This window comes from Pseudomonas sp. GLN_2 (assembly GCF_043106005.1).
Taxonomy (GTDB): Bacteria; Pseudomonadota; Gammaproteobacteria; order Pseudomonadales; family Pseudomonadaceae; genus Aquipseudomonas; species Aquipseudomonas alloputida.
In genome coordinates this window covers 1-40,624 of the sequence record NZ_JBICMC010000096.1, presented here as the reverse complement: position 1 = coordinate 40,624, position 40,624 = coordinate 1, and the positions used below count along the sequence as shown (strand labels likewise).

General features: G+C 63.2%; 36 protein-coding genes, 1 pseudogene and 1 riboswitch. Of the genes and pseudogenes, 23 read left to right on the top strand and 14 right to left on the bottom strand.

Annotation, left to right across the window (positions count from 1 at the left end):
* Window positions 1–307: 307 nt before the first annotated feature.
* From ACF8Q6_RS24070 to ACF8Q6_RS24045, 6 genes and pseudogenes are all read left to right on the top strand, one after another.
* On the top strand, window positions 308–1,300 hold the full coding sequence (locus ACF8Q6_RS24070) for a metalloregulator ArsR/SmtB family transcription factor (protein ID WP_003249377.1): 993 nt from the start codon (window positions 308–310) through the stop codon (window positions 1,298–1,300).
* 18 nt (window positions 1,301–1,318) lie between these two features.
* Entirely contained in the window at window positions 1,319–2,509 is a 1,191-nt protein-coding gene (gene metK / locus ACF8Q6_RS24065; protein ID WP_003249375.1) for a methionine adenosyltransferase, read from the top strand.
* Between the two features lie 309 nt (window positions 2,510–2,818).
* Window positions 2,819–3,094, top strand: a complete 276-nt coding sequence (locus ACF8Q6_RS24060; RefSeq protein WP_392493042.1) for a hypothetical protein — start codon at window positions 2,819–2,821, stop codon at window positions 3,092–3,094.
* 263 nt (window positions 3,095–3,357) lie between these two features.
* Window positions 3,358–3,519, top strand: a pseudogene (locus ACF8Q6_RS24055) (IS5/IS1182 family transposase); the annotation flags it as partial.
* A gap of 416 nt (window positions 3,520–3,935) precedes the next feature.
* Complete coding sequence (gene ligB, locus ACF8Q6_RS24050; protein ID WP_392493041.1) at window positions 3,936–5,636, top strand: NAD-dependent DNA ligase LigB; 1,701 nt, start codon at window positions 3,936–3,938, stop codon at window positions 5,634–5,636.
* A gap of 132 nt (window positions 5,637–5,768) precedes the next feature.
* Window positions 5,769–6,161, top strand: coding sequence for a DUF1090 domain-containing protein (locus tag ACF8Q6_RS24045; RefSeq protein ID WP_012053898.1), 393 nt, complete (start codon window positions 5,769–5,771; stop codon window positions 6,159–6,161).
* A gap of 188 nt (window positions 6,162–6,349) precedes the next feature.
* Here ACF8Q6_RS24045 and ACF8Q6_RS24040 read toward each other — a convergent pair whose 3' ends face one another.
* A complete protein-coding gene (locus ACF8Q6_RS24040; RefSeq protein ID WP_392491188.1) occupies window positions 6,350–6,808 on the bottom strand; it encodes a c-type cytochrome in 459 nt (152 codons plus the stop codon).
* A gap of 119 nt (window positions 6,809–6,927) precedes the next feature.
* Between ACF8Q6_RS24040 and ACF8Q6_RS24035 the strand changes: the two genes are divergently transcribed.
* Window positions 6,928–8,079: a murein transglycosylase A gene (locus ACF8Q6_RS24035; RefSeq protein ID WP_070095393.1), complete on the top strand. Its 1,152-nt coding sequence runs from the start codon at window positions 6,928–6,930 to the stop codon at window positions 8,077–8,079.
* A gap of 50 nt (window positions 8,080–8,129) precedes the next feature.
* Here ACF8Q6_RS24035 and ACF8Q6_RS24030 read toward each other — a convergent pair whose 3' ends face one another.
* Together ACF8Q6_RS24030 and ACF8Q6_RS24025 are read right to left on the bottom strand one after the other, a co-directional pair.
* Entirely contained in the window at window positions 8,130–8,516 is a 387-nt protein-coding gene (locus ACF8Q6_RS24030) for an MAPEG family protein (RefSeq protein WP_003249368.1), read from the bottom strand.
* Between the two features lie 28 nt (window positions 8,517–8,544).
* Window positions 8,545–9,378: an EamA family transporter gene (locus ACF8Q6_RS24025; RefSeq protein ID WP_003249366.1), complete on the bottom strand. Its 834-nt coding sequence runs from the start codon at window positions 9,376–9,378 to the stop codon at window positions 8,545–8,547.
* Window positions 9,379–9,660: 282 nt separating this feature from the next.
* On the opposite strand from ACF8Q6_RS24025, the gene ACF8Q6_RS24020 reads away from it, so the two are divergent.
* Entirely contained in the window at window positions 9,661–10,896 is a 1,236-nt protein-coding gene (locus tag ACF8Q6_RS24020) for a sodium:proton antiporter (protein ID WP_012053901.1), read from the top strand.
* Window positions 10,897–11,008: 112 nt separating this feature from the next.
* Here ACF8Q6_RS24020 and ACF8Q6_RS24015 read toward each other — a convergent pair whose 3' ends face one another.
* Window positions 11,009–11,410, bottom strand: a complete 402-nt coding sequence (locus ACF8Q6_RS24015; protein ID WP_003249362.1) for an acyl-CoA thioesterase — start codon at window positions 11,408–11,410, stop codon at window positions 11,009–11,011.
* Window positions 11,411–11,588: 178 nt separating this feature from the next.
* A riboswitch (S-adenosyl-L-homocysteine riboswitch) is annotated at window positions 11,589–11,685 on the top strand.
* 20 nt (window positions 11,686–11,705) lie between these two features.
* On the opposite strand from ACF8Q6_RS24015, the gene ahcY reads away from it, so the two are divergent.
* From ahcY to ACF8Q6_RS23990, 5 genes are all read left to right on the top strand, one after another.
* Window positions 11,706–13,115, top strand: a complete 1,410-nt coding sequence (ahcY, locus tag ACF8Q6_RS24010) for an adenosylhomocysteinase (RefSeq protein WP_012053902.1) — start codon at window positions 11,706–11,708, stop codon at window positions 13,113–13,115.
* A gap of 166 nt (window positions 13,116–13,281) precedes the next feature.
* Window positions 13,282–14,127 carry a methylenetetrahydrofolate reductase [NAD(P)H] gene (gene metF / locus ACF8Q6_RS24005; protein ID WP_003249357.1) on the top strand — a complete coding sequence of 282 codons (846 nt, stop codon included), beginning with the start codon at window positions 13,282–13,284 and terminating at the stop codon, window positions 14,125–14,127.
* Window positions 14,128–14,220: 93 nt separating this feature from the next.
* Window positions 14,221–15,297: a hypothetical protein gene (locus ACF8Q6_RS24000; RefSeq protein WP_392493946.1), complete on the top strand. Its 1,077-nt coding sequence runs from the start codon at window positions 14,221–14,223 to the stop codon at window positions 15,295–15,297.
* A 124-nt stretch (window positions 15,298–15,421) separates the two neighbouring features.
* On the top strand, window positions 15,422–16,210 hold the full coding sequence (locus tag ACF8Q6_RS23995) for a substrate-binding periplasmic protein (protein ID WP_392489603.1): 789 nt from the start codon (window positions 15,422–15,424) through the stop codon (window positions 16,208–16,210).
* 218 nt (window positions 16,211–16,428) lie between these two features.
* On the top strand, window positions 16,429–18,309 hold the full coding sequence (locus tag ACF8Q6_RS23990) for a DEAD/DEAH box helicase (RefSeq protein ID WP_392489604.1): 1,881 nt from the start codon (window positions 16,429–16,431) through the stop codon (window positions 18,307–18,309).
* 140 nt (window positions 18,310–18,449) lie between these two features.
* Here the strand turns inward: ACF8Q6_RS23990 and ACF8Q6_RS23985 are convergent, their stop codons facing one another.
* From ACF8Q6_RS23985 to ACF8Q6_RS23975, 3 genes are all read right to left on the bottom strand, one after another.
* Entirely contained in the window at window positions 18,450–19,028 is a 579-nt protein-coding gene (locus ACF8Q6_RS23985; protein ID WP_003249350.1) for a YceI family protein, read from the bottom strand.
* 32 nt (window positions 19,029–19,060) lie between these two features.
* Window positions 19,061–19,612, bottom strand: a complete 552-nt coding sequence (locus tag ACF8Q6_RS23980) for a cytochrome b (protein WP_392489605.1) — start codon at window positions 19,610–19,612, stop codon at window positions 19,061–19,063.
* A gap of 199 nt (window positions 19,613–19,811) precedes the next feature.
* Window positions 19,812–21,671 carry a flavin monoamine oxidase family protein gene (locus tag ACF8Q6_RS23975; protein ID WP_392489606.1) on the bottom strand — a complete coding sequence of 620 codons (1,860 nt, stop codon included), beginning with the start codon at window positions 21,669–21,671 and terminating at the stop codon, window positions 19,812–19,814.
* A 209-nt stretch (window positions 21,672–21,880) separates the two neighbouring features.
* Here ACF8Q6_RS23975 and ACF8Q6_RS23970 point away from each other — a divergent pair, with 209 nt between their 5' ends.
* From ACF8Q6_RS23970 to ACF8Q6_RS23960, 3 genes are all read left to right on the top strand, one after another.
* Entirely contained in the window at window positions 21,881–22,372 is a 492-nt protein-coding gene (locus ACF8Q6_RS23970) for a hypothetical protein (protein ID WP_003249344.1), read from the top strand.
* A 79-nt stretch (window positions 22,373–22,451) separates the two neighbouring features.
* Window positions 22,452–23,858, top strand: coding sequence for an adenosylmethionine--8-amino-7-oxononanoate transaminase (locus tag ACF8Q6_RS23965; protein ID WP_392489607.1), 1,407 nt, complete (start codon window positions 22,452–22,454; stop codon window positions 23,856–23,858).
* Window positions 23,859–24,006: 148 nt separating this feature from the next.
* Window positions 24,007–24,726 (top strand): 16S rRNA (uracil(1498)-N(3))-methyltransferase, encoded by a 720-nt coding sequence (locus ACF8Q6_RS23960; RefSeq protein WP_392489608.1) that lies wholly within the window; start codon window positions 24,007–24,009, stop codon window positions 24,724–24,726.
* Here ACF8Q6_RS23960 and ACF8Q6_RS23955 read toward each other — a convergent pair whose 3' ends face one another.
* From ACF8Q6_RS23955 to ACF8Q6_RS23925, 7 genes are all read right to left on the bottom strand, one after another.
* The gene (locus tag ACF8Q6_RS23955) at window positions 24,727–25,344 is read right to left on the bottom strand and encodes a hemolysin III family protein (protein WP_014754668.1); all 618 of its coding nucleotides are present in this window, start codon (window positions 25,342–25,344) and stop codon (window positions 24,727–24,729) included.
* 207 nt (window positions 25,345–25,551) lie between these two features.
* Complete coding sequence (locus ACF8Q6_RS23950) at window positions 25,552–26,025, bottom strand: chemotaxis protein CheW (protein WP_003249336.1); 474 nt, start codon at window positions 26,023–26,025, stop codon at window positions 25,552–25,554.
* Window positions 26,018–30,958 carry an Hpt domain-containing protein gene (locus ACF8Q6_RS23945; RefSeq protein WP_392489847.1) on the bottom strand — a complete coding sequence of 1,647 codons (4,941 nt, stop codon included), beginning with the start codon at window positions 30,956–30,958 and terminating at the stop codon, window positions 26,018–26,020. Before ACF8Q6_RS23945 ends, ACF8Q6_RS23950 begins: the two co-directional genes overlap by 8 nt.
* A 12-nt stretch (window positions 30,959–30,970) precedes the next feature.
* Window positions 30,971–32,995 carry a methyl-accepting chemotaxis protein gene (locus ACF8Q6_RS23940; RefSeq protein WP_256658262.1) on the bottom strand — a complete coding sequence of 675 codons (2,025 nt, stop codon included), beginning with the start codon at window positions 32,993–32,995 and terminating at the stop codon, window positions 30,971–30,973.
* 47 nt (window positions 32,996–33,042) lie between these two features.
* Window positions 33,043–33,597: a chemotaxis protein CheW gene (locus ACF8Q6_RS23935; protein WP_014754673.1), complete on the bottom strand. Its 555-nt coding sequence runs from the start codon at window positions 33,595–33,597 to the stop codon at window positions 33,043–33,045.
* Window positions 33,594–33,959 (bottom strand): twitching motility response regulator PilH, encoded by a 366-nt coding sequence (gene pilH / locus ACF8Q6_RS23930; RefSeq protein WP_014592657.1) that lies wholly within the window; start codon window positions 33,957–33,959, stop codon window positions 33,594–33,596. The genes ACF8Q6_RS23935 and pilH overlap by 4 nt, the downstream gene beginning before the upstream one ends.
* 47 nt (window positions 33,960–34,006) lie before the next feature.
* Entirely contained in the window at window positions 34,007–34,408 is a 402-nt protein-coding gene (locus ACF8Q6_RS23925) for a PleD family two-component system response regulator (RefSeq protein ID WP_392489848.1), read from the bottom strand.
* 238 nt (window positions 34,409–34,646) lie between these two features.
* Between ACF8Q6_RS23925 and gshB the strand changes: the two genes are divergently transcribed.
* The 7 genes from gshB to ACF8Q6_RS23890 all read left to right on the top strand — a co-directional run bounded on the left by gshB (window position 34,647) and on the right by ACF8Q6_RS23890 (window position 40,609).
* On the top strand, window positions 34,647–35,600 hold the full coding sequence (gene gshB / locus ACF8Q6_RS23920; protein ID WP_392489849.1) for a glutathione synthase: 954 nt from the start codon (window positions 34,647–34,649) through the stop codon (window positions 35,598–35,600).
* A 91-nt stretch (window positions 35,601–35,691) separates the two neighbouring features.
* Window positions 35,692–36,597: an energy transducer TonB gene (locus tag ACF8Q6_RS23915; RefSeq protein ID WP_014754675.1), complete on the top strand. Its 906-nt coding sequence runs from the start codon at window positions 35,692–35,694 to the stop codon at window positions 36,595–36,597.
* Window positions 36,598–36,761: 164 nt separating this feature from the next.
* The gene (locus ACF8Q6_RS23910; RefSeq protein ID WP_003249318.1) at window positions 36,762–37,331 is read left to right on the top strand and encodes a YqgE/AlgH family protein; all 570 of its coding nucleotides are present in this window, start codon (window positions 36,762–36,764) and stop codon (window positions 37,329–37,331) included.
* The gene (gene ruvX, locus ACF8Q6_RS23905) at window positions 37,331–37,756 is read left to right on the top strand and encodes a Holliday junction resolvase RuvX (RefSeq protein WP_003249316.1); all 426 of its coding nucleotides are present in this window, start codon (window positions 37,331–37,333) and stop codon (window positions 37,754–37,756) included. The genes ACF8Q6_RS23910 and ruvX overlap by 1 nt, the downstream gene beginning before the upstream one ends.
* Before the next feature lie 49 nt (window positions 37,757–37,805).
* Window positions 37,806–38,324, top strand: a complete 519-nt coding sequence (gene pyrR, locus ACF8Q6_RS23900) for a bifunctional pyr operon transcriptional regulator/uracil phosphoribosyltransferase PyrR (RefSeq protein ID WP_003249313.1) — start codon at window positions 37,806–37,808, stop codon at window positions 38,322–38,324.
* 12 nt (window positions 38,325–38,336) lie between these two features.
* Window positions 38,337–39,341 carry an aspartate carbamoyltransferase catalytic subunit gene (locus ACF8Q6_RS23895; protein ID WP_003249311.1) on the top strand — a complete coding sequence of 335 codons (1,005 nt, stop codon included), beginning with the start codon at window positions 38,337–38,339 and terminating at the stop codon, window positions 39,339–39,341.
* Entirely contained in the window at window positions 39,338–40,609 is a 1,272-nt protein-coding gene (locus ACF8Q6_RS23890; protein WP_392499575.1) for a dihydroorotase, read from the top strand. Before ACF8Q6_RS23895 ends, ACF8Q6_RS23890 begins: the two co-directional genes overlap by 4 nt.
* Window positions 40,610–40,624: the final 15 nt, after the last annotated feature.

Genomic DNA, 40,624 nt, shown 5'->3' with positions numbered 1-40,624 from the left:
ACGGCATCCATGCTGAGGGCACGAATGGCGTTGGCACGTTCACGACGGCTGGGCATCGCTGATCTCCTAGGGGGCTTGAATAGGTGGTGTCACGAAAAAGGCGGCCATTTTCGCCCACTGGGGGCGCTTGGGGCAAACATTTAAGCGCCAAGCGCCAGCTTTAAGCCGCAACTGGAGAAGCTGAGCGCGACTCGGGGCGCCCCAAAGCGTGTCACTTGAGGCTTTCGGCTTGCAGCTCATCGCCAATATCAAAACTTTTTGATATTGGCCTTGCTAGGGCATCGATGCCTGTCTAGACTGCCGCCCCATGAACCTCCGCGCGCAATCGATCCCCGAGCAACGCGAAACATTGGCTGCCCTGTGCAAAGCCAGTGGCGATGCGTTGCGCCTGAACGTATTGCGCGCCTTGGCCAATGACTCGTTCGGCGTGCTGGAGCTGGCGCAGATCTTCGACATCGGCCAGTCGGGCATGAGCCATCACCTCAAGGTGCTGGCCCAGGCCGACCTCGTGGCAACCCGCCGCGAAGGCAACGCCATCTTCTACCGCCGTGCCCTGCCCGATGGCCTGCGCCTGGGGGGGCGGCTGCACGCGGCGCTGCTCGAAGAAGTCGACGACCTGGCCCTGCCGCCCGATGTGCAGGCGCGCATAGCCCATGTACAGCAGCGCCGGGCGGCCACCAGTCAGGACTTCTTCCTGCGCGTGGAAGAGAAATTCCGTGCCCAGCAGGACCTGATCGCCGGCCTTCCGCAGTACCGCGACAGCCTGCTGGCGCTGCTCGACAAACTGCATTTCGACCCGGCCGCCAGCGCGCTGGAAGTCGGGCCTGGCGACGGTGGCTTCCTGCCCGACCTGGCCCGGCGCTTCGCCCAGGTCACCGCCCTGGACAACAGCCCTACCATGCTCGAGCTTGCGCGCCAGGTGTGCCAGCGCGAAGGGCTCGACAACGTGAACCTGCAGTTGGCCGATGCACTGGGTGCAACGGATGTGGCCGCCGACTGCGTTGTGCTGAACATGGTGCTGCACCATTTCAGCGACCCGGCCCTGGCCTTGCGCCAGCTGGCCAAACGGGTGAAGGCAGGCGGCAGCCTGCTGGTCACCGAACTGTGCAGCCATGACCAGGGGTGGGCGCGCGAAGCCTGCGGCGACCTCTGGCTGGGCTTCGAACAGGACGACCTGGCGCGCTGGGCCAACGCTGCCGGGCTGGCCCATGCGGACAGCCTGTACGTGGGCTTGCGTAACGGTTTCCAGATCCAGGTCCGCCATTTTCAGCGGACGGCTGGCGACATACACCATCGGTAAATTTCAGGAACCTTCGAGATGAGCGAATACTCCCTTTTCACCTCCGAGTCCGTGTCCGAAGGGCATCCGGACAAGATCGCCGACCAGATTTCGGACGCTGTCCTTGATGCCATCATCGCTCAGGACAAATACGCCCGCGTAGCCTGCGAAACCCTGGTCAAGACCGGTGTCGCCATCATCGCCGGCGAAGTCACCACTTCGGCCTGGGTCGACCTGGAAGACCTGGTGCGCAAAGTCATCATCGACATCGGCTACAACAGCTCCGACGTCGGCTTTGACGGCGCCACCTGCGCCGTGATGAACATCATCGGCAAACAGTCGGTAGACATCGCCCAGGGCGTGGACCGCTCCAAGCCGGAAGACCAGGGTGCCGGTGACCAGGGCCTGATGTTCGGCTATGCCAGCAACGAAACCGAAGTCCTGATGCCTGCACCGATCTGCTTCTCGCACCGTCTGGTAGAACGCCAGGCCGAGGCGCGCAAGTCCGGCCTGCTGCCATGGCTGCGCCCGGATGCCAAGTCGCAGGTCACCTGCCGCTACGAGAACGGCAAAGTGGTCGGTATCGACGCCGTGGTGCTGTCGACCCAGCACAATCCGGAGGTTTCGCAGAAAGACCTGCAAGAAGCCGTGATGGAGCTGATCGTCAAGCACACGCTGCCTGCCGAACTGCTGCACAAGGGCACCCAGTACCACATCAACCCGACCGGCAACTTCATTATCGGTGGCCCGGTGGGTGACTGCGGCCTGACCGGCCGCAAGATCATCGTCGACTCCTACGGCGGCATGGCCCGTCACGGGGGTGGCGCGTTCTCCGGCAAGGATCCGTCCAAGGTCGACCGCTCCGCCGCCTACGCCGGCCGCTATGTGGCCAAGAACATCGTCGCCGCCGGCCTGGCCGAGCGTTGCGAGATCCAGGTGTCGTACGCCATCGGCGTGGCCCAGCCGACGTCCATCTCGATCAACACCTTCGGTACCGGCAAGGTCTCCGACGACAAGATCATCCAGCTGGTGCGTGAGTGCTTCGACCTGCGTCCATACGCCATCACCACCATGCTCGACCTGCTGCACCCGATGTATCAGGAAACCGCTGCCTACGGCCACTTCGGCCGCACCCCGCAGCAGAAGACTGTCGGCGACGACACCTTCACCACCTTCACCTGGGAGCGCACCGACCGCGCCCAGTCGCTGCGTGACGCTGCCGGCCTGTAAGCCTCCTGCAGCGCCAGACGAAAGCCCCTGCCGAGCGATCGGCAGGGGCTTTTTTTTCGATTGTGCGCAGCCCTCTGAACCCAAATGCCGGCTTAAATCCTGAATGGGGGCGAGCGCTTCTTTTCAACGCTGAGCGAGAAATGGGACAAGCGACAGGCACATGTAAGCGCAAAGATCAGGAAGACGTGTTGGCCACACGAAACTTATAAGTGTGCGTACCGGCACCTGATAAAAATGCTAGTTGTGGTGATTTTTTTCGGCACGTAGAGTCTAAAAACTTCTGCAGTCTTCCTACCTCTGGAGATTACCATGAACAAATCTGATCTGATTTTGCCTAATGAATGGCTAGTATATGCTGTAGAACTTACCCTTGTGGCTTACAACGACAACCGGGCCGGCTATGAAGATACCATGTTCCTTATTGCAACCGGAAAAGATGAAAAAAGTTATACTTTTGAAGTGACGGGGTCAGTGATGCAAAAGGTGGCAATAGAGGCATATAATGCTCTTAAAACAAAGTCAGTAGATAACGTCATGTTACGCATCAAGGATATCGATAACCACCTGTACGCGCTATTCATCTAATAGTTAAAATGTTGTAGATCGCGTCCTGGAAAGTGGTGTAACAGGGCCGTCCGAAGGCTGCCCTGCGGACGAAAGAGGATGGTCATCGTGGTTCTTGGCTAACGTTGAGTTTGCGGACTTAAACTTAACCAGGATAACCACGATGACCCAGCCCATTATCACATTGACTAAGGATTCTCCGATCAAATCAGCACAGACCATCTGACCTGTGCTGAAATAGCCCTCCGTCCAACTGCCCTCTACAAGCCCGCCATCCCATGAGTCAGCGCCCGTTCCGGGTGATCAAATGCCAGTTCAGCTATGTAAAGACTCGCTTTCGCGGCTTGGCCAAGAACACGGCGAAACTGACCACGCTGTTTGCGCTGTCGAATCTGTGGATGGTGCGCCGGCAATTATTGACCACTGCAGGAGAGGTGCGCCTGTAGCGCGCAAGAGCCAGGGCAAAGCCTTGGTTTTGAGGCGATTGAAGGCTGAAAATTAGTCGGGCGGCGTCATAACGCCGCTCATTGCGCGTTCAAAGCAGCTTGTTCGGAGTTTCCCTAAGCGGACTGAGAAAGGGGCAGACGCTGATCTGCTCACGCATTGACGTGGTCGTCGCCAACCACTTCCATCACTTCACCTGCATCACTCAGTCACGCCCAAATAAAAAATCCGCGTATGTCTTGAAATTGGGGTTGGTCTGCCAGGGGTTCGCCACAACCTTTCCCGCGCCAGTGAGATCGAGCGCCACCTCTATTCCCAAGACAGCCCCCTCGGACATATCACCTGACAAACTCGTACCTCATCCACCGCACTAACCGCCTACGCTGAGGGCTCACCCCGCCAAGCAAGGATGCTGGCCATGCCGTTGATGCTGTTACTAACTCTGCTGCTGTTGCTAAACGCCCCCCAAGCCTGGGCCACCTCATGCCCCGACTGGAAGCCGCAACAGGCCGAGGCCGAAGTTGCGCAACTGCGCGCCACGCTTGCCCGATGGGACGAGCACTACCATCGCCAGGGCATAGCCCTGGTGGCCGACGAACTGTACGACCAGAGCCGCGAGCGCCTGAACCACCTGCAGCAGTGCTTCGCGGTTGGCACCAGCCCCTCCCCCCTGGCCAGTGCTCGCGGCCCGGTCCCCCACCCCGTACCGCATACCGGCGTCGACAAGCTGGCAGACCGCCAGGCCGTGGCGCGATGGATGGCCGGCAAGACCGACGTGTGGGTACAACCCAAGGTCGACGGCGTAGCCGTTTCCCTCACCTACCAACAGGGCCGATTGGTGCAGCTGACCAGCCGGGGGGACGGCGTAAACGGCCATGACTGGAGCCGACACATCCCGCAACTCGACGCTGTCACTCGGCAGTTGCCTGAGGCGGTCGACCTGCACTTGCAAGGTGAGCTGTACCTGCGCCTGAGCGAACATGTGCAAGCCAAGGCAGGCAGTGCCAACGCCCGGGGTACCGTGGCCGGGCTGCTCGCACGCAAGCAACTGACTGGCGCACAAGGCAACGCTATCGGCCTGTTCGTATGGGGCTGGCCGCACGGCCCCGAGCAACAGGCCGAACGTCTCGCCCACCTGGCACTTCTGGGTTTTCCGGACAGCCAGCGCTACAGCATCGCCATCAACACGCTGGAGGATGCAGCACACTGGCGCGAGCACTGGTATCGCTCTGCTCTGCCCTTCGCCACCGACGGTGTAATCCTGCGCCAGAGCAGCCGACCACCTGCCGAGCGCTGGCAGGCCAAGGCGCCCTACTGGATCGCGGCCTGGAAGTATCCCTATGCACAAGCCTTGGCCGAAGTACGCGACGTGCGCTTTCGGGTTGGCCGCACCGGCAGGGTCACGCCCGTGTTGCACTTGCTGCCGGTCACCCTGGACGACCGACGGATTACCCAGGTAAGCCTGGGTTCGCTGGCGCGCTGGCACACCCTCGACATCCGCCCCGGCGACCAGGTGGCCATCAGCCTGGCCGGGCTGACCATTCCACGCCTGGAGCAAGTGGTGCATCGCACGGTCGAACGCCAGGCGATCATCGCGCCTGCGCCCGACCGCTATCATGCCCACAGCTGCTGGCAAGCCAGCGAGGGCTGTGATGAGCAGTTCATTGCCCGACTCACCTGGCTTGGCGGTAAACAGGGCCTGGCCTTGCCGCGCACCGGGCCCGGCACATGGCGTCGGCTGGTCGAAGCTGGCCTGGTAACGTCCATGACCGATTGGCTGCAGCTCGATGCCGAGCGCCTGCAGCAGGCCCCCGGCATCAGCAGGCTCACTGCGGCACACCTGCTGGGCAGTTTCGACGAAGCCCGCTCACGCCCCTTCGATCAATGGCTGCGCGCCCTTGGCGTGCCCATTGGCAAGCATTTGCCACTGGCTGGCGACTGGCAGGCGCTGGCTTCACGCAGCGCCGGGCAATGGCAAACTGTGCCCGGCATCGGCGCAAAACGCTCGCGCCAACTTGTGGAATTTTTCGCGGCCTCTGAGGTGCAAGCCATCGCCGCACAGTTGGCTGAAACCGGCATAGAAGGTTTCCGGCCCCCACCCCAGCGCATTGAGCAATGATTTTTTACCAAATAGTGCGTAGGAAAAACCTGAGACTCGAGCAGAAAACCTCACCAAGGGTTTCTAAATGGGCAAAACCAAGGCAGGATTTCCCCCAACTTTTGCTGCCCCGCCCCGTTCAGGAGGCTTTTCATGAAACGTATTTCGACTCTTTTCCTGCTCGCAACACTGGGCCTGGCTGCGGGTACTGCTCAGGCTGCCCAGCCGGATGCCGGGCTGACCGGTTGCGCCGCCAAGCGCAGTGCCATCGAAAACCAGCTGAAAATTGCCCGTGACCACGGCAACAGCGGCCAGGTTGCAGGGCTGGAGGAAGCTCTGCGCGGTGTGGACAACTGCACCGACGCCAGCCTGCGCAAGGAACGTGAGCAGAAGGTGCTCGATGCGCGTCACGAAGTGGCGCAGCGGGAAAAGGACTTGAAGAAGGCCGAGAAGAAAGGCGACGCCGAGAAGATCAACAAGCGCAAGGACAAGCTGGCCGATTCGCGTAAAGAGCTGCAGGAAGCGGTCGACGATCTCGACCGTTAAGGCATCTGGCCAGCAAGCCTGGTCTTTGTGGGAGCGGCCTTGTGTCGCGATAGGGCCGCGCGGCGGCTCCAGCTATGCATGCATTTTTGCTGAAATACTGGGGCCGCTGAGCGGCCCTATCGCGACACAAGGCCGCTCCCACAGGAATTTGTACAAGCCCCGAAGGTTTGCGCGAACAGCACAGCCATTCAATGATTACGAAATTCGCTATGACAGGCCTTGCACGCAGACTCGACCTTGTCCATCGGTGCCTTCAGTTGCGCAGCATCCAGTGGCTGATTGCGGGTGACATCGACCAGTTCGCCGGTGACGCCCTCAAGCTGCCGGGCCAGGTCATGGAACCGCGCCTGGCGCTCCCACACTTCGGCACGGGCGGCGCTGTCACCACCATCGCGCACCTGTGGAAAATGCTGCCACGGCTGATGCGACAGGCTGTCCAGCTTCAGCGCACCGTCGGCAAACTTCACCCCGTCGAACGGCAACCGGCCACGCAGCATGCCACCCAGGTCTTCGCTGGTCTTGAGCATGTCCTTGAAGATCACCTTGCGTTTGCCCAGCGGCGAGTTCGGGTCAACCCGGTCACAGCCCGTCAGAGCCACTCCCAGGGCAAGTGCTGCCAGCATAACAACGCTCAATCGCTTCAACATCACGCTCACTTCGGCCTACGCAAATGGGCGGCCAGTATCGCTGCCACGGGGCCAAACACCAATAGCCACATAAAAGACAGGGGCGAACCTTCATGTTCGCTCATGACAGGAATGCACACATGAAATCTGCCCTGCGCCACCTGGCCTGGACCCTGCCGGTGCTGGCTTTGCTGGCCGGCTGCAACGGCGGCGAGAGCGCCAAGCCCGAGCCCCACGCTGTCGCCACCTATGCCCCGGCCACTTGGAAAGACTTGCCGGCAGTCAGCGATGAAGACCTGCTGGCCGGCTTTTATGCATGGCGCAACGGCTGCGAAAAACTCAAGCGCGACCCAGTGTGGGCCGCCACCTGCGAAGCGGCCGGCAGCGCCACAGCCAGCGCCGCCCAAGTGCGAACCTTCCTTGAACAGAACCTGCAGGTGTACGGCCTGCGCTCTGCAGAGAACAATGCCAACGGCCTGATTACCGGCTACTACGAGCCGGTCTACCCTGGCAGCCTGAGCCAATCGGCAACCAACCATGTGGCGGTTTACGGCATCCCTGATGACATGATCGTGGTCGATCTGGCCAGCGTGTACCCCGAACTGAAGGGCAAACGCCTGCGCGGCCGTCTGGAGGGTCGGGTGCTCAAGCCCTACGACACGGCCGAGGTCATCAACCGTAACGGCGTCAAGGCACCGGTGCTGGCCTGGCTGACCGACCCGATGGACCTGCAATTTCTGCAGATCCAGGGTTCTGGCCGGGTGCAACTGGAAGACGGCCGTCAACTGCGCCTGGGCTACGCCGACCAGAACGGCCACCCCTATCGGCCGATCGGCCGCTGGCTGGTGGAGCAGGGTCAGCTGAAAAAAGAAGACGTGAGCATGGGCGCCATTCACGCCTGGGCCCAGGCCAACCCGCAGCGCGTACCAGAGCTGCTGGCCAGCAACCCCAGCTACGTATTCTTCAGCACCCGCCCGGACAGCAACGAAGGCCCGCGCGGCTCGCTGAACGTACCGCTTACCGCCGGCTACAGCGTGGCCATCGACCGCAAGGTGATTCCCCTGGGCAGCTTGTTGTGGCTGTCTACCACACGCCCGGACGGCTCGCCGGTGGTACGACCGGTTGGCGCGCAGGACACCGGCGGGGCGATTACCGGCGAAGTGCGCGCCGACCTGTTCTGGGGCACAGGGCCAGAAGCCGGCGAACTGGCCGGGAACATGAAGCAGCAAGGGCAGATCTGGATGCTGTGGCCCAAGGGCCAGCCACTGCCTGAGGTGCCCAAGGTACCTTGACCGTTGCTGCCTTCTTCGCGGGAGCTGCCCGCGAAGAAGGCCACTCGGTTTCAGATGGAAACCACGAAGAACGACACGATCAGTGCCAAGCCGGCAAGCCACACCAGCGACCGCAAGGCAGCCCAGTCGGCCAGGTAGCAGATGATGTAAAGCAAGCGGCTGGTGATATACATCACCCCCAGTACATCCTGGGTCACCTGCTCGGCATTGCCGACGATATCCGCCACAAGCACCGCCGCAGCAAATGCCGGAAACGCTTCGTAGCCATTCTGCTGCGCAGCATGGGCACGCCGTGGCAGGCCCGACAAGGTATCGAGGAAGGCTCGCGGATCGTGATTGTCCTTGAGGCCGAAGCGGCCACTGCTCGCCTTGGCGATCAAGGCACAAAGCGGGTTCAACAGCAGGGCAATCAGGATGCACCACAGGGCAACAGTCATGGACAGGACTCCTTGTTCAGTCTTCAGGTCAAAGCTTCATTACCAGCATGCCGGCCAATACCAGCCCGCAAGCTAGGAGTCTCGGCCCGCCAAAAGGTTCTTTGAGGTAGCGCATACCCAGCAGCACCACCAGGATCACGCTCAATTCCCGCAGTGCCGCCGCTTCGGCCACAGACCCCAGGTGCATGGCCCACAGCACCAGGGCATAGCTGAACAATACGCAGAACCCTACCGCCAACCCAAGGCGCCATTGGGTTCGCCAGAACAGTACGAATGGCGCCCGCCGCGCTACGCTCGCCAACAACGGGAATTGCCAGGCGCTGAGCAGGGTCAGCCAGACCAGGTAATCCCACGGTTTGCCCCACAGGCGCACGGCCTGCCCGTCGAACCAGGTGTAGCAACCAATGCACAGGCCAATCAAGGCAACCACCGGCAGCATCGACCATGGTAGCCGGTCACCGCCGCCGCCCTGCCACAACAGACAGGCCATGCCACAGGGGATCAGCAGGATACCGATGATCTGCTGCTGGCTCAGCGATTCCCCGGCAAAGGCCAGGGTCAGCCCCAGCACCACCAACGGTGAGAGCCCGCGCATCAGAGGATAGACCAGCCCCAGGTCGCCCACGCGATAGGCCTGGATCAGCAAATAACGGTACAACTGCTCAGCCAGTGCCGAAGCAACCAACCAAGGCCAAATCTCAGCAGGCGGAACATCCACGAAGGGCACCGCCAGCACCGCGAAGGCCAGCGCCACCGTGTCCATGCTGGCGATGACCAGCAAGCGCTCGCCGCTGAATTTGATCAGGGTATTCCAGGTTGCATGCAGCAGGGCGGCAACCAGCACCAGAGATGTTGCCAACACGCCTTCTTGTCCTTATGGCTTTTCATGGCTGTGAATATATAGCGTTCAGGGGAGCTTTGTGGGAGCGGGCATGCCCGCGAAGAATGCAACTCGGTGTATGGCACCGGCTTTGCCGGTGTTCGCGGGCACGCCCGCTCCCACAGGGTAACCAGTGCAGACTGTCACGGGAACGATTTGGACTAATTCGGTCAAACCCTGTGCCCCGAACCCCGTGCCAGGTCATCAAAGAACTGCCCGAGTCACTCGGGTAACGACTTGGAAGCCACTGTTACAGGATTCGGGATGCTTGAATTAGTTGCCGCGTTTATCTGCCTCACCACACTTCTGACCTATGTGAACTACCGTTTCATCGGCCTGCCCCCCGCCATCGGCGTGATGGTCACGGCGCTGCTGTTTTCCCTGATGTTGCAGGGCCTGAGCCTTATCGGCTTCCCTGGCCTGGAAGAACGCGTCGAAGGGCTGATGAACCAGATCGACTTCAACGACCTGCTCATGCACTGGATGCTGGCGTTCCTGCTGTTTGCCGGCGCCCTGCACGTCAACCTCAGCGACCTGCGCAGCTACCGCTGGCCGATCGGCCTGCTGGCCACCTTGGGCGTGCTGATCGCCACCGTGGTCATCGGCTACCTGGCGCATTGGGTGTTTGCCCTGTTCGGCTGGCAGGTCCCCCTGATCTACTGCCTGCTGTTCGGTGCACTGATCTCACCAACCGACCCGATTGCCGTGCTTGGCGCGCTGCGTACTGCCAATGCGCCCAAACCGCTTAAAACCACCATCGTCGGCGAGTCACTGTTCAACGACGGCACGGCAGTCGTGGTATTCACCGTGTTGCTGGGCATCATCCAGCTGGGTGAAACACCGAGCATGACCGACACGGCGATCCTGTTCGCCCGCGAGGCCATTGGCGGTGTGGTGTTCGGCGGCCTGATCGGCTACGCCACCTACCGCATGATCAAGAGCGTCGAGCAGTACCAGGTGGAAGTCATGCTGACCCTGGCGTTGGTAATCGGTGGTTCGGCGATGTGCTACGAACTGCATGTGTCGGCACCGATCGCCATGGTGGTGGCCGGCCTGATCATCGGCAACCTGGGGCGCAACCTGGCGATGAATGACATGACCCGCCGTTACATGGACGGTTTCTGGGAGCTGATCGACGACATGCTCAATGCGCTGCTGTTCGCATTGATCGGCCTGGAGCTGTTGCTGCTGCCGTTCAACTGGATGCACCTGGCGGCCGGCGGCGTGCTGGCGCTGGCCGTGCTGCTGTCGCGCCTGCTGACGGTGGCCCCGGCGATCGTGCTGCTGCGGCGCTGGCGCCCGGTGCCCAAAGGCACGGTGCGGGTGCTGACTTGGGGTGGCCTGCGCGGTGGCGTGTCGGTGGCACTTGCACTGTCGCTACCGCTGGGCGAGGAACGGGACCTGCTGCTGTCGATCACCTACATCGTGGTGTTGTCGTCGATTCTGGTGCAGGGGTTGAGCATTGGGCGCGTGGTGCGCAAGGTCAGCGCCCAGCCTTGAGAATGCCGGGGCCGCTTTGCGGCCCATTCGCGGGTAAACCCGCTCCTACAGGTTCGCGTACCCCTGTAGGAGTGGGTTCACCCGCGAAGAGGCCGGCACAGGCAACCAGAATCTATTCGACTGCCGAATCCGGGAACTGGTCCTGCACATACTTGATCTCGGTGCGCCCATGGGCTGCCGGCAAGCCATCCTCACCCAGGTTGACGAACACCATCTTGTCGACAGTCAGAATGCTCTTGCGGGTGATCTTGTTACGCACTTCGCACTTGAGGGTGATCGAGGTGCGGCCGAACGCGGTAGCGGTGATGCCCAGCTCGATGATGTCACCCTGACGCGAAGCACTGACGAAGTTGATTTCCGACATGTACTTGGTCACCACACGCTGGTTGCCCAACTGGACGATGGCGTAGATCGCCGCCTCTTCATCGATCCAGCGCAACAGGCTGCCACCGAACAGGGTGCCATTGGGGTTGAGGTCTTCGGGTTTAACCCACTTGCGGGTGTGAAAGTTCATCTGTACTCCTGACCTGCTTGGCTAACGTGTAGCAATGATGGCAGAGCGGCTGCCTTCGCTCCATTGAACATCGACTATCGTCGCGATTAATCGACGGAAAACCTTGGGCAAGCCGGCGGGGGCAGCTATAATCTGCGCCGTTTTACATGGTTGCCCACAGCGGTGCCATGCCCGCCACCTGTCCGAGGGGCGCTGCAGCAGGCTAGGCCTGTCAGGCTCGGATGGGGCGTTGCTCGCTCCCGCGAGCGCTTAACGCACAACGGCGCCCATTCGCACATTACGAATGGAGGCTCTCATGAGCGCTGCAAACATGCCTGCTGGTTTTACCGATTACAAAGTCGCCGACATCTCCCTGGCCGCCTGGGGCCGTCGCGAAACCATCATTGCCGAATCGGAAATGCCTGCGCTGATGGGCCTGCGTCGCAAGTACCTGGCCGAGCAACCGCTCAAGGGTGCGAAGATCCTGGGCTGCATCCACATGACCATCCAGACCGCCGTGCTGATCGAAACCCTGGTTGCCCTGGGTGCCGAAGTGCGCTGGTCGTCCTGCAACATCTTCTCGACTCAAGACCAGGCCGCCGCCTCGATCGCCGCCGCCGGTATCCCGGTGTTCGCCTGGAAAGGTGAAACCGAAGAAGAGTACGAGTGGTGCCTGGAGCAGACCATCCTGAAAGATGGCCAGCCATGGGACGCCAACATGATCCTCGACGACGGTGGTGACCTGACCGAACTGCTGCACAAGAAGTACCCGCAGGTACTGGACCGTGTGCACGGCGTGACCGAAGAGACCACCACCGGCGTACACCGCCTGCTGGACATGCTGGCCAAGGGCGAGCTGAAAGTCCCGGCGATCAACGTCAACGACTCGGTCACCAAGAGCAAGAACGACAACAAGTACGGCTGCCGTCACAGCCTGAACGATGCCATCAAGCGTGGTACCGACCACCTGCTGTCGGGCAAGCAGGCCCTGGTGATCGGCTACGGTGACGTGGGCAAGGGCTCGGCCCAGTCCCTGCGTCAGGAAGGCATGATCGTCAAGGTCTCCGAAGTTGACCCGATCTGCGCCATGCAGGCCTGCATGGACGGCTTCGAGCTGGTCTCGCCGTTCATCGACGGTATCAACGACGGCACCGAAGCCAGCATCGACAAGGCCCTGCTGGGCAAGATCGACCTGATCGTGACCACCACCGGTAACGTCAACGTCTGCGACGCCAACATGCTTAAGGCCCTGAAAAAGCGTGCCGTAGTCTGCAACATCGGCCACTTCGACAACGAGATCGACACCGCCTTCATGCGCAAGAACTGGGCCTGGGAAGAGGTCAAGCCGCAGGTTCACAAGGTCCACCGTACCGGCGCTGGCAGCTTCGACCCGCAGAACGACGACTACCTGATCCTGCTGGCCGAAGGCCGCCTGGTCAACCTGGGCAACGCCACTGGCCACCCAAGCCGCATCATGGACGGCTCGTTCGCCAACCAGGTTCTGGCACAGATCTTCCTGTTCGAGCAGAAGTTCGCTGACCTGCCGGCCGAAAAGAAAGCCGAGCGCCTGACCGTTGAAGTGCTGCCGAAGAAACTCGACGAAGAAGTGGCCCTGGAAATGGTCCGCGGCTTCGGCGGCGTGGTCACCCAGCTGACCAAGCAGCAAGCCGACTACATCGGCGTGACCGTCGAAGGCCCGTTCAAGCCGCACGCCTACCGCTACTAAGCGGCAAGCTTGAAGCTGCAAGTGGCAAGCAAAGGCATACCGTGCCGTTGCCACTTGCAGCTCCGGAAACACAGATCTTGAACGACGCCCAAGCCAGACCGGCCATCACCGATCTGGCTTTTACTTGCAGCTTGCCGCCAGACGCTTGTTGCCAGAGGAACGCCTGATGTCACAAGAACGCCGCTACAGTTTCGAGTTCTTCCCGACCAAGACCGACGCCGGTCACGAAAAGCTGATGGGCGTCGCCCGCCAGCTGGCCACCTATAACCCGGACTTCTTCTCCTGCACCTACGGTGCCGGCGGCTCGACCCGCGACCGCACGCTCAATACCGTGCTGCAGCTGGAAAGCGAAGTGAAGATACCTGCCGCGCCGCACCTGTCGTGCGTGGGCGACACCAAGGCCGAGTTGCGCGCCCTGCTGGCCGAGTACAAGGCCGCCGGCATCAAACGCATCGTCGCGCTGCGCGGTGACCTGCCGTCGGGCATGGGCATGGCCAGTGGTGAACTGCGCTATGCCAGTGACCTGGTCGAGTTCATCCGCCAGGAAACCGCTGATCACTTCCACCTGGAAGTGGCTGCCTACCCGGAAATGCACCCGCAGGCGCGCAACTTCGAGGCGGATCTGGCCAACTTTGTGCACAAGGTCAAGGCTGGTGCCGACAGCGCCATCACCCAGTACTTCTTCAACGCCGACAGCTACTTCTACTTCGTCGAGCGTGCACAGAAGCTGGGCGTGGACATTCCGGTGGTACCGGGCATCATGCCGATCACCAACTACAGCAAGCTGGCCCGCTTCTCCGATGCCTGTGGCGCCGAGATCCCGCGCTGGATCCGCAAGCAGCTGGAAGCCTATGCCGACGACACTGCCAGCATCCAGGCCTTCGGCGAAGAAGTGATTACCCGCATGTGCGAACAGCTGTTGCAAGGCGGCGCGCCGGGCCTGCACTTCTATACCTTGAACCAGGCTGAACCGAGCCTGGCGATCTGGAACAACCTGAAGCTGCCGCGCTGAAATCTTTTGGCAAAGTCTGCTTAAGAAATGATTAAGGCTTTGGTCATAGACTAAAGCCTTATTCATTTTCGGGTTAAACAGGTCTTGCCTGCCATGCAGCACACCCAACCTTCGCGCCCACAGCTTGTATACCTGGCTTTTGGCCCGGCAACCTACCATCAGGAAGCCTGCTTCAGCATCGTCAGCGCCCTCGCCCAGTTGGGCAGCGCAGCCGGCGAGGCCATGGACATCCAGGTCTACACCGACAATGCGCAGCCCTACGCCAGGCTGCCCGTCACCGTCCACCTGCTGGACGAGGCCACGCGCCAGGCATGGAATGCCCCGCACGGTTATCACTTTCGCAGCAAGCATGTGCTGTTGCGCCAGGTACTGCAGCAACACCCGCTGGCAGTGCTGATCGACACAGACACCTTCTTCCGCACTTCGCCGTTGCATCTGTTCGCCCGTGTAGCGCCCAACCGCCTGCTGTGCAACGCTATCGGCACACGCTACGGCGCTGACCAGAAGTGCCTGTTGTACAAGAACCTGCTGACCCTTCTCGAGTCCCGGGGACTGGCCGACTGCCAGATGCCGCTCATCAATTCCGGCGTTATCGGCCTCACTGCCGAGAACTGCGACACCCTGGACCGCTCCATCGCCATGATGGACGAATTCTACCCCTTGGCTCGCGAGGCCTATACCCTTGAGGAGTTCTGCCTGGCAGTGGCGGCCTACCGCAACCTGGAGCTGGCCGAGTGTACCGATGTCATCCATCACTACTGGAGCCGGAAGGCGCAGTTCCGCGCCAAGATCCAGGCCTGGCTGCGCAAGCACGACCACGACCCACTCAGCCCCTCGGCCCTGGCCGACGTTGCGCGGGTCAACGACCAACTGCCGCGGCCACCCACCCTGCACCGTCTGGGTTACAAGGCGTTGAGCCTGACCCTGCCCAGTCACGAGCGCCAGTTCGCCCGCGAATTGCTCTATGGCTGCTACCCCTACCCCAATGAGTTTGACCGCGCCTGCGCGTCCGCCTGGTGGGACAAGGCCCTGGAAAACCTCAATGACCGCTACGGCTACATGGAGCCCGAGCGGCTGCGTCAGTGCCTGCGCCATCCGGGGCTACGGCTATCGCTGGGCGAGCGGCGCAAGGATATCGAGGCGCATCTGCTGCGAACCACTCAAGCCTGATGAGCCCGCGAAGAGGGCAACCCGATCGTTGCTACCGGCTTCGCCGGTGTTCGCGGGCACGCCCGCTCCCACAACAATCGTGCATGCCTTTACCGTACACCGGCCGAGCGCGTAATCTCCGGCCATGCCACATATCGCCCGTCTGTTCTGGACCCTCCTGCTCGTTTGCCTGAGCCCGTTGGCTCTGGGCGAACGCTTGCGCCTGGTAACCGACGATTGGGCACCTTATGTATTTCAGCACAACGGCCAACCGCGCGGCATCGACTACGAAGTCGCCAGCCAGGTCTTCGCACGCCTTGGCGTCGAGGTGGAGTGGCAATTCCTGCCTTGGAAGCGCTGCTTGGCGATGGCTGAGCAGGGCCTGGCCGATGGCATTCTCGACATCTTCCAGACGGACGCGCGCCAACCCTACATGGTGTATGGCTCCGAACCCATGTCGGAAGTCGAATTCGTCCTGTTCCAAAGCCGCTCGCGCCGCCATGCCGTCACCCACCTGGACGACCTCGCCGGCCTCACCGTCGGCACATCGCCCGGCTACGCCTACGGTATAGCGTTCACCGAGGCCCCGCACTTCAAGCGCGAAGCCGCACCCACCCACGAAGCCAACTTCGGCAAGCTGGTGCTGGGCCGTATCGACCTGGCGATCACCGACCGCAGGGTCGGGCATTACCTGCTCCGCCAGCTTGGCCTGCAACAGCAAGTCGAAGAACTGCCGCTGGTAGTCAGCCGCCAGGCGCAGTATTTGGGCCTGGTGCGCAAGCCTGGGCGCGAGGCACTGGCCGTGGCCTTTGCCGAAGAGCTGCAGCGGTTCAAGCAGGAACCGGCCTATGCAGCGATCAGCAACCGCTATGCAAGCGACACTGGAAACATTCTCAACGCCGTTGAGCAGCAGGAAAGCAGCACAGCGCGATAGCTCTGTTATACTCGGGCCTTCCCGCCCGGCTCACGCCCGGACGCTCGGCCTCGCAACAGGCATCCCGATCGGTACCGACGCCCCTTCGCGTCCAGCCTCCGTTTCCCGGATGTGCAGTGAAAGCCCAGCTGGACCGGACGCGATCGCATTTCACCGATGCCCGTCGCGCCAGGCAGAACATCCCAACGGGCCCAGCCCACACGAGAACAGGATCGCCCATGTCCTTTGCTTCCCTCGGTCTCTCCGAGGCTCTTGTCCGCGCTATCGAGGCTGCGGGCTACACCCAGCCGACCCCCGTGCAACAGCGGGCCATTCCCGCCGTGTTGCAAGGCCGCGACCTGATGGTTGCCGCACAGACAGGTACGGGTAAAACCGGCGGCTTCGCCCTGCCGATTCTCGAGCGCCTGTTCCCGGCCGGCCATCCCGACAAATCGCAGCGCCATGGCCCGCGCCAGCCTCGCGTCCTGGTCCTGACACCGACCCGCGAACTGGCAGCCCAGGTGCATGACAGTTTCAAGGTCTATGCCCGTGACCTGCCACTGGTCAGCGCCTGCATCTTCGGCGGCGTTGGCATGAACCCGCAGATCCAGGCCATTGCCAAAGGCGTTGATGTGCTGGTCGCCTGCCCAGGCCGCCTGCTGGATCTGGCCGGCCAAGGCAAGGTCGACCTGGCCCACGTGGAAATCCTGGTACTTGATGAAGCCGATCGCATGCTCGACATGGGCTTCATCCACGACGTCAAGAAGGTGCTCGCCCGCCTGCCGGCCAAGCGGCAGAACCTGCTCTTCTCGGCCACCTTCTCCAAGGACATCACCGACCTCGCCGACAAGCTCCTGCACAACCCGGAGCGTATCGAGGTCACCCCGCCGAACACCACCGTCGAGCGTATCGAGCAGCGTGTGTACCGGCTGCCTGCCAGCCACAAGCGTGCCCTGCTGGCGCACCTGATCACCTTGGGCGCCTGGGAACAGGTGTTGGTGTTCACCCGAACCAAGCACGGTGCCAACCGCCTGGCCGAGTACCTGGAGAAGCAAGGCCTGACCGCCGCCGCGATCCACGGCAACAAGAGCCAGAACGCCCGCACCAAGGCTTTGGCCGATTTCAAGGCCAACAGCGTGCGCGTACTGGTCGCCACCGACATCGCTGCCCGCGGCCTGGACATCGACCAGTTGCCCCACGTTGTCAACTTCGAGCTGCCGAATGTCGAGGAAGACTACGTCCATCGCATTGGCCGTACCGGCCGTGCCGGTCGTTCGGGCGAAGCTATTTCCCTGGTCGCGCCAGATGAAGAAAAGCTGCTCAAGAGCATCGAGCGGGTGACCAAGCAGCGCATCGCGGATGGCGACCTGATGGGCTTCGACGCCAGCCAGGTCGAAGCCGAGAAGCCTGAAACACGCGAGCGCCCGCAAAACAACGGCCGCGGAGGCCGCAGCCAGCAAGCCCGCGGCGAAGGTGCCAAAGACAGCAACGGCGGGCGCAAGGACAAAGGCAAGGACAAAGGCAAAGCCAGGCAGCAAGCTGCGGCCAAGCCGGACGACAAGGAAAAGAGCGGCGACAAGCAGCAGCCGCGCAAGCCGCGTGACAAGAAGCCACGCCCACAGCAGGCCAGCAATAACGGCGTGCCGAAACCGCCAGCAGACCGCGACCCGGAAGAGTTCCTGGACGATGAAGTCGATAACTTCGGTAACCGCGCCGACTATGTCAGTCCGTACCAGGGCAAGAACCAGGGCCGCAACCGCCGCCCAGGTGGTGCTGGCCAAGGTCAGGGGCAAGGCAATGGCCAACGCAGCAACGCTGGCGGCCAGGGCCAAGCCCGCAATGGCGGCCAGCCACGCAGTGGTGGCGGAGAAAAACGCCCGCCCCGCGCCAACAACGGTGGCGGTGCCCGTCGTGATGGCGGCGGTGGCCGTGGTCGCCCTGCGCGTGACGATGCTGCCCGGCAAGAGCCGGCCGTGCGCAACCCGCGTCAGCCGGAAAAACAGCCAGTGATCATTCGCAAGGAGTCCAAACTGGACCGCTTCCCGACGCCTGAGCAACTGGATGACCTGCCAAGCCGCCCACGCGGTGAGCGCCCGGCGCTGCTGACCCGCAAGGGCTGATAGAAGTACCGAGGGGGCTGCTTGGCAGCCCTATCACGACACAAGGCCGCTCCTGCAGAGATCAAGAAATTCTCTGCGGGAGCGGCCTTGTGTCGTGATAGGGCCGCAAAGCGGCCCCCTCGGTCTTCAGCCAGCAGAAATTACTTCTGCTTCACACCTTCAACACTGATATCCAGGTCCAGGGTCTGCGAAGTAGCGCCTGGGCCTTTGATGCCGAAGTCGTTCAGGTTCAGCGTTGTGGTGGCGTTGAAGCCTGCGCGCTCACCACCCCATGGGTCCTTGCCTTCACCGTTGAAGGTAGCTTTGAACGTCACCGGTTTGGTGACACCGTGCATGGTCAGGTCGCCAGTCACGTCAGCAGTCTTGTCGCCAGTCGACTTGACGCTGGTGGAGACGAATTTGGCGTCCGGGTACTTCTTCACGTCGAGGAAGTCGGCGCTGGCGATGTGCTTGTCACGCTCGGCGTGGTTCGACCACAGGCTGGCAGTTTTCAAGTCGACGCTAATCTTGCTGGCTTCAGGCTTGGCACTGTCCCAGCTGAAGTTGCCGTCGAAATCCTTGAAAGTACCGTGGATGAAGCTGTAGCCCAGGTGGCTGATTTTCCAGTCAACGAACGCGTGCTGGCCTTCCTTGTCGATCTTGTACTCGGCAGCCATGGCCTGGCCAGCAGAGAGCAGAGCGGTACCGAGCGCCAGAGCGGCAAAAGTCTTTTTCAACATCCTGTTCCTTCCTGTGTAATTGAGGTTGAGAGTCAAGCTTTGCGGCCCAGCATGCGAGTCAGGGTCGCGTCACGGTCGATGAAATGATGCTTGAGCGCGGCAAGGGCATGCAGCACGGCAAAAATCACCAGCCCCCAAGCCAGCCACAAATGAACCACACCCGCCACATCTGCCTGGTCAGGCAGGTCGCTGATCAGTGCCGGCACTTCGAACAGGCCGAACACCGGAATGCCGACGCCGTCGGCGGTGGAAATCAGGTAACCGGCAGCCATCACCGCAAACAGACCAAGGTACAGGGCCAGGTGGCCCAGCTTGGCCGCCAGGCGTGTGATTGCGCCGTGGCTGGTGGGTGCCGGTGGTGGCGGGCTGATGAAACGCCAGACTACCCGCAGCAGCATCACCGCCAGCAGCACCAGGCCGATGCTCTTGTGCAGGTCCGGGCCAGCTTTGCGCCATGGGCTGTAGTAGTCGAGGCCGACCATCCACAGGCCGAGGCCGAACAGGCCGAAGACTGCGAGTGCTACGCCCCAGTGCAGGATGATGCTGACCACGCCGTAGCGAGAAGGTGAATTGCGCAGTTGCATGTTGCGTGTTTCCCCGTGAAAGCTATGCACAGACTAACGCGTAACGTATCGAAGAAAAGCGGAAAAAATTGCTTTGGATTATCGAGGAATCCGATATTTATTCTGTTAGCTGACCATTAAGAAAACATTAACGATAGTAGGAGAGTTCGGGTTGCAGTGTCGGCCCTTCGGCTGCGAACAGGCCGACACTGTCGATCGATCAGCCCGCCTTGGCCTGGGTATTGGTTACAGCCTTCTTCGCAGGCTCCGACTTGGCTGTCGCCTTCTTCGTCTCGGCAGGCTTGTGGGCTGGCTTGTGCGCGGGCGCATGCTTGGCGGGAGCGGCTTTGGTTGCCGCAGGCTTGGCGGCCGCTTCCTTGGCTACAGGCGTAGGCGAGGCAGGAGCCGTAGCCGCCTGTGGAGCGGGCGCAGGTGCAGGCGCCACTTCCTCAGCCTTGGCTATTGGCTCAGCCTTCGCCTCTGGCGTTTGCGCCCCGCCAAACAGGCGCTTGAAGAAGCCTGGCTTGTCCTGCTTGGCCTCTTCGGCCTGCTTAGGCTCAGCTTTGGCCGGCGCCTTGTCAGCTTTGTCGCCCTTGTCGGACGAACCGCCGAACATATTGGAGAAGAATCCGCCCTTGCTCTCCTTGGCGGCCACCGCACCTGCCGCCGCCGCAACCGGCAGCGCCTTGGCCGGGTCGAACGACTTGCCGGCCAACAGGTCCTGTGCCTGGCTGGCCGCACGCTGGCCACTGCGCAGGGCGCCTTCCAGAGTGCCCGGATACAAGGCATCCGTGTGCTCACCGGCAAAGGTCATGCGCTGCACCGGACGCTCCCACAGGCGCCAGTATTTGCTGATCTGCCCCGGGCCGTAGGCCAGGTAGGCACCACCCGTGCCAGCGTCCGCGCTGTATCGCTTGACCTCGTAACCGGTGAAAGCACCACGGGCCTGGGGGTAGAACGCATGTAGACGGATCAGCACCTGGTCGACCATCTGCTTTTCACCAAAGGCCTGCAGCAGGCGAGCGTTATCGCCGGACAGGTTGATCACCACATTGGCCCCCCCCTTGAGCGCCGGTTCGACCCACAGCATGCCGAGGCCGGCGTTACTGAAGATTTCGCCCGACATGCGTGCACGGCTTTCCCATACGGGTTTCTTGAACTTGAGCATGATCTGGTCGCGCCAACCATAATTGGTGCCCTTGAGCGCCGCCAGGTGTTGGCTGTCCAGACCAGGGGTCATCTGAATCTTGGCCAGCGCGCGCAGGGGCACAGCCATGACCAGATAATCCGCCTTGTAGCCGACGCTGCCGACTTTTACCGTGACACCATCCTTGTCCTGGACAATGGCGGTAACCGGCGAGCTGGTCTTGATGGTTTTCAACTGCTTGACGAAAGCCTGGGCCAGCACCGGGCTGCCACCGGGCAGGCGCGCGGCGCGCAGGTCGCGGTCGCTGACGCCGCGGTACACGCGGTTCTGCTGGGCGAAGTACAGCAGCGACAGGCGCGACGGTTCATCGTAGCGGGTGCGGATCTGCTGATTGATCAACTGACGGGCGGTGGCCGGCAGTTGCAGTTTGTCCAGCCAGGTGGAGACGTTGATCTGGTCAAGGGCGAACAGCGTGCTGGTTGCCTGCGGGTTCAGCGGGTCATCGATCGAACGGGCCAGGTCATCAAGGGTTTTCTCGTAACGCTTGAGCGCCTCGGCAGTGGCCGGTTGCTTGGTGGCCAGGTCGCTGGCGCTGAAGTACTCGCCGTCGATCAGGTAACCCGGGGTACGCACGAACTCGGGCGCCGGCAGTGTTTCAAGCTTGAAACGGTCGAGGTACTGGTTGAGCACCGGCTGTGCCTTGGCGTTGCCGATCCACTCGCTGGTGGCCAGGCCCGAACGCCCGCCCATGCCCGCCTTGGCCTCCAGCAGGGTCACCTGCCAGCCTTTGTTCTGCAGCTCATAGGCTGCCGTCAGGCCGGCCAGGCCACCCCCCACGACAATCGCCGTGGGCGTCTTGTCTTTTGCCAGCGCAGCGCCGCTGGACACACCAATCAATACCAACGCGCACAGGCGCACCCAAGCAGCAGCCATGTCGGCGAACTCCGAGTCAGAGGTTACAGAAACGGGGAGAGGCAGGAATGCCCCAGGAAGATGCGTTAAGAATACGTCAGGTCCGGTCACCCTGCCAGCGCAGTGACATCAAGTCCTTTTGGCAACTGACATTTTTGCCAGTAGCCATGTCACAGGGTGGTAGACGAAGCTGGCGAAGATGGCCAAAAGCCCGCCAGGGGGGGCTGCGCATGATCTTCGAGGAGCGTTTCAACCAAGTGGAGCGGCAGCTTCTGTTACACAGGCAGACACTTCGCACAGCCTCAGGCCTGAGCTTCCACGCCAGCAGCACGTCCTGGATCGGCTTTCACGAAGCCTTCAAGGGCGAGGACGGTACCGAGCTGGTCATTGGTGAACACAGCGAAATTTCGATTGCGTTCGCTCAAGAGGTCGAGTCCCTGCGGCTGGAATACTACGTAGTCAGCGACTTTCTGAGCGAAGACCTGCACATGTTGTTCGATGCCGAGAACATCGACTATGACCTGGTTGCGCCATCCCCTCGCATTTTTTACTGGCTCACCCTCGAAGGTAGCGGCTTCCGGGACGCTCGCCCGGGCCCGATCGCTACACACCCCTACTACCAGGTGATTGACGGCCCCTTTCGGCGCCTGACCATCTCCACCTCGCACGCCGGCACCGTGCATATCCGCAAGCTGGAATGGACCGGCACCCACCGCCATTGAACGGCAGCGGTTGTCCTGCCCTGCGGCATTGCTTAGGCTTACGCGGTCGAACCACGCCGCAAAGCCAGGAGAAGTGCCCATGGGCCTCAATGATCAGTGGATGCAACGCGACCTCAAGGTCCTGTGGCACCCCTGTACCCAGATGAAAGACCACGAGCAGCTGCCGCTGATCCCTATCAAGCGCGGCGAAGGCGTGTGGCTGGAAGACTTCGAGGGCAAGCGCTACCTGGATGCGGTAAGCAGCTGGTGGGTCAACGTGTTCGGCCATGCCAACCCGCGCATCAACCAGCGCATCAAGGACCAGGTCGACCAGCTCGAGCACGTGATCCTGGCCGGTTTCAGTCATCAGCCAGTGATCGAGCTGTCCGAGCGCCTGGTCGCCATGACCCCGGCCGGTCTCGACCGGGTGTTCTATGCCGACAATGGCTCGTCGTGCATCGAGGTGGCGCTGAAGATGAGCTTCCACTACTGGCAGAACATCGGCAAACCGGACAAGAAGCGCTTCGTCACCCTGACCAACAGCTACCATGGCGAAACCATTGCCGCCATGTCGGTGGGTGATGTGCCGCTGTTCACCGAAACCTACAAGGCGCTGCTGCTCGACACCCTCAAGGTGCCAAGCCCTGACTGCTACCTGCGCCCCGAGGGCATGAGCTGGGAAGAGCACTCGCGCAACATGTTCCAGGCCATGGAGCAGACCCTGGCTGAACACCACGCCTCGATCAGCGCTGTGATCGTCGAGCCGCTGATACAGGGTGCCGGTGGCATGCGCATGTACCACCCGGTGTACCTCAAGTTGTTGCGCGAGGCCTGCGACCGCTACGACGTGCATCTGATCCATGACGAGATCGCCGTGGGCTTCGGCCGCACCGGCACGATGTTCGCCTGCGAGCAAGCCGGCATCCGCCCGGATTTCCTGTGCCTGTCCAAGGCCCTGACCGGCGGCTACCTGCCGCTGGCCGCCTGCCTGACCACCGACAAGGTGTACCAGGCGTTCTACGACGACTACCCGACACTGCGCGCGTTCCTGCACTCGCACAGCTACACCGGCAACCCGCTGGCGTGCGCTGCAGCGCTGGCGACCCTGGATATCTTCGAGCAGGACAACGTGATCGAGGCCAACAAGGCCCTGGCCACGCGCATGGCCACAGCCACTGCACACCTGGCCGATCATGCTCACGTTGCCGAAATACGCCAGACTGGCATGGCCCTGGCCATCGAAATGGTTCAAGACAAGGCAGGCAAGGTTGCCTACTCCTGGCAGGAGCGCCGTGGCCTGAAGGTGTTCAAGCACGCCCTGACCCGCGGCGCCCTGCTGCGACCGCTGGGCAGCGTGGTGTATTTCCTGCCGCCGTACGTGATCACCCCCGAGCAGATCGACTTCCTTGCCGAAGTGGCCAGCGAAGGCATTGATATCGCCACCCGCGATAGCATCAGTGTCGCAGTGCCGGCCAACTTCCACCCCGACTTCCGCGACCCGGGCTAGGCCCGGCAATTCGCCACACCACTTTTCCTGTGGGAGCGGGCGAGCCCGCGAACAAGGGCGAAGCCCTTGCCAGGCACCGCGGCGCCTGATTCGCGGGCACGCCCGCTCCCACAGGGGATCTGCGTCTCTCTATTTACCGAGCAAACCCATGAGACTGTCCCGCTTCTTCATCGACGCCCCCCTGAGCCTTGGCGAGCACGACCTGCCCGAGGCCCAGGCCCATTACATTGGCCGCGTGCTGCGCATGGCACCCGGCGACGCCGTGCAGCTGTTCGATGGCAGCGGCCAGGAATACCGTGGTCAGTTGCTCGAAGTGGGCAAGAAAACTGTCCGCGTCAGCCTTGACCAGGCCTTTGCCGGCCAGGCCGATTCACCGCTGCATGTGCACCTGGGCCAGGGCCTCTCCCGTGGCGAGCGCATGGACTGGGCGATCCAGAAGGCCACTGAGCTTGGTGCCAACGAAATCACCCCGATCGTCAGCGAGCGCTGCGAAGTGCGCCTGAAAGACGAACGCGCCGACAAGCGCCTGGCCCACTGGCGCCAAGTGGCGATCAGCGCCTGTGAACAATGCGGGCGTTCTACCTTGCCCGTCATCCACCCACCCGTGACCCTGGCCGAATGGTTGAGCAGCACCGAGGCTGACCTGAAACTGGTCCTGCACCCGGTGGCCGAGCCGCTCACCAGCCATGAAAAGCCCGCAACACTGGCCTTCGTGATCGGCCCCGAAGGCGGCCTTAGCGAGGCCGAAGTCGAGCAGGCCAAAGCCGCCGGCTTCCAAGCAGCACGCCTTGGCCCGCGCGTGCTGCGCACCGAGACCGCGCCGGTGGTGGCGCTGTCGGTGGCACAGCAGTTGTGGGGCGATTTTTAACTAGCGCACGTAGAACGACACCGCCACGAAGTGCATCAGGCTGCCAGCGATCACGAACAGGTGCCAGATGCCATGCCAGTGGCGGAAGCGGCTGTCGAAGGCGAAGAAGATGATGCCGACGGTGTAGAACACGCCGCCGGCAGCCAGCCAGGCGAAGCCGGCAGTGCCCAGCGAGTTCAGCAGTGGCTTGACTGCCACCAGCACGATCCAGCCCATCACCGCGTAGATGATGATCGAGAGGATCCGCGCCTCGGAGCGCGGCTTGATCTCTTGCAACATGCCGATGATCGCCAGCCCCCAGACCACGCCGAACAGGCTCCATCCCCACGGGCCGCGCAGGCTGACCAGGCAAAACGGCGTGTAGCTGCCGGCAATCAGCAGATAGATCGACAGGTGGTCGAGCTTGCGCATGATCACTTTCGCCCGCCCACGGGTGCTGTGGTACAGGGTGGAGATGCTGTACAGCAACAGCAGCGTGCCGCCGTAGATGGAGAAGCTGACGATCTTCCACGGGTCGCCTTGCAGGCCCGCGGCCACGATCAGCCAGATGGCACCAATAGCAGCGAGGACGGCACCGACCAGGTGGGTCCAGGCGTTGAAGCGTTCACCGTAATACATGCAAACACAGACCTCCTGAGGTGGGCAGGGTTCCTGTTGTGATGCTGATGGCTTCGTTCTTTGTGGGAGCGGCCTTGTGTCGCGAAGGGGGCGCGAAGCGGCCCCAGGCTGTCATTGCCACTGCATGAACCGCCGGGGCTGCTGCGCAGCCCTATCGCGACACAAGGCCGCTCCCACTCCAGACCACCAGGCCCTGCGCCTCACATCCTAACCAAGGTCAGGTTGCAGATCCGCGTCACGCACCAGCCTTTCCAATGCGACCAGGTCCGGCACCCGCGCCACCTGCTCACCCACCTGCACCGCCGCCAGCTCCAACCTGCCCAGCGCCACATCCACGTAGTTAAGCTGACTGTCGAGCTTGCACGAGCGCGGAATGTCCTGCAGCAACAGCGCCAGGTACCGCAAACCGGTATCGCCCAACGCATTGAGCACCACCACGCGAGCCCGCTCGCCGCACGGTGTCTCACCACCGCATGCGGCCTCGAAACCGATCAACGGCAGGCGTTGCTGACGCCAGTCGATCCACCCCAGGTGCCAGGCGGGGTCGCCATGCTGGCACACCAGGTTACGCTGCCCGCTCAACTCGGCCACCGCCACGTTGGGCAACACCAGCGTGCGGTCCCCCAACGGTAGCAACAGCCCGGTCAGGCTGCTGCGCTGGCCGGAAATCAGTTCAAGCATGGGCCTGGCTCCAATGGGCGATGCTCTGCAACAGCAGCGATTCCTGGTACGGCTTGCCCAGGTATTCGTTGACGCCGATGGCCATGGCGCGGTCCCGGTGCTTCTGGCCGGTGCGCGAGGTGATCATGATGATCGGCAAGTCCTTCAGCCGCGCGTCACGGCGGATGCGTGTGGCCACCTCGAAGCCGTCCATGCGCGGCATTTCGATGTCCAGCAACAACACGTCGGGCCGGTGCTCTTCCAGCAAGGCCATGGCATCGACGCCATCCTTGGCCGTGAGCACGCTCATGCCGTGGCGCTCCAGCAGGCGGCTGGTAACCTTGCGTACGGTTACCGAATCGTCCACCACCATCACCAGCAAGGCACGGCGCGGTGCCGGGCCAAGCAACTGGCGTTGGCTACCGCCACCGGGCAAGCGGGCCAGCCGTCGCTGCTGCCCGCGCAGCTGGCCCAGCAGGTCAAGAATCAGCACCACCCGGCCATCGCCCAGCAGTGTCGCCCCCGATAACCCGGCAACCGCGGCAAACTGCGGCCCCAGGCTTTTCACCACGATCTCGCGGCTGGGCGACAGGCTGTCGGCCTGGATGGCAAACGATTGCTCCTTGGAATGCACCAGCAGCACCGGCAACGGCACACTTTGCCCAAGCAGCGCCGGGCGCGGCAGGCCTTGCAGCAACTCGCCCAGGTAGCGCAGCTCGTATTCGTGGCCGGCATAGACATAGCGCGGCGAGTCCAGCTGGTAGCACGCCGCAAGCTCGGCAGGTGGCACGCGGACAATGCCCTCGATGGTATTGAGCGGAATGGCGTACTGCTCATCGCCCAGGTGCACCATCAGCGCACGGTTGATCGACACGGTGAACGGCAGGCGGATCAGGAAACGCGCCCCCTTGCCCTGCGCCGACTCGATACTCATCGAGCCACCCAGTTGCTTGACCTCCTCGTGCACCACATCCATGCCCAGCCCGCGCCCGGAAATCTGGGTAATCTTTTCGGCGGTGGAAAAGCCTGGCCGCAGGATGAACTGCAGGATTTCGTGGTCACTCAACTGCGCCTGCGGGTCCAATAGGCCGCGCTTGATGGCCTTGCGCCGCACTGCTTCCAGAGGCACGCCAGCACCATCATCCGTCATTTCGATGACGATATCGGCGCCCTCATGCAGCAAATTCAGGTGAATGGTGCCCTGCTCCGGCTTGCCGGCGGCCAGGCGCATTGCGCGGCTTTCCAGGCCGTGGTCAACGGCGTTGCGCAGCATATGCTCCAGCGGCGCCACCATACGCTCCAGCACACTGCGGTCCAGTTCGCCCTCGGCATTGCCAACCACCAGTTCCACCTGCTTGCCCAGCTCGCTGGCCACCTGCCGCACCACGCGCTGCAAGCGCGGCACCAGGCGCTCGAACGGCACCATCAGGGTGGCAGTCAGGCCCTCCTGCAACTGGCTGTTCACCCGCGCCTGTTGTTGCAGCAGGCTGTAGGCCTCCTGAGCACGCTGAGCCAGGGTTTCCTTGAGGTCCAGCAGGTCCGAGGCAGACTCGAAGAGGGCCCGTGACAGCTGCTGCAGCTGGGAGTGGCGGTCCATCTCCAGAGGGTCGAAGTCGTCATAGGCATCGCCTTCGAACTGCTGCCGGCTGGAGATTCGCCCCTGGGTCTCGACATCCAGACGCAGCAACTGGTCACGCATGCGCTCGAGTGTGGTCTCCATCTCGTTGAGGGCGAACTGCGCGTCGTTGACCTGCTGCTCGATGCGCCCACGGATGATCGAGTGCTCGCCGGCCAGGTTACCCAGGTCGTCGAGCAGCTCGGCGTCGACCTTGACCATGTCACCCGGTGCCCGCTCTGGTGCTGCTGCCGGAACTTCGGCGGTTGCAGCTTCTGGCGGCCCCTGGCCTGCGGCAGTGTCTGTCAGTGCGGCGCTGCTGAAGTTGCGAATGTAGTCGATCAGCGCCGTGGCGGCATGCAGCGGCTGCCCCAGGCGCACAGCGTCAAGCATATGCGCCAGCCGGTCGTGGCAGTTCTGCAGCAGTGCGAACAGTGGCGCGCTTGGCGGCAATCTACCCGCAGCCAACAGCTCGTAGAGGAACTCCAGTTCGTGGGCCAGGTCGCCGATCGGGGTGATTTCGACCATGCGCGCCACGCCTTTGAGGGTGTGCAGGTCGCGCATCAGGTTGTCCACCTCGACGCTGCTGCGCGGGTCGGCCTGCCAGCGCGCCAGAGCCGCCGCGGCGCTCTCGACGATGTCCGAGCTTTCTTCCAGGAACACTTCCAGCAGCTCTTCGCCGGGGCTTTCCGGCGCCTCGGCAAGCGGCTCTGCCACCTGCGGCTGCAACGGCGGGTGCGGCAGCCCCAAGGTATCGGCCAGGTCCATGTCCGGGTGCAGCGGTGTGACCGTATCGATGCCCACCAGGCCGGTGGCATCCGGCGCCAGGGCCTGGTCCAGCAGGTTGCGCAGGCTGTCGACCAGCTCCGGGCGGGGTGGAATATCCTGCCCGGCCGCCACTTCGTCCAGCATGTCCAGCAAGGCCTCATGGGCCCGCTGCGCCTGGCTGAAAAAGCGGGAATCGGCAGGCAGGCTGCCCTCCTCCACCGCGCCATACAGGTCCAGCAACGCCTCGCACACCTCATCCATCTGCCACAGGTCGGCCAGGTGCGCGGCGTGCCCCAGGGTGGTCACCTGGTCGAGCAGGTTATCCAGTGCGTCGCGCTGGCCGGGCTGTTGCTGCCAGCGCGACAACAACGTCTCTGCATCGAGCAGAATGTCCATGGCCTGCGCCAGGAAGCTGGCGACCAACTGCGGATCACGCTTGTTGCGCCCGGCCTGGTGCGGGTCTTCATGCAGGCTGGCCAGGCGGCTGTCCACGGCCTGGCCCACCTGCTCGATCAGTTCCGCGGCGCCGGGGATGGCGGCCAGGGGTGTGCTATCGAGTTGCGCCAAACCCAGATGGAACAACGACCGCGCAGCTTCCAGCCACTCCATCTCGGCCATTTGCAGTGGCAGTTGATGCCCCTTGTATTCACGGGCCAGACGGTCGAAAGCGGTGGCCAGTTCGGCGACCGGCATCACACCGGCCATGGCGGCACTGCCTTTGAGCGTGTGCAAGGCACGCTGCAAGTCATCACTGACCGGCGTGTCGTGGCCGCCGGCGCTTTGCAGATAAACCTCAAGGCTGGCCAGATGGCCCTGCGCCTCGGTACGAAAAATGCCCAGCAACTGCGGATCGAGGCCATCGACACCGGCAGCCGCCGGGGCATCGTTTTCGGCCAGGCTGTGCAGGTGCCCGGCCAATTGCTCGATTTCAGTCAGTTGCGGCAACTGGCCGGCGGCAAAGTCGGCCAGCAAGTCAGGCAGGTGAACGAACACCTGCTGCAGCGCTACAACCCCTTCCGGGGTGAGCACGCTGCGGCCCTCGAGCACCCGGTTCAGCAGGTGCTCGGCGCCCCAGGCCAGTTCAGCCACCGCCTCGGCATGCACCATGCGGCCACTGCCTTTGAGTGTATGCAGCGCGCGACGCACTTCGCCCAGCGCCTCGCGCTGCTGGTTGTCGGCACGCCAGCGCAGCCAGTGGCGCTCGATTTCCGGCAGCAGCTCGCCCGCTTCATCAAGGAACACCTCGCGAAGCTCGTCATCGATGCCGTCGCCACTGCCGTCCAGGTCTGCGCTGGCCCCAACCACCGCGCACTGCACACCCAGCGCCGCCAGGCTGGCCCGTGCCATCTCGATAAAGGGTTGGCCATCGGCCAGCGGGTCTGCCGTGCGCCATTGCAGGTAGCATTCGGCAGCGCTCAGTGCCTCGGCCAAATGCGTCAGCTCATCAAGCGGCGGTTCTTCCTCCAGGTGCTGCAGCCAACGCTGCACATAGCTTGCGCAGCCGACAAACAGCTCGGCCACGGCCGGCAGCATCAACATGGCCAGTGCCCCGCGAATCTGCTGCAACAGCCCCGGCAAGGGCTGCAGACGTTGCCGCGGCCAGTCGGACTCCAGGTAATCGCCGATCAGATCCTTGGCCTGCTGCAACACGTTCAGCGATTCATTCAGCACCAGCTGGCGTATCTCGGCCAGGTCCGAGCCCGGCAGGCTGCCTTGGCCGTTTTCCTCCAAAGGGCCGACCATGCCGTTCAGGGAGGCCTCCACGTACAGCAGGGCCCCCGCCACGTCCATCAACACCGCGTCGTCCACCGCCCGCTCGCCCTGAGCCAATGCCTGCAACGCCAGCACCTGGTCGATGATCACCCGCCGCGGTTGCTGAAAGCCCAGTACCGCCAGGGTGTCAGCCACGTGGCGCAACGGCGCCAACAGCGCATCGAGCTGTTCGCGGTGCTGACGGTCGCCGCGCCCGAACTGGTCCAGCCGCTCCTTGATGCGCATCAAGTCATCGCACAGTGCAGTCACCACCGAACGCAGCGCATCGCGCCCCGACCCGGCCTGCAGTTGGTCACGCCAGTTGCCCAGCGACAGGTCGAGGTTGGCAAGATCATCGTCACCCGCGAAGCGTTGGGCGGCGCCGGTCATCAGGCTGGCCTGGGCCAGCGGTTCCTCCCCCCGGCAGGCGCGCAGCTGGTTGAGCAACGGCAGCATCACCAGTGGCAGGTCGTGGCGGGCACCGCGCAACCGCTCCAGGTACGAGGGCAACTGCTCCAGGCCGCGGAACAATGCGCCCAGGCAATCACCCCGGGGGCTGACCTGGCCGTCGGCCAACGCCTTGGCAAACAGCTCCAGCTCCTCGGCCAGGCGCGTGGCGCCGCGCAGTTCGAGCATGCGCAGGCAGCCGTGCACCTGGTGCAGGTTGTCGACCACGAAGGCCATCATCGACAGGTCGCCCGTCTCGCCGGCAAAGCGCTCCAGCGCCTGCCGTGCCTGGCCCAGGCAATCGAGGATGGCGGCCTTGGTCCAGGCCAGCGCCACTGTTTCGTGACGCTCGGGGCTTACTGCAGAAGCCATGGTCACTATTCCTTAACGCGGCTCGGTAGGGGGTGGCAGGGTGAAACCGGACACCGAACGGCGCATCTCGCTGGCCATGCGGGCCAAGTGGCGGATGCTGTCGGCGGTGGCACCGGAGCCGGCGGAGGTTTGCGCGGTAATCTGCTGGATCACCGCCATGGTGTGGGAGATCTGCCCGGCCGACGAGGTCTGCAACTGGGCAGCGTCGGAGATGCTGTGGATAAGGTCGGCGAGGTTCTGCGATACCCCTTCGATCTCGGCCAGCGCCACCCCGGCATCCTGGGCCAGGCGTGCGCCACGCACCACTTCGGCGGTGGTCTGCTCCATCGAGATCACCGCTTCGTTGGTATCGGCCTGGATGGTACGCACCAGCGCCTCGATCTGGCGGGTGGCAGACGATGAGCGCTCGGCCAGGCGCTGCACTTCGTCGGCAACCACGGCAAACCCGCGGCCGGCCTCACCGGCCAGCGAGGCCTGGATGGCGGCGTTCAGGGCAAGAATGTTGGTCTGGTCGGCAATGTCGTCAATCAGGCTGACGATGTCGCCGATTTCCTGGGAGGACTCGCCCAGGCGCTTGATCCGCTTGGCGGTGTCCTGGATCTGCTCGCGAATGTTGTCCATGCCGTTGATGGTGTTGTGCACCACCTCGTTGCCCTTGTTGGCGATGGCCACCGAACGCTCGGCCACCTTGGCCGATTCGTAAGCATGCGCCGAAACCCGATCGATCGACTCGACCATGTCACCCACCGCCTCGGACGCCTCGCTGATCTGTGCAGCCTGGTGCTCGGAGGCCTTGGCCAGTTGCCGCGCAGTGTTCTGCGTGTCCTGCACAGCGGCGGCGACCTGCACTGCACTGTGGTTGATGGTGGCGACCAGGTCGCGCAACTGGTCCACGGAATAGTTGATCGAGTCGGCAATGGCACCGGTGAAGTCTTCAGTCACCGATACGGTCACCGTCAGGTCGCCATCTGCCAGCTCTTCGATTTCGTCGAGCAGGCGCATGATGGCCTGCTGGTTGCGTTCGTTCTTTTCTGCGGTCTCGCGCAGTTGGCGGTTGGTGGTGCGCACCATGACCAGGCCGATGAGGATGATCGAGGCCAGCGCCAGCAGCCCCAGGGCATAGCCGCCAACGGTGTCGAGGGTGCGCCCGCCAGCCAGGTTCTCGAAACCGTTCGCCAGGTGCGACGCTTCGTCGAGCAGGGTTTGCGAAAGGCTGAAGATGTTGCCCGCAGCCTCCCGCACACGGAACAGTTCGGGCGAGGTTTCGAGGATTTCATCCACCGAACCGGCAACAAACTGGAACAGCTCGGCGATTTCGGCCAGCCGCGCACGCGCGTCGGCGTCCTCGACACGGGTTATCTGGATTGTCGCATTGCCATTGAGCATACCCTCCAGCACCTGGCCAAAGCGCCCGGCGTCACGGCCGAAGGCATCGGCCGCCTGGGCGGCGCTGTCGTCACCGGCCAGCACGGTGTTGACCGAGCCAAGGATACGTTCGGCCAGCAACAGCTGGCGCTGGGCCACCGCAACCTGGTTGGCCGGGGCACCGCTCTGCAGCAGGATCTCGACCACTTTTTCGTATTCCACCTGCAACTGCGGCACGGTCTCGGCCAGGGTCGCTGCCACCTGGTGCAGCGACAGCACGGTCTGCTCGCTGGCCAGGATGATGTCGGTGTTCTTGCGCAGGTTTTCCCAGTCGCGGCGTACCGATTCCATCTCGTCACGCACCGCAGGTGGCGCAGGCGGTAGACCAGTGGACTTGTCACCCTGGCGCAGGTAGCCCCAGCGTCGTTCGAAATCATTGCGTGCATCCGACAGCAGCTTGAAAGCCAGGGCCTTGCCGGTGGCCGCCTCAGTGGCGTTCTTGGCGATACGCTGCGACAGCACGCGCAGCTCGCCGGCATGGCCGATGTACTGCTTGTCGTAGTTGGATTGGGTATTCAGGTAAGCAAAGTTGGCGAACAGCAAGATGATCGAAAGGATCAGGATCAGGAACAGCACGGTGATCTGCGCGATGCTGCGGGTACGTGGGCTCACGGTGGTGGCAGTGACGGGGGTGGCAGGCTTGTTCACGTTCGCAGGTCCTATAACGCCACATCGAGAAAGCCCGGCGCCTGGGCCAGGGCAAAGGGGCTGAAGATCGCCCAGTTACGTTCACGCGGAAAATGCCCCTGCACAAAGCGTGCAGCGGCAGGGATCAGCGGCTGCGGCGGCGACAGCTGCAGGCTGTCGAGGGCAAAGTGCTGAAGGCCCAGCACCTCGTCGACCAGCAAGCCGACGAACAGGTCGTCGTGATCCAGCACCAGCACTCGCCGCTGTTTGCCCGGTGCGGCGTGGCCCAGGCCGAAGAAACAGCTCAGGTCCATCACCGGCAACAGCCGGCCACGCAGGTTGGCCACCCCGCACACCCACGGCTGCACGCCGGGGACGCGGCTACTGCGCGGTTCGCGCAGCACCTCGGCCACTTCGCCCATGGGCGCGACGAACCACTGCCCGGCAATGCGAAAGCCAATGCCGCTCCACTGCTGCACGCGGTTGTCCTGCGGCGGCTGGTCGGCGACCAGCAGGCGACAGCGCCGGTCGATGTCCAGCAACAACTCAAAGGCGGTCAGCGACGCGCCTTGCGGGCGGGTGGTCAAGCCCCCAGCACTTCTTTGAGCTTGGCGATCAGCGCCTCCTCTTCCACCGGTTTGGTCAGGAAGTCACGGGCACCCTGGCGCGTGGCCCAGATACGGTCGGTTTCCTGGTCCTTGGTGGTTACCACGATCACTGGAATAGCGCTGGTTTCCGGGTCCTTGCTGAGCTGGCGGGTGGCCTGGAAGCCGTTCATGCCAGGCATGACGATGTCCATCAGCACCGCGTCGGGCTTGTCCTGCCGGGCCAGGGCCACGCCGTCGGCACCGTTGCTGGCCTTGAGCACCTGGTAGCCGTGCTTTTCCAGCCATTCGGTCAATCTGTACATCTCTGTCGGCGAGTCGTCGACAATCAGAACTCGGGCCATGCTGTTTCCCCATCAGGAAAGTAGGACCGCGCCATGGCGGGGCTCGGTCAGGGTGCGTGTTGTTGAGGTGTGGCGAACCCGGGCACATGGGCGCGGATCGCATCGAGCAGTTCTTCCTTGCTGAACGGTTTGGTCAGGAACTGATCGGAACCGACCACCCGGCCGCGGGCCTTGTCGAACAGCCCATCGCGGGACGACAGCAGGATAACCGGGGTGTCCTTGAAGGCACTGTTGTGCTTGATTACCGCGCAGGTCTGGTAGCCGTCCAGGCGTGGCATCAGCACATCGACAAAAATGATGCTGGGCTGATGGTCGATGATCTTGGCCAGGGCATCGAAGCCATCACTGGCGGTGATTACCTCGCAGCCCGCTTCACCGAGCAACATCTGCGCGGTGCGGCGGATCGTGCGGGAATCGTCGATCACCATCACCTTCAGGGGTTGTTCCATAGACGCCTACCAGTAGGATTGAAGCCGCAAGTTGCTAGCGGCAAGCTGCAAGAAAGCAGCTCGGCGCATGGATGCTCTTTTCTTGAGGCTTGTAGCTCAAGGCTTGCAGCTGCATTTTTAGCACACTCCGGGTGGCCATTCCATCTGCCGCGCCCCTTGACCGGCGGCGTTCCCGGCGCCACCCTGAGCCACTTTTCTTTCGATCCACCGCGGCCACCTGCCGCCAAGAGGACCCCCCATGAGCGTTCGCCTCGGCATTGTAATGGACCCCATCGCGTCCATCTCCTACAAGAAGGACAGCTCGCTGGCCATGCTGCTGGCCGCCCAGGCACGCGGCTGGAGCTTGTTCTACATGGAACAGCAAGACCTGTACCAGGGCGAAGGCAAGGCCCGCGCCCGCATGCGCCCGCTGACGGTGTTTGCCGACCCTGCACGCTGGTTCGAACTGGGCGAGGAGCAGGACAGCCCGCTGGCCGAGCTGGACGTGATCCTGATGCGCAAGGACCCGCCCTTCGACATGGAGTTCGTCTATAGCACTTACCTGCTGGAACAAGCCGAGAACGACGGCGTACTGGTGGTAAACCGCCCGCAAAGCCTGCGCGACTGCAACGAGAAGATGTTCGCCACGCTGTTCCCGCAATGCACCACCCCGACCCTGGTCAGCCGCCGCCCGGACATCCTTCGCGAATTCACCGCCAAGCATGCCGACGTGATCCTCAAGCCACTGGATGGCATGGGCGGTACGTCGATCTTCCGTCACCGCGCGGGCGACCCCAACCTGTCGGTGATCCTGGAAACCCTGACCGCACTGGGCACCCAGCAGATCATGGCCCAAGCCTACCTGCCGGCAATCAAGGACGGCGACAAGCGCATCCTGATGATCGATGGCGAGCCAGTGGACTATTGCCTGGCACGCATTCCGGCCAGCGGCGAAACCCGTGGCAACCTGGCCGCGGGCGGGCGTGGCGAAGCCCGCCCACTGACCGAGCGCGACCGCTGGATCGCCGTCCAGGTCGGCCCGACGCTGCGCGAGAAGGGCCTGCTGTTCGTTGGCCTGGACGTGATCGGCGACTACCTCACCGAAATCAACGTCACCAGCCCCACCTGTATCCGCGAGATCGATGCCGCCTACAACACCGATATCGGTGGCAAACTGATGGATGCCATTGATCGCAAGCTCAAGGCACGCTGACAGCCAACGCGAAGTAAAGCCGTAGAGTGGGGTATGATGCCGGTCCTATTCGACTGAGCTGCTGCCCCGCCCTGCGGTTGCTGGATACCTGATGACGCTGCCCGCTGACGTCCCTGCCGACCTGCTGCCTCCCCGTGTTCGCCCTGCGGACCGGCTTGGCTTCACCCTGTTCCTGGCTGCGCTGGTGCACCTGGCGCTGATCCTTGGCGTCGGCTTCACCGTGGTCAAGCCTGCCGAAATCCGCCACACCATGGACATCACCCTGGCCACCTTCAAGAGCGAGAAACCGCCCGAGAAGGCTGACTTCCAGGCCCAGGACAACCAGCAAGGCAGCGGCACCCTGGACAAGAAAGCGGTGCCCAAGACCACCGAGCTGGCGCCGTTCCAGGACAGCAAGATCAACAAGATCACCCCACCGCCTGCGGCCAGGCCCGAGGTGGTACCACCCCCTACCCCGAAAAAGTCGGCGGTGGTGACGACGGCGCCCAAGCCGCACAAGGTCGAACCCAAACCCAAGGAAAGCAAAGCACAGCCCAAGCCAGCCACACCGGCGCCGGACTTCGACAGCTCGCAGTTGTCCAGCCAGATCGCCAGCCTGGAGGCGGAGCTGTCCAACGAGCAGCAGATGTACGCCAAGCGCCCACGCATCCATCGCCTGAACGCCGCGTCGACCATGCGCGACAAGGGCGCCTGGTACAAGGAAGAGTGGCGCAAGAAGGTCGAGCGCGTGGGTAACCTGAACTACCCCGATGAAGCACGCCGACAGCAGATCTACGGCAACTTGCGCATGATGGTGTCGATCAACCGCGATGGCTCGCTGTACGAGGTGCTAGTGCTGGAATCGTCCGGGCAGCCCGTACTGGACCAGGCGGCGCAGCGCATCGTGCGGCTGGCCGCGCCGTTTGCACCGTTTACCGGTGATCTGGCCGAGTTCGACCGGCTGGAGATCATCCGCACCTGGCGCTTTGCCCGTGGGGACCGTTTGTCCAGTAATTGAGTTCAGCCTTGGTGTAGGGCTTTCGGTGCGTGCTAGCGCGGATATCGAGCGCCGCGCGGGCGGCGCTCGATCTCAAAAGCGCCAAAAACCTCAAGCCAAGCGCCAACCTGACGACACAAATCCGCACCTTGTCAGTCTCGCCACCTGGCGCCACACTATCCCCCATGAAAACCCTCGCACCCAGCTACCTCAAGCACCAGTTCCTGATCGCCATGCCGCACATGGCCGATCCGAACTTCGCCCAGACCCTCACGTATATCGTCGAGCACAATGAGCATGGCGCCATGGGCCTGGTGGTCAACCGACCACAGGAACTGAGCCTGGCCGACATCCTCGAGCAGCTGCGCCCGGACGAAACGCCGCCGGCCAGCACCTTGCAGGTGCCGATCTACCAGGGTGGCCCGGTACAAACCGACCGCGGCTTCGTGCTGCACAGCAGCGAGTGCAGTTTCCAGGCCAGCGTGGCGCTGGAAGGGCTGTCGCTGACCACGTCACAGGACATATTGCTGGCTATCGCCGCCGGTGTGGGCCCGAAACAGAGCCTGATCACCTTGGGTTATGCCGGTTGGGAAGCGGGCCAACTGGAAGCGGAACTGGCCGACAACGCCTGGCTGAACTGCCCGTTCGACCCGGAAATCGTCTTCGGCATGGCCAGCGACCTGCGCCTTGAGGCTGCGGCCGCCAGCCTGGGGATCAACCTGCACCTGCTGACCAGCCAGGCGGGCCACGCCTGATGGCTGAGCTACGCCTGCTGCTGGGCTTCGACTATGGCAGCAAACAGATCGGCGTGGCCGTCGGCCAGGTGATCACCGGCCAGGCCCGCGAACTGTGCACCCTGAAGGCGCAGAACGGCGTACCGGACTGGGCCCAGGTGGAAAAGCTGATTGCCGAATGGAAGCCAGATGCCATCGTCGTCGGCCTGCCGCTGAACATGGACGGTACGCCCAGCGAGATGAGCGCCCGCGCCGAAAAGTTCGCCCGCCGCCTGAACGGCCGCTTCAACCTGCCCGTGCACACGCACGACGAGCGCCTGACCACCTTCGAGGCCAAAGGCGAGCGCATGGCCCGTGGCGGCCAGCGTGGCAGCTACCGCGACAATCCGGTCGATGCCATTGCCGCTGCCTTGCTGCTGCAAGGCTGGCTGGAGGCCAATACCTGATCATCTTTGCCGCCGGGTCCACCCGGCGCACCCTTCCAAGGAGCCCGCAATGAGCCTACCCAATCCCGCCGAGCTGATCCGGCAGATGGCTGTCGACCTTCGTGCCCACCTGGCGCGCCGGGCAATCACCGAGCCCCGTTACATCGGTATTCGCACCGGCGGCGTCTGGGTTGCCCAGGCCCTGCAGGATGCCATGGGCGACACCAGCCCAATGGGCACCCTGGACGTGTCGTTCTACCGTGACGACTTCAGCCAGAACGGCCTGCACCCACAAGTGCGCCCGTCCGAGTTGCCGTTCGAAGTCGAAGGCCAGCACCTGGTGCTGGTGGATGACGTGCTGATGAGCGGTCGTACCATCCGCGCGGCGCTCAACGAACTGTTCGATTACGGCCGCCCGGCCAGCGTCACTCTGGTCTGCCTGCTGGACCTGGATGCCGGCGAACTGCCGATTCGCCCTAACGTGCTCGGCGCCACCCTGTCGCTGGGCGCCCATGAACGGGTAAAATTGACCGGACCCGCACCGCTCGCCCTCGAGCGCCAGGACCTCGCCTCCGCTTCCGCCCTTTAAGAGTCCCCCGCGATGACGCCAATCGACGCCAAGCGCCCGCTGCAGCTCAATGATCAGGGCCAGCTACGCCACTTCCTCTCGCTTGACGGTTTGCCTCGCGAACTGCTCACCGAGATCCTCGACACCGCCGACTCCTTCCTGGAAGTCGGTGCCCGGGCTGTGAAAAAAGTCCCGTTGCTGCGCGGCAAGACTGTGTGCAACGTGTTCTTCGAGAACTCGACCCGTACCCGTACCACCTTCGAACTGGCAGCCCAGCGCCTGTCGGCCGACGTGATCAGCCTGAACGTGTCGACCTCCTCGACCAGCAAGGGCGAAACCCTGTTCGACACCCTGCGCAACCTCGAAGCCATGGCCGCCGACATGTTCGTCGTACGCCACTCCGACTCCGGCGCCGCGCACTTCATCGCCGAGCACGTGTGCCCGGAAGTGGCCGTGATCAACGGCGGTGACGGCCGCCACGCACACCCGACCCAGGGCATGCTCGACATGCTCACCATCCGCCGTCACAAAGGCAGCTTCGAAAACCTGTCCGTGGCGATCGTCGGCGACATCCTGCACTCGCGTGTGGCCCGTTCCGACATGCTCGCGCTCAAAGCGCTGGGTTGCCCGGACATCCGTGTGATCGGGCCGAAAACCCTGATCCCGATCGGCATCGAGCAGTACGGCGTAAAGGTCTACACCGACCTCGCCGAAGGCCTGAAAGACGTCGACGTGGTGATCATGCTGCGCCTGCAGCGTGAGCGCATGGCCGGTGGCCTGCTGCCCAGTGAAGGCGAGTTCTACCGCCTGTTCGGCCTGACGACCGCGCGCCTGGCCGGGGCCAAGCCTGACGCCATCGTCATGCACCCGGGCCCGATCAACCGTGGCGTGGAAATCGAGTCGGCGGTTGCCGATGGCAAGCACTCGGTGATCCTCAACCAGGTCACCTACGGTATCGCCGTGCGCATGGCCGTGCTGTCCATGGCCATGAGCGGGCAGAACGCGCAACGTCAATTGGACCAGGAGAACGCCCAGTGACCATCAGTATTCTCGGCGCCCGGGTGATCGACCCCAACAGCGGCCTGGACCAGGTCACCGACCTGCACCTGGACGGCGGCCGCATTGTCGCCATCGGCGCCGCACCGGCCGGTTTCAGCGCCAGCCGCACGATCCAGGCTGATGGCCTGGTCGCTGCGCCCGGCCTGGTCGACCTGGGCGTGTCCCTGTGCGAGCCGGGTTACAGCCGCAAAGGCAACATCGCCAGTGAAACCCGCGCTGCCGTTGCCGGCGGTGTTACCAGCCTGTGCTGCCCGCCGCAGACCAAGCCGGTGCTGGACACCTCGGCGGTAGCCGAACTTATCCTTGACCGCGCCCGTGAAGCCGCCAACAGCAAGGTCTACCCGGTCGGCGCCCTGACCAAGGGCCTGGAGGGTGAGCAACTGGCCGAACTGGTGGCCCTGCGTGACACCGGTTGCGTAGCGTTTGGCAACGGCCTGAAGGAAATCCCCAACAACCGTACCCTGGCCCGCGCCCTGGAGTATGCCGCCACCTTCGACCTGACGGTGGTGTTCCACTCCCAGGACCGCGACCTGGCCCAGGGCGGCCTGGCCCACGAAGGTGCCATGGCCAGCTTCCTCGGGCTGCCGGGCATACCGGAAAGCGCCGAAACCGTGGCCCTGGCGCGCAACCTGCTGCTGGTGGAACAGAGCGGCGTGCGTGCGCACTTCAGCCAGATCACCAGCGCCCGTGGCGCGCGGCTGATCGCCCAGGCCCAGGCCTTGGGCCTGCCGGTCACCGCCGATGTAGCGCTGTACCAGCTGATCCTCACGGACGAGTCGCTGCGCGAGTTCTCCAGCCTGTATCACGTGCAGCCGCCGCTGCGCACCGCTGCCGACCGTGACGGATTGCGCGAGGCGGTGAAGTCGGGGGTGATCCAGGCCATCTCCAGCCACCACCAGCCGCACGAGCGCGACGCCAAGCTGGCCCCGTTCGGCGCCACCGAGCCGGGTATCAGCAGCGTCGAGTTGCTGCTGCCACTGGCCATGACCCTGGTGCAAGACGGCCTGCTCGACCTGCCGACCTTGCTGGCCCGTCTGAGCAGCGGCCCGGCTGCCGCCCTGCGCCTGCCGGCTGGGGAGCTGAAAGTGGGTGGCGCGGCAGACCTGGTGCTGTTCGACCCGCAAGCGTCCACCGTTGCTGGCGAACAATGGTTCTCCCGTGGCGAGAACTGCCCGTTCATCGGCCACTGCCTGCCAGGTGCGGTGCGTTATACCTTGGTCGATGGGCACATCTGCCACGAGGCCTGAGTAACGCCTGTGGGA

Coding starts and splice junctions, on each gene's coding strand:
- ACF8Q6_RS24070 (WP_003249377.1), top strand. CDS start 308: ATGAACCTCCGCGCGCAATCGATCCCCGAGCAACGCGAAACATTGGCT.
- metK (WP_003249375.1), top strand. CDS start 1,319: ATGAGCGAATACTCCCTTTTCACCTCCGAGTCCGTGTCCGAAGGGCAT.
- ACF8Q6_RS24060 (WP_392493042.1), top strand. CDS start 2,819: ATGAACAAATCTGATCTGATTTTGCCTAATGAATGGCTAGTATATGCT.
- ligB (WP_392493041.1), top strand. CDS start 3,936: ATGCCGTTGATGCTGTTACTAACTCTGCTGCTGTTGCTAAACGCCCCC.
- ACF8Q6_RS24045 (WP_012053898.1), top strand. CDS start 5,769: ATGAAACGTATTTCGACTCTTTTCCTGCTCGCAACACTGGGCCTGGCT.
- ACF8Q6_RS24040 (WP_392491188.1), bottom strand. CDS start 6,808: ATGTTGAAGCGATTGAGCGTTGTTATGCTGGCAGCACTTGCCCTGGGA.
- ACF8Q6_RS24035 (WP_070095393.1), top strand. CDS start 6,928: ATGAAATCTGCCCTGCGCCACCTGGCCTGGACCCTGCCGGTGCTGGCT.
- ACF8Q6_RS24030 (WP_003249368.1), bottom strand. CDS start 8,516: ATGACTGTTGCCCTGTGGTGCATCCTGATTGCCCTGCTGTTGAACCCG.
- ACF8Q6_RS24020 (WP_012053901.1), top strand. CDS start 9,661: ATGCTTGAATTAGTTGCCGCGTTTATCTGCCTCACCACACTTCTGACC.
- ACF8Q6_RS24015 (WP_003249362.1), bottom strand. CDS start 11,410: ATGAACTTTCACACCCGCAAGTGGGTTAAACCCGAAGACCTCAACCCC.
- ahcY (WP_012053902.1), top strand. CDS start 11,706: ATGAGCGCTGCAAACATGCCTGCTGGTTTTACCGATTACAAAGTCGCC.
- metF (WP_003249357.1), top strand. CDS start 13,282: ATGTCACAAGAACGCCGCTACAGTTTCGAGTTCTTCCCGACCAAGACC.
- ACF8Q6_RS24000 (WP_392493946.1), top strand. CDS start 14,221: ATGCAGCACACCCAACCTTCGCGCCCACAGCTTGTATACCTGGCTTTT.
- ACF8Q6_RS23995 (WP_392489603.1), top strand. CDS start 15,422: ATGCCACATATCGCCCGTCTGTTCTGGACCCTCCTGCTCGTTTGCCTG.
- ACF8Q6_RS23990 (WP_392489604.1), top strand. CDS start 16,429: ATGTCCTTTGCTTCCCTCGGTCTCTCCGAGGCTCTTGTCCGCGCTATC.
- ACF8Q6_RS23985 (WP_003249350.1), bottom strand. CDS start 19,028: ATGTTGAAAAAGACTTTTGCCGCTCTGGCGCTCGGTACCGCTCTGCTC.
- ACF8Q6_RS23980 (WP_392489605.1), bottom strand. CDS start 19,612: ATGCAACTGCGCAATTCACCTTCTCGCTACGGCGTGGTCAGCATCATC.
- ACF8Q6_RS23975 (WP_392489606.1), bottom strand. CDS start 21,671: ATGGCTGCTGCTTGGGTGCGCCTGTGCGCGTTGGTATTGATTGGTGTG.
- ACF8Q6_RS23970 (WP_003249344.1), top strand. CDS start 21,881: ATGATCTTCGAGGAGCGTTTCAACCAAGTGGAGCGGCAGCTTCTGTTA.
- ACF8Q6_RS23965 (WP_392489607.1), top strand. CDS start 22,452: ATGGGCCTCAATGATCAGTGGATGCAACGCGACCTCAAGGTCCTGTGG.
- ACF8Q6_RS23960 (WP_392489608.1), top strand. CDS start 24,007: ATGAGACTGTCCCGCTTCTTCATCGACGCCCCCCTGAGCCTTGGCGAG.
- ACF8Q6_RS23955 (WP_014754668.1), bottom strand. CDS start 25,344: ATGTATTACGGTGAACGCTTCAACGCCTGGACCCACCTGGTCGGTGCC.
- ACF8Q6_RS23950 (WP_003249336.1), bottom strand. CDS start 26,025: ATGCTTGAACTGATTTCCGGCCAGCGCAGCAGCCTGACCGGGCTGTTG.
- ACF8Q6_RS23945 (WP_392489847.1), bottom strand. CDS start 30,958: ATGGCTTCTGCAGTAAGCCCCGAGCGTCACGAAACAGTGGCGCTGGCC.
- pilH (WP_014592657.1), bottom strand. CDS start 33,959: ATGGCCCGAGTTCTGATTGTCGACGACTCGCCGACAGAGATGTACAGA.
- ACF8Q6_RS23925 (WP_392489848.1), bottom strand. CDS start 34,408: ATGGAACAACCCCTGAAGGTGATGGTGATCGACGATTCCCGCACGATC.
- gshB (WP_392489849.1), top strand. CDS start 34,647: ATGAGCGTTCGCCTCGGCATTGTAATGGACCCCATCGCGTCCATCTCC.
- ACF8Q6_RS23915 (WP_014754675.1), top strand. CDS start 35,692: ATGACGCTGCCCGCTGACGTCCCTGCCGACCTGCTGCCTCCCCGTGTT.
- ACF8Q6_RS23910 (WP_003249318.1), top strand. CDS start 36,762: ATGAAAACCCTCGCACCCAGCTACCTCAAGCACCAGTTCCTGATCGCC.
- ruvX (WP_003249316.1), top strand. CDS start 37,331: ATGGCTGAGCTACGCCTGCTGCTGGGCTTCGACTATGGCAGCAAACAG.
- pyrR (WP_003249313.1), top strand. CDS start 37,806: ATGAGCCTACCCAATCCCGCCGAGCTGATCCGGCAGATGGCTGTCGAC.
- ACF8Q6_RS23895 (WP_003249311.1), top strand. CDS start 38,337: ATGACGCCAATCGACGCCAAGCGCCCGCTGCAGCTCAATGATCAGGGC.